Raw genomic sequence first — 55536 nt, 5'->3', positions numbered from 1 at the left:
CCGGTGGGGGAGGTGTTGGCGCGGCATCCCCGGTTGCGGGTGATCGTGGCGCACATGGGGATGCCCGAGTACGGGGAGTTCCTGGGACTGGCGGAGAAGTACGGGGAGGTCAGGCTCGACACGACCATGGCGTTCACGGACTTCAGTGAGCGGATGGCGCCCTTCCCGAAGAGCGAGCTGGGGCGGCTCAGGGATCTGGGGGATCGCGTGTTGCTGGGGAGCGACTTTCCCAATATTCCGTACGGGTACCTGCACCAACTGGAGGCGCTGGAGCGGCTCCAGTTGGGGGAGGAGTGGCTGCGGGCCGTGTGCTGGGGGAATGGGGCGCGGTTGTTCGGGCTGGAGGCTGTGGGCTAAGCCCCTAGAGGAGGGCCTTGGCCAGGGCGCGCCATTCCGAGCGGGGGAGGGTGGTGGCGCGGTCGGCGGAGGGCAGGACCTGGAGGGCGAGGTGGTCGGCGCCCGCCGCGTAGAACTCCTCGGCCTTGGAGCGGATGCGGTCCTCGTCGCCCAGGGCGAAGAGGGCGTCGAGGAGTCGGTCGCTGCCGTTGTTCGAGAAGTCGGAGTCCGTGAAGCCGAGGCGCAGGAGGTTGTTGGTGTAGTTGGGGAGGGCGAGGTAGCGGCCGAGCATGGTGCGGGCGGTCGTACGGGCCTCGGTGAGGTCGGGGTTCAGGACGACGGTCAGTTCCGGGGCGAGGAACGCGTCGGGGCCGAGGGCCTCGCGGGCCTGGGCCGTGTGGGCCGGGGTGACCAGGTACGGGTGGGCGCCGGCGGCCCGGGTGGAGGCGAGCTTCAGCATCTTCGGGCCGAGGGCGGCGAGGACGCGGCGGGAGGCGGGGAGGGGAGTGGCCGCGCTGTCGAGTGCGTCGAGGTAGGCGGTCATGGCTGAGTAGGGGCGGGCGTACTGGGGGGCGAGGGCGTCGTGGCTGACGCCGAGGCCGAGGACGAAGCGGCCGGGGTAGCGGTCTTCGAAGGCGGCCGCCTTCGCGGCTACGTCCTCGGCCTCGTGCTGCCAGATGCTGAGGATTCCCGTGGCGACCTTGATGTGGTCGGTCGCTTCGAGGAGCGGTGCGACGTCGTCGGGGGACGGGCTGCTGCCGGACCAGATCGTTCCGTATCCGAGGTCTTCCAACTCCGTTACCGCGTCGGTGAGTTCGAGGTGGCTCTCGGGGGTGGTGGAGCGGAGGGCTCCGCTCCAGATGCCGAGGCGGCCGTACGTACGGGTGTGGGTGGAGCGGGGGGAGAGGGGGGAGTCGGAGGTCATGTGGGGGCTAACGGGCAGGTCGATGGGGCTATTCCGGGGAGGGGGACTTCTCTGCGGAGGGGGTGGGCTTCTGCGTGGGAGGGGGTGGGCTTCTGTGTGGAGGGGCTGGGGTTCTGGGGGAGGGGCCGGCCTTCTCAGGGGATTCACAGGAACGGGCAAGGGTGCTTTCACCGGAGGTCGTGAGGGTGGGCCCCATGCGGACGACAGCGAGTGTGAGTGGGATCCGGGCGGGCGAGTGGGCGGCGACCGGTGCGGCGGGCAGTGGCGGCAGGCGTGGTGGAGGCGGCAGTGAGGCCGTGCGCGTGCTGGTGGTGGACGGCGAGGCTCCGCTCGCGGAGTTGCTGTGCATGTCGCTGCGGTACGAGGGGTGGGAGACCCGGAGCGCGGGAGGCGGGGCCGAGGCGGTGCGGACCGCGCGGGCGTTCCGGCCGGATGCAGTGGTGCTGGACGTGATGTTGCCGGACATGGACGGGCTGGCGGTGCTGCGGCGGGTGAGGGCTGATCTGCCGGACGTGCCGGTGTTGTTCTTGACGGCGAAGGACGCCGTGGAGGACCGGATCGCGGGGCTCACGGCGGGGGGCGATGACTACGTGACCAAGCCGTTCAGCCTGGAGGAGGTGGTGGCGCGGTTGCGCGGGCTGATCAGGCGGAGCGGGGGCGGGCGGGTGGTGGTGCGGCCCGATTCGGAGTTGGTGGTGGGGGATCTGCGGCTCGACGAGGACAGCCACGAGGTGTGGCGGGGCGAGAAGGAAGTACGGCTGACGGCAACGGAGTTCGAGTTGTTGAGGTTCCTGATGCGGAACCCGAGGAGGGTGCTGAGCAAGGCGCAGATTCTGGATCGGGTCTGGAACTACGACTTCGGGGGGCAGGCGAATGTGGTCGAGCTCTACATCTCGTACCTGAGGAAGAAGATCGATGCGGGGCGTGCGCCGATGATCCGTACGCGGCGTGGGGCGGGCTATTTGATCAAGCCGGGTGGGTGACCGGTGGCGAGACCTTCATGGCCGGGATCTTCCACGAGCACTCAACCGTGGCCCTCGCCCCGTACGCCGCCGCCCTCTGTGACCTGACCTGACCTGACCGAGTGCCTCGCCCGCTTATCAACTTTACGACGTACAAGAGGCTCCTCTACGGTGTACAGCAAGACCTGTACACCGTAGAGGAGTTTCGTCATGGCAACGACGACCACCAAGAACGCACCCGGGAACACGCCCCCCGCCCCCCTCGGCCACCCCCAGCGCTGGCTGATCCTCGGCGTCATCTGTCTCGCCCAGCTCACCGTGCTGCTCGACAACACCGTCCTGAATGTCGCCATCCCCTCCCTCACCGCCGAACTCCACGCGTCCAGCACCGACATCCAGTGGATGATCAACGCGTACGCCCTCGTCCAGTCCGGGCTGCTGCTCACCGCGGGCAGCTCCGCCGACCGCTACGGGCGCAAGAAGCTGCTGGCCATCGGGCTCGCACTGTTCGGGATCGGCTCGCTCGCGGCCGGACTCGCCCAGACGTCCGGGCAGTTGATCGCCGCGCGCGCCGGGATGGGCGTCGGCGGCGCGCTGCTGATGACCACCATCCTCGCCGTCGTCGTGCAGATCTTCGACGACGAGGAGCGGGTCAAGGCGATCGGCCTGTGGGCCACCGTCAACATGCTCGGCTTCGCCGCCGGGCCGTTGATCGGCGGCGTGATGCTCGAACACTTCTGGTGGGGCGCGATCTTCCTGATCAACATCCCCGTCGCGATCCTCGCGCTGATCGCGGTCCTCGCCCTCGTGCCGGAGTCCAAGAATCCGGCGGGCGACCGGCCCGACCTGCTCGGTGCGGTCCTCTCCACCATCGGCATGACCGCCGTCGTATACGTGATCATCACCGGGCCCGAGCACGGCTGGTCGGCCGGACAGGTGCTGGGCGCTGCGGCGGTCGGCGTCGTCGCGCTGGTCGCGTTCGTGTGGTGGGAGCTGCGGATCGAGCATCCGATGCTCGACATGCACTTCTTCCGCGACCAGCGCTTCGTCGGGGCGGTCGCGGGCTCGATCCTGGTCGCGTTCGGGATGACGGGGTCGCTGTACCTGCTGACCCAGCACCTTCAGTTCGTGCTCCAGTACGACCCCCTGGAAGCCGGGCTGCGGACCGTGCCGCTGGCCGCGACCGTCGTCGTACTGAACCTGACGGGGGTCGGCGCGCGGCTGCTGCCCAAGCTGGGCACGCCGGGGACCATCGCGGTGGGCATGGGCTGCGTCGCGGCCGGGCTCGCGGCCATCGCGGTCCTCGGGGGCGACGGGTACGGCGGCATGGTCGTCGGGCTCGTGGTGATGGGCGTAGGCGTCGCACTGGCCGGGCCCGCCATGGCGAACGCCCTGATGAGCGCGATTCCGCCGGAGAAGGCGGGGGTCGGCGCGGGGATCAACGGCACGCTCGGCGAGTTCGGCAACGGGCTCGGGGTCGCCGTCCTCGGCGCGGTCCTCAACTCCCGCTTCGCCGCCCTGCTCACGGGTGCGGCCGGGGCCCTCTCGCTTCCGGCGGCCATGGCGGCGGCCCGTGGCGCGGAGGAGCGGGAGCGCGTCCGGGACGCCTTCGCCTCCGGTCTGGAGACGAGCCAACTGGTCGGGGCCGGGGCGGTGCTGGCCGGTGGAATTCTGGCTGCCGTGCTGCTCAGGCGGGCGGAGGCGGCGTCCCGTGCTGCTTCCCGTACCCCTGCGGGCTGATACTGAATAGCATCGGACCGGGCTAACCGGAACAACCTGGTCCGTCTCTGGGCAGGAGAGCTCCAGAGCAGGAGAGCTCCAGAGCGGGAAAGCTTTAGAGCAGTGAAGCTCCAGAGCGGTAAGGCTCCAGAGCGTAGAACAGCGGCGCAGTAGAAGAGCAGAGCAGCAGAACCGAGGAGTGTGCCCCATGGTGCCCGCGGCCGATCCCGTCAAGAAGCCTGGACTGCGCAGCGTGTGGCTGGACGCGAAAACGCCGCGCGGGAGTGGAAGCGGGAGCAAGAGCGGGAGCAAGAGCGAGACCAAGGGCACCGGCGGAGGCGGCGGGCGCAAGGGGGACCCCGCCGCCGCGCTCGATCTGGAGAAGATCACCGCGGCGACCGTCGCCCTGCTCGACGCGGAGGGCCTCGCCAAGTTCTCCATGCGTCGGCTCGCCGCCGAGCTGGGCGTCACCGCCATGTCCGTCTACTGGTACGTCGCCAACAAGGACGACCTCCTGGAACTCGCCCTCGACCGCGTGGCCGGTGAACTCAGCCCGCCCGATCCCGACCCCGAGGACGACGCCGACTGGCGGGTCCAGCTCCGCCAACTCGCCCAGAGCTACCGGGAGATGCTCGTCGGCCACCCCTGGACGACGGGGCTGATGAGCCGGTTCCTCAACATCGGGCCGCACATGATGGCCTTCTCCGGCGCCTCGATCGCGGTCATGCGCAAGGGCGGCGTCCCGGTGGAGCGGCAGGGCGGCGCCATCGCCGCCGTCTTCCAGTTCGTGTACGGATTCGCCAACAGCGAGGCGCAGTTCTACCAGCGCGCGGCCGAGGCCGGGATCACCGGGGACGAGCTCTACCGGCAGTCGATGGGGAGGGTCACCGAGGAGGCCGTGGACGCGGAGCTGTTCCGGGCCTCCACCGAGATCATGGCGGCGCGGGGAGGGGACACGGTCGTCGAGATGTTCGGGCGGGACTTCACGTACGCGCTGGACCTGCTGATCGCGGGCATCGAGGCGTCGGGGCCCTCGGGGCCCTCGGGGCCCTCGGGGTCCTCGGGGTCTTCGGGAGTCTCGGGGTCCTCGGGTTCCCTGGGGTCCTAGAGGATCCAGAGGTCCTGGGGGCCCTCGGCCCCGTCGGTCCCGCCCTCACAGCTCCTCGTCGCCCGCCACCGCGTCCGCCACCGACGCGTACACCGGTACGTCCCGCCTGATCCCGGTCAGCGTTACCACCCGCCGCACCACCCCGCTCTCCGGCACCGCGAGCCGCACCGTGATGCCCGACCGTTCCGCGTACTCCCGCGTGGCGGAGATCAGCCGGGCACCGCGGCTGTCGGTGAAGGTCGTCCTGGTGAAGTCCAGCACCAGCACGTCCGCCCGGTCGCGCCGCTGGTCCACGGCCTCGCGCACGGCCGCGTACAGGTCGTCGCTGTTGGCGATGTCTATTTCCGGCGGCATCAGAAGGAGCGTGCACCGGGGCAGGTGCGGCAGGCAGGGGAGGTCACGGAGGGTGAGACGCAAGGGCACAGTGGTCACCTGTCCGAAGCCGACGCGATGATGCGCGGCGTGGTCGGGGGGCCGCTTCCTGACCGGGAACTTCATTGGACCATGCGGGCGGCGGGCGGTCGAGGGTGTCCGGACAATGCCCGCCGAAGCTTTGCACTGGCGTCGGGGCCTGGCTGATCCACTGCTGCTTGCTTTGCCGTAGGACAGAAGCGGATAGAGTCTGTTCGTCCTTTGCTCGCAGTCGGGAATGTGCTGCGGAGCTCTCCCGGGCACGGCCGCACCCTGGGCCGTGCACGCCGAAGAGGTTCGTGGTGACTGCGTCCGACATTCCCGAAATTCCGCATGACCAAGTCGACTTTGGGCTGGTCGATTTCAGACTGGCCGATTCCCGGCAGGTCGACACAGGGCAGGCTGATTCCCGGCAGGCCGATTCCTGGCAGGTCGATTCCCGGCAGGCCGAGTTCGGTCTCGCCGATGCCCTGGCCTCCGCCGCGCTCGAACTGCACGCCGCCGAAGGCCGCGAGCAGACCGCGCGCACGGCCGTACGGCTCGCCCGGGAGCTCGTTCCCGGTACGGACCGCGCCGGTCTCTTCGTCGTCGAGCGCTCCGGCAGGGTGCGTACCCTCGCCACCACCGATGACGTACCCGAGTCCGAACTCCTGCCGCCCGGCGAGGAGTTGTGGGACACCCCGCTCTCCGTCGTCGACGACGGCGCGGGCGGCTGCGCGCTCTTCCTGCGGCTGCGCGGCCACCCGAGCCGGTTCAGTGTGCTGAGCCTGTACGCGAAGCGGCCCGGCGCGTTCGCCGACGAGGCGGTCGTACGGGTGGGCCGACTGCTCGCCGCGTACGCCGGGATCGCCCTGGAGACCGTCGCCGTGACCGAGCAGCTGACCGAGGCCATGCACACCCGGGACGTCATCGGGCAGGCCACCGGGCTGCTCATGGGGCGGCTCAACATCGACGCCGCCGAGGCGTTCGACCGGCTGGTGCGTGCCTCGCAGAAGGGGAACGTGAAGCTCCGTGACATCGCGTCGCGCATGGTCGACGCATCGGCCGCCGAGTGATGACAGGGTGATGAAGGTGTGGCGACGGTGAGTGACGGAACGGAGTTTCCGGCCGGATCTGGGGCACGCGCGGAAGTATGACTGACATGACTGACGCCATCGCCGGCACGGGAGGCGGTCCGGGAGGCGAACCGGGAGACGGTCGGGGACGGAGCCGGGTGAACGGCTTCGACCTCGCGTCGATGCACGACGCGCTCACCGACTGGCGGGGCCTGGACTCCTTCCTCCAGGAGCTCACCGAGCAGGCCGTGCACGCGGTCGAGAGCGCCGACTCGTGCAGCGTCACCATGCGCAGGAACGGGCGTCTCGTGACCACCGCCAGCAGCGACTCGCAGGCGCTCACGCTGGATGCCCTGCAGTACGAGGTCGAGGCCGGGCCGTGTGTGTGCAGCCTGGAGAACGGGATCGAGGAGTACGTCGCCGACACCCTCGCCGAGGAGCGCTGGGGGCCGTATCCGGGGCTGGCCGCGGGGCAGGGCATCCGGTCGGTCTTCGCGGTGCCGCTGTCGGTGCAGGGGCGGCCGCCCTCGACGGTGTCCGACGCGGAGTCCCGCCGCTTCACGGCCGGCGCGCTGAACCTGTACTCGCGGGAGCCGGGGGCCTTCGCCGACCGGCGCGAGGTGGCGCGGCGGTTCGCGGAGCAGGCGGCGGGGGCGGTCGCCGTCGCCGAGCGGATCGAGAAGGAGACGGAGGCGGCGCGGGATCTGCGGGCGGCGATGGAGTCGCGCTTCGTGATCGACCAGGCGATCGGGATCGTGATGGCGCGGCAGAGGTGTCCTGCTGAGGCGGCTCTGGGGGTGCTGCGGCGGGCCTCTCAGGGGCGCAACGTCAAGCTTCGTGAGCTGTGTTACGAGCTGGTGCTTCAGACTGGGGGGCGGCCGCCCGAGCCCGGCTCTTTCGCCCGCCGCACCTGACCCTCCACCCCCCGGCCCTCTTGGCTCTGCCTCCGCCTAGCCCCCTTGGCCTCTGCCTCCGCCTAGCCCTCTTGGGCGGCGGGGCTTCCGCCCAGCCCCCTTGGGCGGCGGGGCCGCCCCCCGGGGGCGGAACGGGCGGGCAAGGGGGCGGCCCCCTCGCTCCGGGCCCGCCCCGGTGCCGCCCGCCGTTACCTCCGCCATCAGGTGCGCCGCACCCCGGTGCGCCTGCGGCGGGCCGCCCCTCCCCACCCCTTCACCTAAACTCGCGAGGCTTGGGGGTTCGGATGTGCGGGTGCGTCGGGGCTGGGCGCGCAGTTCCCCGCGCCCCTCAGGCTCAGCGGAGCCGGGAGCGTGCGCGCGGCGGAGCCGCACAGGGATGCGGACCCGCGCCCCTAAAGGGGCGCAGACCCTTGTACGGCCTGGATGTCCAGTTCCACCCTCAGCGTGGCCCCGATCGCCGAGATCCCCGCCTGCACCACCTGGTTGTAGTTCATCGCGAAGTCGTCCCGCCGCAGATCCGCCGTCGCGCGGAACGCCGCCCGGACCCCGCCCCACGGGTCCGGCCCCGTGCCCAGGTAGCTCAGGTCCAGGTCCACCGGGCGGACCACCCCGTGCAGGGCGAGGTCCCCGTGGACCGTCCACCGGTCGGGTCCGGCCGGGACCAGACCCGTACTGCGGTACGTGATCTCGGGGTGGGCGGCCACGTCCAGGAAGTCCGCCGACTTCAGGTGCCCGTCGCGCATCGCGTTGCCCGTGTCGATCGTGGCGGACGAGATGACCGCCTCGACGCGCGACTTCTCCACGTCCTCCGCGATCTCGATCCGGCCGGAGAAGTCCGTGAACCGGCCCCGCACGCTGGAGATACCCAGGTGCTGGGCGACCGCGCCCACCGAGGAGTGGACGGGGTCGATGGTCCAGACGCCCGGCGGCGGGAGTTCCACGCCGCCCTGACGGGCCAGCACCACGTTCCCCGCCTCGATCCGCCCCGCCGCCGTGACCAGCGCCGTCGAGGCGACCGGCGCGTAGCCGACCGCCGTCACGATCACCGTGTACGGGCCGGGGGCGAGCGTCGCCGCGTCGGTGACGACCCCGTCCGCGTCCGCCGCCGCCCGCAGCACCTGCGTGCCGGTCATGTCGGTGACCGTCACCACCGCGTGCTGCACGGCCCAGCCGTCCCGGGTCCGTACCTGTGCGCGAAGTCCCATGCCGCTACCTGCCTTGCCCTTCGAAGCTCCGAAGCTCCGAAGCTCGTCGAAGCTCTTCCGTACGTACGCAAAAAGAAAAAGAGGGGGCGGCAGGCCGTCCCCTGCCCGCCGCCCCCGACTCCACCAGCCCCGGAACACGTCTCCGCTCGAAACGCGTCCCGGGGGCCGGAGGTCCGGACTACTCGCCCGGGTGGGCGAGTTCGATGTCGTGCGCGTCCACGCCGCGCCCCGCCACCGTCAGGTTGCCCGCGACCGGCGGGTAGCCCGTCGCGATGACCGTGTACTCGCCCGCGTCCAGGTCGGTGAAGGCGTACGCGCCGTCCTCACCGGTGGTGGAGGTCGAGACCACGTTCCCGGCCGCGTCCATGATCGTGACGCGGGCGTCGGGGAGCGGGCGTCGGGCGGTGCCCGCGCGGACCGTGCCCTGGACCAGTGCGCCCGCCTGGAGGACGGCCTCGATGCGGGTGATGCCCGTGCCGCCGATGTCGACGGGGAGCGCCATCGGGCGGAAGCCGGACGCGTTCACCGCGACCGTCACCGTGCCGGGGACCAGTTCGGCGAAGGCGAATTCACCGTTCTCGCTCGACTTGCCCGTCGCCAGGACGTCACCTCGGACGTCCGTCACGATCACCATCGCGTCCGCCACACCCGTACCGTCGGCCGCGCTGCGGACGGTTCCGCCGAGGCCGCTGGTGCCGGAGAGGAGGATGTCGTACGCGATCGGCTCGTCCCCGACCGTGACCGTCGACGCCTGCGGCTGGAAGCCGTCGGCGGAGGCGATCAGGACGTAGGAGCCCGCCGCGGGGGCGTCCAGTGCGTAGCGGCCGTCCGGCTGGGCCACCGAGCGGCCCAGCTGGCGTCCCGCGAGGGAGATGAGGGTGACGGCCGCGCCCCGGACCGACGTGCCCTCCGCCGTACGGACGGTGCCGTGCAGGGTGCGTCCGGTGGGCGGGGTGGTCGGCAGCGGCTGCGTGGGTACGGGTGCCTCCTCGTGGACCGGGGTCACTCCGGCCAGGCCCTCGGCGGCCGATTCCACCGGGGTCTCCGAGGCGGTGGCGGCGGCCGGGACGTCGCCGTCGTGGGAGGTCTTCAGTGCGACCTCCTTGACGAAGAGGACCAGGATCAGGCCGAGCAGCGCGATCGGGGCCGCGTAGAGGAACACGTCCGCGATGCCGTCGCCGTACGCGCTCTCCATCACGCCTCGGATCGGGGCCGGGAGGGCGTCCATGTCGGGGATGCCGCTGCCGCCGCCCGTGCCGCCGCCGGGGAGCTTGATGTGGAGGGCGTCCAGGCCGTCCTCGACGTAGTGCGTGATGCGGGAGGAGAGGACCGCGCCCAGCGCCGAGACGCCGATGGCGCCGCCGAGGGTACGGGTGAAGGCGACCAGCGAGCTGGCCGCGCCGAGCTCCTGCGGCTTGACCTGGTTCTGCGTGGCGAGGACCAGGTTCTGCATCATCATGCCGAGGCCGAGGCCCAGGACCGCCATGTAGACGGCGACCTGCCAGTACTCGGTGTCGTAAGCGATGGTGGAGAGGAGGCCGAGCCCTGCGGTGAGGCCGATGCCGCCGCCGACCAGGAAGCCCTTCCAGCGGCCGGTCTTGGTGATGACCGCGCCGGAGACCGTGGAGGAGATGAACAGGCCCGCGATCATCGGGATCGTCATGACGCCGGACATCGTCGGCGACTTGTCCCGGGCGAGCTGGAAGTACTGGCTCATGAAGACCGTCGAGCCGAACATCGCGACACCGACGAACAGGCTCGCCGCCGAGGTCAGCGCGATGGTGCGGTTGCGGAAGAAGCGCAGCGGGATGAGGGGTTCGGCGACCTTGGACTCGATGATCACGAAGATGACCGCGAGGAGGACGGAGCCGCCCGTCATCACGTACGTCTGCCAGGAGTTCCACGCGTAGTTGTCGCCCGCGAGGGTCACCCAGATCATCAGGAGCGACGCGGAGGCGGCCAGGAAGAGTGCGCCGAACCAGTCGATCTTGACCTTGCGCTTCATGACCGGCAGGTGCAGCGTCTTCTGCAGGATGACGAGTGCGATGGCCGCGAACGGCACGCCCACGTAGAAGCACCAGCGCCAGCCGAGCCAGTCGGTGTCGGTGATGACGCCGCCGAGCAGCGGGCCGCCGACGGTGGCCACGGCCATCGTCGCGCCGATGTAACCGGAGTACCGGCCGCGCTCACGCGGCGGGATCATCGCGGCGATGATGATCTGGGACAGCGCCACCAGACCACCGGTGCCGATGCCCTGGAGCACGCGGAAGGTGATCAGGACGCCGGTGTTGTGCGAGAGGCCGGCGAGCGCCGAGCCCAGCACGAAGATGACCAGCGATATCTGGACCAGCAGCTTCTTGCTGAAGAGGTCCGCCATCTTGCCCCAGATGGGGGTGGTGACCGCCATCGACAGCATGGCGGAGGTGACGACCCAGGTGTACGCGCTCTGGGTGCCGTCGAGGTCGCGGATGATCTCGGGAAGGGCGTTCGACACGATCGTCGACGACAGCATCGCGACGAACATGCCGAGCAGGAGGCCCGCGAGGGCTTCCATGATCTGGCGGTGTGACATCGGTGCGGAGCTGTCGGAGGCAGGAGCGGCGGGGGCTCCGTGCTTGGCGTGGCCGCCCCGCACACCGGTGGGTGTGGTCGTAGCCAATTGAATCCTTGTCCTTTACGCGGGTGTTGCGGGTATCGCGGAAGTCGTGAGCGCCTCGGTGCCGGGTGCCGGGGCGGTGAGTGCCGGGGCGGGGAGCGCTGAGGCGGTGAGTGCGGCGGTGCAGTCGAACGGCACGGGCGGCCAGGAACGGCAGTCGCCGAAGCTGTCGCGCAGGCGGGCGAGCATCGCGTTGAGCTGTCCGACCTCGTCGTCGGACCAGTCGCCCAGGGTGTGGGCGAGGGTTTCGGTGGTGCGCCTGGACAGCTCGCGCAGAACGGCTTCGCCGTCCGGGGTCAGGCGGAGGATGCGCGAGCGCTTGTCGCCCGGGTCGGGCGAGCGGTCGATCCAGCCGCGTTCGGCGACGTGGGTGACGTGACGGCTCGTTACCGACATGTCGACAGCCATCAGCTCGGCGAGGCGACTGAGCCTCATCTCGCCGTGCCGGTCGAGAAGCGTGAGTACGGCGGCGGAGCCGGGCGGGCACTCGGGAGGCAGGATGCGCCCGAGGCCCCGTTTCACCGCGCCGATGGCACTGAGCTGGCGGGCCAGTTCCTCGTAATGACTCTGTGCGGCCACGGCACCTCCCTGCGGGTTTTCGGCACGTCTCGGTTCATCTTGTTGCTTAGGGCAACGATAGGATTAGTTGGTTGCTTCAGGCAAATTAAATTCGGGCTGATCGGGCAAAGGAATCCAAAAGGCTCCCTGATCGGCCGGTCAAGCGCTCCGAGGGGCCGGGTAAAGCCGCAGGTCGGCGGGTGCCAGGGGGGTGTCCGGCCGTTACTCCGCGCACAGTGGGGCCCTGGGGTGTCGCTCGGGTACCCACCTTCGCTAGGGTCACGCGCATGGCACACAACCCCCACGCCCCCCAAGGCCAAGGTCCCGAGGGCAACTACGACCCGGCGGGCAGCACTCAGATGTTCCGCGCGTTCGTGGACGAGGAGCCCGCGCAGCAGCAGCAACGGCGTTCGCAGCCCGCCGCGCAGTCGTCGGGCCCGAAGACCGGCCTGATCATCGGCATCGTCGCCGTCGTCGCGGTCCTGGCGGCAGTGGCCTGGCTCGCCCTCGGCTAGCCGTTCCTTCTCGTACGTCCGCTACTTCCAGGCGGCGGTGACCCCACGGGTCTCCACGTGCATGCCCAGCGGCACCCGCCAGGCGTCCACGCAGACGGTGTACGTCGCGTTCCTGGTCTCTCCCGGGCCGATCGGGCCCGGGAGCGGCTGGGTGGACGTGCGTGTTCCCCAGTCGATGCCGAGCGCCCCGATGATGTGCGTCGCGAACGTGACGCTCCCCGAACGCGCCTCGGTCCCGCCCGAGTTGCGCAGTCGCACCGTCACCTTCTCGCACCATCGCCGGTCCGCCTTCGCGCGCACGGGCGCGCCCACGGAGAGCGCGGCGGGGCTCGCGGGCGGCTTCGGCCCGGACGTCGGCGGCTTCGGCTGCGGAGGTTGCGGGGGCTGCGGGGGTTCTGACTCCGGGGGCTTCGCGTTCCCGGGGCCGGAAGGTGCGGAGCCCGAGCCGGAGGGTGCCGACCCCGCCGGGGTGCCCGTGCCGCTCGCCTTCCCGGGCGTACGGGTCCCGGTGCCGTCCGCACCGGACGGGCCCGGCTTCGTGGCGCCGACGGAGCCCGGCGGCGTACCGGACGCGTCTCCGGTGGACGGGCGTGAACCGCTTCCGCCGCCCCGTGAGTCGGGCGCGTCCTGGTCCAGCGGGAACAGCTCGACGGAGCCTTCCGGTGGCACGGCCCGCGTCGGAGCGCCCTCGGGGCCCGCTCCGGCCGCGCCCACCGCGACGAAGCCCTTGCCGCCGCCACCGTCGCCGGACACGGCCAGCAGGCCGCCCAGGCACAGCGCGACCGCACCAGCCCCCACTGCCACACCCTGACGTCGCATCGCGCCAGTGTCACTGACGACCCGTCAAATAACCAGCCCCGTCGGCGACTTGGCGCAGACGGGGCGTTGGGTCATGCGGTGCCCGGTGGTGATCGGCGAGCGATCGGCGAGCGCTCAGTCGGCGGTCAGCGGACGATCAGTCGGTGAGGAACGGGCGCTCAGTCGGCGATCAGCCCTTCCCGAAGCTGCGAGAGCGTACGGGTGAGCAGCCGGGAGACGTGCATCTGCGAGATGCCGACCTCCTCGCCGATCTGCGACTGCGTCATGTTCGCGAAGAAGCGCAGCATGATGATCTGCCGTTCGCGCGGCGGGAGTTTGGCGAGCAGCGGCTTCAGCGACTCGCGGTACTCGACGCCTTCGAGCGCCGTGTCCTCGTAGCCGAGCCGGTCCGCGAGCGAGCCCTCGCCGCCGTCGTCCTCCGGGGAGGGCGAGTCGAGCGAGGAGGCCGTGTACGCGTTGCCGACCGCGAGGCCGTCGACGACGTCCTCCTCGGACACGCCCAGTACGGCGGCGAGTTCGGGCACGGTGGGCGAGCGGTCCAGCTTCTGGGCGAGCTCGTCACTGGCCTTGGTGAGCGCGAGCCGCAGCTCCTGGAGGCGGCGCGGGACGCGCACCGACCACGAGGTGTCGCGGAAGAAGCGCTTGATCTCGCCGACGACGGTCGGCATCGCGAACGTGGGGAATTCCACGCCGCGTTGGCAGTCGAAGCGGTCGATCGCCTTGATCAGGCCGATGGTGCCGACCTGGACGATGTCCTCCATCGGCTCGTTGCGGGAGCGGAAGCGCGCGGAGGCGTACCGCACGAGCGGGAGGTTGAGCTCGATCAGGGTGTCACGGACGTACGTGCGTTCCGGGCTGTCCTTGTCGAGGACGGCGAGCCGCAGGAACAGGGAGCGGGACAGCGTGCGGGTGTCGAGTGCCTCCGGCTGGGAGACGATCGGCGGCGCCGGTGCGGGTCCGGGCTGAGCCGGAATCGCGGTGATCGCCGGAGCGCGGTCGAGCATGTCGGGCGCATCCTTGATGAGCACCTTCGAACTGCCCTGTTCTACGGACATGCCACCCCCTCTTAGGGTCGCGGACGGTAGCGGCAGACGCTTCCCGTCGAAGGAAGCAGCCTCCACCTGAATACCGGCGGCGGAGCTGCGGCAAACGCGGTTCCAGCAGAATGTCACATGTCGGCAACACGCTGTAGCGCCAAGTCGACAAATACATGCAGGAAAGAGGGGGTGTGCGGCATTTCTTCCCCCCACAGCTTCCAGCGGGATATACCCGTGAGGATTACGCCTCGATCCTATTTGCGGACCTCAGACGTGCGAAGCTGCGAGCGAGCAAACGCGAGACGTGCATCTGGGAAACGCCCAGCTCGGCGCTGATCTGAGACTGCGTCAGATTGCTGTAGTAACGCAGCATCAGGATCCGCTGCTCGCGCTCGGGGAGCTGTACGAGCAGGTGGCGGACCAGATCCCGGTGCTCGACCCCGGCGAGCGCGGGGTCCTCGTAACCGAGCCTGTCGAGCAGTCCTGGCAGCCCGTCGCCCTCCTGGGCGGCTTCGAGGGAGGTCGCGTGGTAGCTGCGGCCCGCCTCGATGCAGGCGAGGACCTCCTCCTCGGTGATCCGCAGCCGCTCGGCGATCTCGGCGGTCGTGGGGGACCGGCCGTGGGCGGTGGTGAGGTCCTCGGTGGCCCCGTTGACCTGCACCCACAGCTCGTGGAGGCGGCGCGGGACGTGCACGGTGCGGACGTTGTCGCGGAAGTACCGCTTGATCTCGCCGACGACGGTGGGCATCGCGAAGGTCGGGAACTGCACGCCCCGGTCCGGGTCGAAGCGGTCGATCGCGTTGATCAGCCCGATGGTGCCGACCTGGACGACGTCCTCCATCGGCTCGTTGCGCGAGCGGAACCGGGCGGCGGCGTACCGGACCAGCGGGAGGTTCGCCTCGATCAGTGCCGCCCGTACCCGGGAATGCTCCCCGCAGCCGGGCGCCAGGCCCTTGAGCTGGCCGAACAGCACCTGCGTGAGGGCCCGGGTGTCGGCGCCACGGGTGCGGGCGGCGGGGGTGCCGGGAACGCGGTCCGGGGTCTCGACGAGCGGTGGTTCCGAGGGCTGGAGAGGCTCCGGGGGCTGGTGGGGCTCTTGGTGCTGCTGAGACGTTTGGGCCTGGTGGGGCGGGGCTTGCGGAGCAGTACTGGCCGGCACAGTCACACGCCACACCCCTTTTTCGGTCGGTATGTGGACACTTCGTTCCACTCATCCGTCAAAAGCGGTCATAGCATCACAAGACATGTGCACTGTGTGCAAGCACCGTATAACGCCGTGTTGAGGGCAAGTTGGGGCATACCTATGCAAAAACCCCGCACCGAAAGGTGCGGGGCTACGGTGTGGCGGGCCTGGCGGAGGACCTAGAAGGGGTAGTCCGCGATGACCCAGGTGGCGAACTCCCGCCACTGTCCCGCGGCGGCCTGGTGGGCCGGGTGCTCGATGTAGCGCTTCAGCGCATCGGCGTCCGCCACGGCCGAGTTGATGGCGAAGTCGTACGCGATCGGGCGGTCGGTGATGTTCCAGGCGCACTCCCAGAACTCCAGCTCCGGAATGACCCCTTCGAGTTCGGCGAACGCCTTCGCGCCGGCCTGCACGCGCTCCTCGTCGCGGGAGACGCCCTCGTTGAGCTTGAAGAGGACCAGATGGCGGATCACGGGGCACTCCTTGGGGAAGGGGAGCGGCCGAAGCAACGGGCGTACGCGCCGGGCGTACGGGCCTACTTCACGAGGTTGGTCATGAACGAGCCGATCCCCTTGGCCGCGTCGGACAGGCCCTGGAAGCCTAGTCCGACCATGTTGGCGGCCTTCTCCGGGGAGGTGATGATCGTGTACAGCACGAAAACGACCACGATGTACAGAATGGCCTTCTTGATGTCCATGCCCAGACCCTCCCCTGTGGTCCGCTGAGCAGTCGCGAGAGTCTAACCGTACGACCGGACAACTCAAGTGGCCGTATGCGATCACGCTGCGAGTCCTTCTGGAATCGCCCGCTCCACGCCCGCGTCCCCGTTCTCCGCCCCTACGTGACCTTTAAGGACCAAGGGCCCGGCCATGGGGGCCCTTCGGCGGGGATGTCGGGCTTGCGGGGGGAGCAGGATTGTCCATGAGCCCGGAGGGATCTGGCAGGAATCCACCGGGCGAGGAACGGGACCTCACTGCGGGGTCCGAGCCGCGCACTCCCCTGACTGCGGCCCGGACTTGGAGGACCGTTCTCATCGGGGGAAGCGGCTTGTCCCCCCGATGCCGCTTCCCCCGTCCTCATCTTCTCCCGCCCCCACGAACAACCAGAAGCCCCGGCCTCCCCCAAGGCCGGGGCTTCTGGTTCACCCCTGCGGGATCCGGCGCGTGCCTACCGCCGCCTGTGCCGGGCGCCCCCTCGGGATCCGGACGCCGCCCGGTAGACGGTCGTACCGAGTCCGAAGCAGAGCAGCGCGCCGACCGCCCACACCGCCGGGTCGACGCCGACGCCGCCCGAGGCGAGGGTGCGGTGGGTGCCGCTGCCGCTGCTGCCGGAGACCGGCTGGACGTACTGGACCTGGGCCCGGGATCCGGCCCTGGACTCGGCCTGGGACCCGGCCCGGGATCCGGCCTGGGGCAGGGCCCTGACCCGGGCGGCCTGCGGCCCCGGCAGGCCGGGCCCCGGCTTGTGCCCGCCGGTCGTCGGCCCGACCGGCGCCTGTCCGACCGGCTTCGGCCGTACGGCCACCGGCGCCTGCCCGACCTGGAACGTCAGGTGTGCCCTGTCGTCGTCCACCGGCCCCGGGCGGTGCACGTTGCTGCCCGTGACGGTCGCGGTGAGCGGTGCCGCGCCCGTGCGGCCCGCCGTGGTGACGTACACCCGGCTGGCGCTGCCGCCCGGCGGAAGGTCGCCCACGGTCCAGCTCTGCGGGGCCGCGGCGCGGCTCGTGGCCAGGGTGAGCCCGGAGCCCCCTTCGACCCGTACGGACACGTTCTCGGCCTTCGCCGGGCCCTTGTTGGACGCGGTCACCGTGACCCCGACGCGCTCGCCGACCGCGACGGCGGTCCGCTCGGCGCGCACCGTGACCCGTACGTCCGCCTTCCCGAAGGCCACCGGCTGTACGACGACCGGGTTCTTCACCCCGAAGGTGACGGTCCCGGTGTCGTTCCCCGGCGTCGGGTCGACCGTGCCGAGCGAGCCCAGCGACGCGGTGACCGAGCCCTCGCCCGGCGCGGAGCCCGTCACCTCGACCTCGCGGGTCACCGACTGTCCGACGGCCAGCGCCGGAACCTTCCACTCGATCTCCCCGGCGGGCGCGAGCCCGGCACCCGGGTTGATCTTCACGACGGCGTCCTTCGCCGCGTCCGGGCCGTGGTTGGCGAAGGTGACCAGGACCCTGTACGGCTTGCCGGTCTCGGCGTCGCCTGACGGGGCGGTCACCCGCGTCCCGACGTCGCTCCGCTGCTCCACCGGCGGCACGACCGGCGCGTCCACGACCTCGAAAGGACCGGACGCCTTGTCGTTGGCCGCCACCTTGTCGATGGTCTCCACCGACGTCACCGCCGCGTCGACCTTCACGTCACCGGGTACGGAGCCGGTCACCTCGATCTCGCGCGTGACGGTCGCACCCACGGCGAGCGCCGGAATCTTCCCGTCCGCGGCGGCCCCGGTCAGGGTCAGCCCCGGACCCGGCGTGATCGCCACGACCGCGTCCACGGCGGCGTCGGGCCCCTTGTTGGTGACGCTGACACTCACCTTGTGCGGCTTGCCCTTCTCGGCCACGGACCCGGCCGGGGCGACCGTGACCTCCAGGTCGGAGTCCTTGCAGACCACGTCGTTCGGCCAGGGCGCGCAGATCGCCCTCCGCAGGTCGGGGCTGCGCATCGTGTCGCGCTGCACCTTGCCCTGGTGCAGGTGGTTGTCGATGGCGAGCATCATGCCGCCCTGGCTCATCCCGGACAGCTTGCGCGCGTACCAGGGCAGTCCCGGATGGTCGGCGGCGTTCTTCTGCTCGAACGCCTTGTCCTCGGCGGCGTCCTCCGCGCTCGTCCCCGGCTTCTTGTTCTTCTCGTACGCCTCTCCCAGCTCCGCCGCGCTCAACGCCTTGCGCGTGTACGAGTAGTTGAGCCCGAGGCGCGGGTGCCAGACCCCGGGCACCTGCATGAAGTGCCGTACGGCAGCGATCGACTCGGCCGGGAGGAAGGGAACGACCGAACCGGCCGCGTGCGGCTGGAGCGTGTTGTCGCTGTGGACGTGCCCGCCGCGCAGCGGGGGCGACCCGTAGACCCGGTAACTGCCGTTCTTCTCCGCGTCGTCCGGGTCGGCCGGCGGCCCGTCCGCGTCACTGCGGCCCCAGGCGTCCTTCCCGTACTCCGTCATGATGTCCGGCAGCACGTCGTGCTGGTCGATGGCGAACTGCCGCGCCGCCTTCGCCGCGAGCCCGGTGTTCTCCGCCCAGTCGACCGCCTGGTCCTGCTGCCCCGGCAGGGTTTCCTTGCCGAGCCTTTTGAAGTCGATCCAGCCGTGCGTGAACATGTACGCGAACATCGAGCCCTCGAAGGTCGGCACCAGCTCGATGCCCTTGTACGCACGCCGCTCCCGCGACCACGCGAACCAGGCGTCGGTCGGCGCCGGATGCGTCGTCGACCCGGCCGCCTGCAACTGCACGACGAAGCCCTCGTCGGTCGGCCGGTCCCAGTGCTCGTCCAGGTGACAGCCGTGCCCGCCCGCCGCCGGAATCCGCTCCTCCGGCTTGATCCGCGCAGTGCAGAAGGAGTCCGGGTACCAGCTGAAGTACGGGAACGGCACCTTCCCCGGCCGCTTGTCCGTCATCCAGTCCCAGTCGACCCGCTCGGTGATCTTCGTTGCCATGTCCACGACGTCCGGCACGTCCCGGTAGTGCTCGCGGATGTGCTGGACGCCCATCAGCAGGAATCCGGAGTCGACCGTCGACAGCTCGCCGAAGGCGCGCTTGCCCTCGCTGTTGGTCCAGTGCCAGTACAGCCCCCGGTACCCGTTCTGGTGGACGGTGTCCTCGGGGTCGGACCCGGCCCGCTGGCCCTCGTAGAGCTTCTTCAGCGTGTTCCGTACGCGGCCCAGCGCCTCGTCCCTGGTGATCCAGCCCCGGTCCTCGCCGATCGCCATCGCGCTCAGACCGTATCCGGTCGCCGAGATGTTGATCTGCCAGAGCTTGGTCGTCTCGGACTGCCAGAGCCCGCTCTTCTCGTGGTAGTAGTCCACGAAGTACTGGAAGGCCCGTTTCTCGGCGAGCTCCAGCACGCGGTCGTCGGAAGCGGTGGCGAAGTCCTCCGGCGTCCCGTCGCTGTCGACGAACTCGATGTCGTCGACCAGGATCGTGCCCTTCTGGATGCCGTCGGCGGGCGCCGGGTCCTCGTTGACGAGGAAGTTCACCAAGTGCTTCGGATCGACGTCGCCGGGCGAACCGGCGTTCCACACCGTCCGGTCGGTGAAATCCAGCGGCAGGTCGACCGTCTGCCAGGCGTCCCCGGCCGCGAACTCCTGGACGTGCCAGGCTTTCTTGCCCGCCTTGTCCTGGAGCCCGATGAACAGCTCGACCTTCTTGCCCGCCGGACCCATCGGCTTGATCTTCAGCCGGATCCGGTCCAGCGTGACCTTCTCGTCGCCCCGGCCCCTCACGCCGCGGAAGAAGTCGTCCCGGTCGAGGTAGACGTTGTCACCGCTGCCGCCCCACAGCTTCTCGCCGTAGTACCAGCCGCCGCCGCCCGCGAAGTCGTAGTCCAGCCTGCGTACGCCGGGTCGCCCGTCGGGGCCCTTCTGCCCGTCCCAGGCGCTCTTGATGACGTCGCCGTTGACGATCCGGTGGTCGCCCAGGAGGTCGTTCTTGTTGATCTGCGGGTCGTTGGAGAGCAGCGGATAGACCACTCCCGGCCCTGCGGCGGCCCGCTTCTCCTCCGGAGGCGGCTGGTCCGCCAGATGGGCTGGTGCGGCTGCGCCCAGGAGAGCGGTGCTGGTCAGCACCGCCGTCACGGCAGCCAGAATCCGTCGCATGCTCTGCCTCTTCCGTACCCGCGAAGGGACAGGCGGGCGCCCGGCCCCGCGATCAGGCAGAACGCTAAACGGAAAGGCATACCTTTTGTCCCGATACGGCCGAACGGGGGCGCGTCCCGGGGGCGCGTCACGGGGGGCGTCTCGGGTGGGCGAGGAGGGGGCGAGGGGGTGCGAGGGGGTGCGAGGCATGAAGAAAGCCCCTCCGGAATCCCGGAGGGGCTTTCTTCTGATGGCGGTAGCGGTGGGATTTGAACCCACGGATAGCTTGCACCATCACACGCTTTCGAGGCGTGCTCCTTAGGCCACTCGGACACGCTACCGAGACAGAGTCTAGTACACGCGGGGCAGTGCTCCGAAACTCATCTCCGCAGGCCCGCCACCGCCCGCGGAATCACCGCCCCCGGAAGAACGCGGTCAGCTGCTCCGCGCACTCCTCCTCGCGCACTCCGGCGATCACCTCGGGCCGGTGGTTGAGCCGCCGGTCCCGCAGCAGGTCCCAGAGCGAGCCCGCGGCCCCGGCCTTCTCGTCGCGGGCCCCGTACACGACCCGCTCCAGGCGCGACTGCTGGATCGTGCCCGCGCACATCGTGCACGGCTCCAGGGTGACGACCAGCGTGCACCCGTTCAGCCGCCACTCTCCCGCCCGTCGCCCGTCACCCCCCTTGTTCGAGGCGCTGCGCGCCGCCATGCTGTTCAGCTTCTCCGCGCCCCGCCGGATGGCCAGGACCTCGGCGTGCGCGGTCGGGTCGCCGTGCAGCTCGCGTTCGTTGTGCCCGGTCGCCAGGACCTCCCCGGCCGGGGACAGCAGCACGGCACCGACCGGCACATCGCCGGACCGGGCCGCCGCCGCCGCCTCGGCCAGGGCGCGCGTCATCGCCGTACGCCATGGATCGCGTACGGGATCGGGCGCGCGGCCCGGCAGCTCGTCGGGATCGGACGGGGGGACCTCCTCGACCACTAGCGCACGGCCTCCAGGATCTCCGCGGCCCCCAGCGCCTCGGCGATCGCCGACAGCGCGTCGCTGTCGAGTCCCAGGAGCTCCTTCTCGGTCATGCCCAGGTCGACCAGGATCTGCCGGTCCCCGGCCGGACCCGCGACCGCGGGACCCCCCTGGGCCGGAACGAGCGCCACGACGTCGGACTCTGTGTCCTCCGGGTCCCCCGTTTCGCTCTCGCCGTCCTCGGTGCCGTCGAGGTCCAGCGCTTCCAGGTCGGCTTCGACGTCGACATCGTCGTCGGAGCCGAGCAGTTCGTCGGTGAGGATTTCTCCGTACGAGGAACGGGCGGCCGCGGCTGCGTCGGAGACGTAGATCCGTGGGTCCTCCAGTTCCTCGACGCGGACGACGCCGAACCAGGCGTCCTCCTGCTCGATGAAGACGAGCACCATGTCGTCGTCCACCGAGCCCTCGCGGGCAAGTTCGACGAGGTCCGCAAGGGACTCCACGTCGTCGAGCTCCGTGTCGCTCGCTTCCCATCCGTCTTCGGTGCGCGCGAGCAGTGCGGCGAAGTACACCGTGACTCTCCCACTGGTAAGAGGTGACGATTCAGCGGTGCTCAGACGGCCCCGCCCACTCGGAATCGTGGCAGAAACCTGGCCCGAGCGGGATGTCTTCCGCTCTTGCGTCGTGCATCAGTCCGGTGGGTGAGCAGTTCGCAGGGGTCTTCGGGCCATTCGTACGACTGCCGGTGGCTACCAGCGGAAGGTGCGCATCCGCATCTGCTGGCGCATTCTCGCCGCCCTGGCACGCCTCGGCTGGACCCGGTCGCGCAGTTCCTTGGCCTCGTTGAGTTCGCGCAGGAACTGGGCGCGTCGACGCCTCCTGGCCGCGTCGGACTCCTGGGCGCGCTGTTCGTCCGAGAGCTGCTCGGCGTGGAGTGTGTCCTGTTCTGGCTGCTGCGTCATGGGCCCGCACCGTCCTGATGAGGCGTGTTTGGTACGTCTTCACCTTCCCTCCGGGTGGGGGGATGATGCGAGCCGGGAGTGTCGCGCACCACCGGAAGGGCCGTTCGACCCGGTCGGGGCGGGTTCGTGGGGGAGCAGGGGCCCGGCACGCCCGGTTACTGTGGAAACATGCGGATACACGTCGTCGACCACCCGCTGGTGGCGCACAAACTCACCACGCTGCGCGACAAGCGCACCGATTCCCCCACCTTCCGGCGCCTCGCCGACGAGCTGGTCACCCTGCTCGCGTACGAGGCCACCCGGGACGTGCGCACCGAGCAGGTCGACATCGAAACGCCGGTCGTCGCGACCACGGGCGTCAAGCTGTCCTACCCCCGCCCCCTGGTCGTCCCGATCCTGCGGGCCGGGCTCGGCATGCTCGACGGCATGGTCCGGCTGCTGCCGACCGCCGAAGTGGGCTTCCTCGGCATGATCCGCAACGAGGAGACCCTCCAGGCGGAGACGTACGCGACCCGGATGCCGGAGGACCTCTCCGGCCGCCAGGTGTACGTCCTCGACCCGATGCTGGCGACCGGCGGCACGCTGGTGGCGGCCATCCAGGAGCTCATCAAGCGCGGTGCGGACGACGTCACCGCCGTGGTGCTGCTCGCCGCGCCGGAGGGCGTGGAGGTCATGGAGCGCGAGCTGGCGGGGACGCCGGTGACGGTCGTGACGGCCTCGGTCGACGAGCGCCTCAACGAGAACGGCTACATCGTGCCGGGTCTGGGCGACGCGGGCGACCGCATGTACGGCACCGCGGAGTAGTTCTTCCCCGTACGGGAGCTACGCGCTCGCGTGCGTGTCACTGGCCGTGCGCGTCATTAGCAGCACATGTCACTCGCGTGCGTGTCACTCGTACGGGAGCGGCGTACTCAGCACTTGTCGCCGGAGGGCGCGGGGGCGGGCTTGGCCAGGGCGGCCAGGGCCGTGTCCGCGTCCTTCTTGGCGTCCAGGGCCTTGAAGGCGTTGCCGATGATGAAGTCGACCTCCTGGGTGCCCCGGGCGTCGGCCTTGGTCTCGGCGCCCTTCAGCTGCGTGCCGAGCACCGGCAGCTGGCCCTCCAGGGACGTGGGCGCACCGACGAGCAGGGCGGTGGCCTTGACCTTCTTGTCGTACTCCTTGGGCGCGTTCTCGAACTTGACGACGTTGAAGCCGCGCTTCTTGAGCTCATCGGCGACCTGCTTGGCGAGGCCGCCGCGTACGGTCGCGTTGTAGACGTTGATCTTGATCGCTGCGGGCTTGGGGAGCTTCCCCGCGTTCTTCGCCGGGAGGGCGGGGGTGGTCGCCGCGGGCTTGCAGTCGGGCTTCTTCGCGCCCGCCACGGCCTTCTTCTCGCCCCCCGTGAAGACGTCGATGAGCTGCATCGTTCCCCACCCGGCCAGGCTGAGCGCGACGACGGCCGCGACGGCCAGGACGATGATCCGGCGACGGCGGTGGGGACGGCGCATCCGGGGATAGGCGTTACCCGTGATGCGGTACTTTCCGCCCATGCCGGGGGGAGTCAGCATGCTCATGGGCGCAGCGTAGTGCCGTCCGGAGCGAATGCGTACTAAATGATCAACGAATGGGTCAATGACCGACCCAAAAGGGCCAATGGGACACCCGAGTGCCGTGGCAGATGCCTGACGGGCCCGGAAGTCCCTTGTGCGTCCGTCCAGTTAGGGACCGGCCGCAGTCAGCCCATGTCGAGGACGCGGGCGTGCAGCACCTGGCGCTGCTGGAGCGCGGCGCGGACCGCGCGGTGCAGTCCGTCCTCCAGATACAGATCGCCCTGCCACTTCACGACGTGCGCGAAGAGGTCGCCGTAGAAGGTGGAGTCCTCGGCGAGGAGGGTCTCCAGGTCCAGCTGGCCCTTGGTGGTGACGAGCTGATCGAGGCGGACCGGGCGCGGCGCGACGTCCGCCCACTGCCGGGTGCTTTCCCGGCCGTGGTCGGGGTACGGCCGGCCGTTTCCGATGCGCTTGAAGATCACACGGAAAGCCTACCGGGGAAGGTGCTCCGGGCGCAGCCATGAGGGAGGGATGCAAAGGTCGTATTCAGCGCCAGAACGGGAGCAAACGATGAGCGGAAGTACCCCCTCCGGTGACATGAGCGAGTCGACGGCGTCCGGAATGCCGGTCGAGGCGGCGGCCATCGCGGGCGGGTACGCCTTCACCGGGCCCGCACTCGATCTCGGCGCGCTGCTGTGGGACGGGGTCTGCCTGCCCGGGGCACAGATCCGCATCCCGCTCGCCATGCTCAACCGGCACGGGCTCGTGGCCGGGGCGACCGGCACCGGAAAGACGAAGACGCTCCAGCTGATCGCCGAACAGCTCTCGGCGCAGGGCGTGCCGGTGTTCCTGGCCGACATCAAGGGCGACGTCTCCGGGATCAGCGCTCCGGGTGAGGAGAACGAGAAGGTACGGGAGCGGGCGGCGGCCGTCGGCCAGGAGTGGGCGGCGACGGGCCACCCCTGCGAGTTCTACGCACTCGGCGGGATCGGGCCCGGGATTCCGCTGCGGGCGACGGTGACGAGCTTCGGCCCCGTCCTGCTGTCGAAGGTGCTGCAGCTCAACCAGACGCAGGAGCAGTCGCTCGGCCTGATCTTCCACTACGCGGACGCGAAAGGGCTGGAACTCGTCGATCTGAAGGATCTGCGGGCGGTCGTCGCCTTCCTGACGTCGGACGTGGGAAAGCCGGAGCTGAAGGGGATCGGCGGCCTGTCGACGGTGACGGCCGGGGTCATCCTGCGCGCGCTCACCGCCTTCGAGCAGCAGGGGGCGGGGGAGTTCTTCGGGGAGCCGGAGTTCGACACGAGCGAGCTGATGCGGCAGGCGCCGGACGGGCGGGGCCTGGTCTCGGTGCTGGAGCTGGCGGCCGTACAGCGCAATCCGCAGCTCTTCTCGACGTTCTTGATGTGGCTGCTGGCGGATCTGTTCCACGACCTGCCGGAGGTCGGGGACCTGGACCGGCCGAAGCTCGTCTTCTTCTTCGACGAGGCGCATCTGCTGTTCAACGGGGCGTCGAAGGCGTTCCTGGAGTCGATCACCCAGACGGTGCGGCTGATTCGCTCGAAGGGGGTCGGCGTCTTCTTCGTGACGCAGACGCCGAAGGACGTTCCCTCGGACGTGCTGGCGCAGCTGGGCAACCGGGTGCAGCACGCCCTGCGGGCGTTCACGCCGGACGACGCGAAGGCGCTCAAGGCGACGGTGAAGACCTTCCCGAACTCGCCGTACGACCTGGAGGAAGTGCTGACGGCGCTCGGGACGGGCGAGGCGGTCATCACCGTACTGAGCGAGAAGGGGGCGCCGACCCCGGTTGCGGCGACGAGGCTGCGGGCGCCGCAGTCGCTGATGGGGCCGGTGGGGGAGGAGGCGCTGGAACGGGCCGTGAAGTCGTCGCTGCTGTACGGGCGCTACGCGGAGGCGGTCGACCGGGAGTCGGCGTACGAGAAGCTCCAGGTCGCGGCGGCCCCGGTTCCGCAGGCGGCTCCGGCATCTGCTGCGGAGAAGGACGATCCGTCGTTGATCGAGCAGGTGGTGGGGAGCGGGATGTTCAGGTCCCTCGCCCGGTCGATCGGGACGCAGTTGGGGAGAGAGATCAGCCGGTCGATTTTCGGGACGTCGCGTCGGCGGCGATGAGTTCGGGGCGTGGGGCCGGTCTTGTACGGCAGAAGGCCCGCATGCCTTCTGCACCGTTTTCACCGCTGTGAGGAGTGCGCGATGAGCATCACCCGAGGATTCGTGACGACCCTGTGGTTCGACGGCCGGGCCGAGGAGGCGGCCGACTTCTACCTGTCGGTCTTCAAGGACGGCAAGCGCGGGCGGACGCTGCGCTACAACGACGCGGGGCCGGGTCCGGCCGGATCGGTCGTGACGGTCGAGTTCGAGATCAACGGGCAGCGGTTCGTGGCGCTGAACGGGGGACCGGAGTTCACGTTCAGCGAGGCCGTCTCCTTCCAGATCGACTGTGCCGACCAGGCTGACGTGGACCACTACTGGGCGGCGCTCACGGCGGACGGGGGGCAGGAAGGGCCGTGCGGGTGGCTCAAGGACAAGTTCGGGGTGTCGTGGCAGGTCGTTCCGACGGAGCTGATCGAGCTGATCGGGGACGAGGACAGGGCGGCGGCGACGCGGGCGACGAAGGCGATGTACGCGATGGGGAAGATCGACCTGGAAGGCGTGCGGAGGGCCCACGCGGGCTGAGGGGCGACGTGGGCCGAGAGGCGACGTGGGCCGAGGGTCCGCGTGGGCCGGTCCTGTCCGGTTATGCCGTGGGGGTGCCCGGGACGCGGCGGTTGCCGCCGTTGCGCGACTGCCAGGCGCGGTAGACGTCCACCGCCGCCTCGCGGGCGTCGTGGTGCATCGGGAGGCGGCGGTCCTCCCACGACTTGGCGAATTCCTCGTAGAACGTGCCGAGTTCGAAGTACTTGCGGTCGTCCACGTAGTGGGGCTCGTAGGCGTCGCGGGTGGTGAGGAAGACGACCTCTGCGGGCGAGCAGTAGTAGAGCGAGCCGAGGCACATCGGGCACGGGTGAGCGAGGACGTAGATCGTGCAGTCCGTGAGGTGCTCCGTGCCGAGCTTCGTGCACGCGTCCCGGATGGCGAGGATCTCGGCGTGGGCCGTCGGGTCGCCGGTCTGGGCGACCTTGTTGCCGCTCTCGGCGACGATCTCGCCGTTCCGGACGATGACGGTGGCGAAGGGGCGACCGCCCTCCTCCACGTTCGCGCGGGCGATGTCGATGGTGCGCTGGGCGAAGTCCATGTGCGTTGCCTTTCCGGGGAGTTGGACGAGGGGGCGGGGGCGGGGATGTTTCACGTGAAACATCCCCGCCCCCGAGGGCCGACTAGAACGGCTTCGTGGGGAGGTACTTGCCGTCCAGCGTGATGACGGCACGCTCGCCGCCTTCGGGGTCCGCGACCTTCTTCACGTCCAGCTTGAAGTTGATCGCCGAGATGATGCCGTCGCCGAACTCCTCGTGGACCAGGGCCTTCAGCGTGGTGCCGTAGACCTGGAGCATCTCGTAGAAGCGGTAGATGGTCGGGTCGGTGGGGATGCCGCCGTTGCCGACGATGCTGCCGCGCATCGGGACGGTCTGGAGGAGCAGTACGGCGTCGTCGTCGAGGCCGAGCAGGTCGGCGACCGTGCGGGCGGCGTCGGCCGGGAGCGGGTGCTGTCCGAGCAGGGCGGCGGTCACGAAGGCGACGGAGAGGCCGGTCGGCTCGGAGATCTCCTTCCAGGACAGGTCACGGCGGGTCTTGGCCTCGATGGCGGCGACGGTGAGCTGCTGGCGGGAGTTCTGGTCGGCCTGGGCGTGGAGGTTGTTCATGGTGATGGGGTCCTTACGTGTGTGGGGGGTGTGGGGGTGGGGGGTGTCAGACGGTGGTGGTGCCGGTCAGCAGGGCTGCCGCGCCTGTCGTGGCGTCGAGGGTCTCGACGCGGCCGGAGCCGATGTCGTAGACCCAGCCGTGCAGGGCGACCTCGTCGCGGGCCAGGGCGCGGGCCACCGAGGGGTGGGTGCGCAGGTTGGTGAGCTGGGCGAGGACGTTCTCGCGGACCAGGGCGGCGACGCGGTCGCCGGTGTGGGGGGTGGCGTCCAGGAGGGCCCTGGAGGAGTCGGCGTGGCGCAGCCAGTCGGCCGTGGCGGGGAGCCCCGACATGTCGGTGCCGGTGGCGAGGGCGGTCATCGCGCCGCAGGCAGAGTGGCCGCAGACGATGATGTCGGCGACGCCGAGGGCGTTCACCGCGTACTCGATGCTGGCGGCGATGCCGTCCGCGTTCTGCCCGTACGGCGGGACGAGGTTTCCTGCCGTACGGATGACGAACAGTTCGCCCGGTTCGCGCTGGGTGATCAGCTCGGGGACGACCCGGGCGTCCGAACAGCCGATGAACAGGGCGTTCGGGGTGTGGGTCGTGGCCAGCCGCTGGAAGAGCTCGGCCCTGGGTGGGAAAGCCTCGCGCCGGAAGCGCTCGACACCTGCTGCGATCTCCTGCATGGGATCACTCCTTGCGACTGGCTGGTGGGTTTGTTCTGGGGTTTTCACCCGTTTCGCCGGGCGGTCCGTCCGACGTGTTCCACCATGCATGAGCTGGGTCTATAGAGTCCAAGAGTTGCTGTCGCTGTGAGCGATAGATGCGGTCTATAGTCGATGGCATGGCTGCTCTCGAACTCCGTCATCTCCGCTATCTGCTCGCCGTCGCCGAGTACGCGAACTTCACCCGCGCCGCCGAGGCGCTGCACATCTCGCAGCCGACGCTGTCGCAGCAGATCAAGCAGTTGGAGCGGGCACTGAAGGTGCAGTTGCTGGACCGTTCAGGGCGGTCGGTGCGGCTCACCGATGCGGGTGAGGCGTATGTGACGTACGCGCGGCGGGCGTTGACGGATCTCGCGGCGGGCGAGCGGGCGGTGCTGGACGTGGGGGACCTGTCACGGGGCACGCTGCGGGTGGCCATGACGCCGACGTTCACGACGTACCTGGTGGGGCCGCTGGTGGCGGACTTCCACGCCCGGCACCCGGGGATCTCGCTCGACGTACGGGAGATGACGCAGGCCCGGATGGAGGCCGAGCTCCTCGACGACCGGGTCGACGTGGGGATCGCCTTCCTCGGCGAACACGCGGCGGGCGTGACGGCGAAGCCGCTGTTCAGGGAGGGGCTGGCGCTGGTGGTGGGGGACGGGCATCCGTACGCGGGGCGGGCGGGCGCGGTGCCGCTGGAGGAGGTCGGGCGCGGTCAACTGGCACTGCTCAGCGAGGACTTCGCGACGCGGCGGCAGCTGGACGCGTACTTCGAGGGGCACGGGGTGCGGCCCGGGATCGCCGTCGAGGCGAACTCGTTGAATGTCCTGGTCGAGGTCGTCGGGCGCGGCGCACTGGCGACCGTGCTCCCGGAGCCCCTGGCGGCGGGCGACGACCGGCTGCACCGGGTCCGCGTGGAGCCCGCGCCGCCGTCGCGCACGGCGGCGCTGCTGCTGCGCGAGTCGGCGTACCGGAGCGCGGCGGCGCGGGCGTTCGAGGAGCGGATGGCGGGGTGGGTGCGGGAGAAGGGGTACGGGGTGGAGGGCGGCGCGTAGCCGTTACGGCGCGGAGGCGTGCAGCCGTTACGGGGCGGAAGCGTGCACCCGTTACGGCGCGGAGGCGTGCAGCCGTTACGCCGCGGACGCCGACACCGGGGTGCGGCTCGGCTCTGCCGGTTCCTGGGCGACCGCGACGGTGACCGGACGCGACTCCCGCCACGGGTACCCGTGCGCCCGGAACGCCGTGCTCAGCGCGTGCCGCGTGGCCTGGCGCGGTCCTCGGGACAGTTCGCGCCCCGCCGCGTCGAGCACCACGAGGTCCCGGCGGTCCAGGTACACGGCCGCCACGTCCGCCCGGCGCAGCGTCCTGGCCTTCTTGCCGTCGCGCGGTTCGATGCCCAGCGAGTCGTCCGTGACGGTGACCCGGGTCGCGTCGGCGACGGCGACGTACGCGGCGAGCAGCCCGAGCGCGGTGGCGGCCAGCGCGCACAGCGCGATCTGCCAGGGCTGCTCCAGGCCGCCGAGCGACGCGAAGAGGTGGCGCAGCGGCCCGGTGGCCGAGCCGTCGACCCAGCGGGCGAGCGGCGGCAGCAGGAATCCGATGCCGAGGCCGACGACGGGGAAGCCGACGAGGATGCGCAGGACGCGGGTACGGGAGTACCCCAATACCGTTGCTGTGGCTGGGCTGTTGTGGCTCATTCGCGTCTCCCCCGTCGGTGGGCATGGGTCGTGCCCTTTCGAGTTTCGAGCCTAGCCAATGGGGGAAGCGCCGAGCGTCAGCCGATGGGTGGGGACGCAGTGACTTCGGTGTCCGACGCGGGAGGGAGGGGGGTCCTCCTTTGTGCGTACACGAGCTATGTCTTCGGTCTCACCCCCGACGGCCGCTCCCCGAGAGACTCGGGATATTTACCGAGGCTGGTGGGGTGCGTGGTGCTCACGGGGACCGGTGCAGCCCTGCCCGGGGTGCTCACGGGGACCGGTGCAGCCCCGCCCGACGGGCCGCCAGGGTCAGTGACGTCACCGTCGACGCGCAGATCTGCTCCTTCACGAAGGCGGCGGCCCGCCCCGTGATCACCAGCCGGCGCGGCGAGTCGTCGCGCCGTACCGACTGGACGAGCCCGTCGTGCCTGCCGAGGCTGACGCACTGGAGGACGTACGAGATCGGGCGGGCCACCGGCCCCCGCCCGCGCCCCTCCGAGACGATCGACGCCGCGACCCGCGTGCCCAGGGGCAGCGCCGCCTGGCACGACATGCGCTGGGTGCCGCCCGCGTCACCGGCGACGTAGATCTCCGGGTACGAGACGGAGCGGCGGGCGGCGTCGACGTCGATGCGGCCGTGGGAGTTGAGGGCGAGACCGGCGGCGACGGCGAGGCCGGTGTTCGCCGCCATCGACGCGGACCAGAGGACGGCGTCGGCGTCCACGTCGGCGGGATCGTCGACGCGGGTGCCCTCCTCGACGCGTACGCCGAGGGCCCTGAGGCTCTTGCGGAGATGGGCGCGGCCCTTGTCGGAGACGCTCGGGGCGAGCTCGTCCGAGGTGAGGAGGCGGACCTCCCAGCCGCCGCCGTGCCGTTCGGCGAGCTCGGCGGCCATCTCGACGCCGGTCAGTCCGCCGCCGACGACGGTGAGGCGGCCCGGTCCGTCGAGGAGCCGCTTGTGGAGGGCGGGTGCGGTCTCGGCGGTGAAGAGGCGTTCGTGGTGGGCGGCGGGGAGCCGGGTCGTGCTGCCGAGTGCGTACACGAGGCGGTCGTACGGCATGACCTGGCCGGAGTCGGTGGTGACGGTCCGCGCGACGGGGTCGAGGGCGACGGCGAGACCGGTGTGGTGAGTGATGCGGGTGTGGCGCAGGAAGCGGGCGGTGAGGGGGTGGGTGACCTCGGACTCGGGGCGTCCGGCGGCGACCTCGTGGAGGCGGATGCGCTCGGTGAGGTGGCCGACGGGGTCGAGGAGGGTGACGTGGGCGTGGGGGGAGAGGCGGAGGGCGGCCATGAGGCCGGAGTAACCGGCTCCGACGACGAGGACGCGCTGCTGCTGTGTGTGGGTGTTCATGTACCGGGGACGGTACGGGGGCGCGAGGTGTGATGTGACGCGCGTCACATGGGGAAATCCAGTCCCTCCGGCGTTTGAGGAGCGGGGGTCCGGGGGCAGCGCCCCCGGACTGAACCGCAACCGCCCACTCAGCCGTGCGGGATGCTCACAACACGTCGAAGTCCAGGTGGCCGAGCTTCTCCGGGTTCACGACGAGGTCGATCCCAGTGATCAGGCCGTCCTCGCCGACGGTGAACGACAGCACCCCGCCGTAACCGATCGGGCGCGCGTCCATGACGAGCCCGGGCGCGCCGTTCACCTCGTACGGGATCAGGCGCATCGTCGACGGGTCGAAGAACCGGGCGATGCCCTGCGCGAACGCCGCGACCTTCGCCGCCCCGACGATCGGCCTGCGCGCGGCGCTGACGATGCCGCCGCCGTCGGACCGCCACACGACCTGCGGGTCGAGGACGCTCAGCAGGTCGTCGATGCCGCCGCCCCCGGTCACGGCGGCCAGGAAGGTCTCCACGGCCCGCCGGTGCTCGGCCCGCGCGACGGACCGCCGGGGCTTCGCGTCCCGTACGTGCTTGCGCGCCTGCGAGGCCGACTGCCGTACGGAGGCGGGCGACTTGTCCAGCGCCTCCGCGATCTCCGGGAACGGCACCCCGAAGACGTCGTGCAGCACGAAGGCGACCCGCTCGGCCGGGGTCAGGCTCTCCAGCACGGTCAGCATGGCCGTGCTGACCGACTCGTCGAGGGTCGCCCGCTCCTCGGGCCCGTCGGCCGCCGGGGCGGCGAGCAGCGGCTCCGGCAGCCACGGCCCCACGTACCGCTCGCGGCGGGCGCGGGCCGAGGTCAGCTGGTCGTAACAGAGGCGGCTGACGGTGGTGGTGAGATACGCACGCGGGTTGTCCGCCGTCCCGTCGGCGAGCGCGTTCCAGCGCAGCCAGGCATCCTGCACGGCGTCGTCGGCGTCGACCACGGACCCGGTGATGCGGTAGGCGACCGCGTGGAGGTGCCTGCGGTGCTGCTCGAACTCGGCCTGGTCCGCCATGGGTTCCGCTCCGGGGGTGGGCGTGGGGGCAGGGTCCCCACGAGCCTATGCGGCGGCGGGATTTGCTTGAATGCGGTCATGGCCACACTCATCGCCTTCTTCGTCCACCCCGACGACGAGGTCCTGCACGCGGGCGGCACGCTGGCGCGCGCGGCGGCGGAGGGTCACCGGGTGGTGCTGGTGTCGGCGACGGACGGGGAGATGGGTCCCGTACGGGAGGACCCGGTGCGCCTCTCCGAACTCCGGGCGAGCGGGGCGGCCCTCGGAGCCTCCCGCGTGACCTGCCTCGGCTACGCGAACAGCGGCCACGGCAAGCACCTTTACCCCGACCCGCCGGACCGCCCTCGCTTCATGCGGGCCCCGCTCGACGAGGCTGCGGAACGTTTGGCCGCGATCCTCCGGGAAGAGGGCGCGGACCTCCTCCTGACCCACGACACGGGCGGCGGCTACGGCCACCGGGACCACGTCCGCGCCCACGACGTGGGACTTCGCGCCGCCCAACTGTCCTACGTGCCACGGGTATGGGTGGCAGCCATCCCCCGCACGGCCCCCATCCGCCTCACGTACCTCCTGCGGTCGCCCCGCGCTTTCCGTACGGCGATGCTCGGCGTCGACCACACCCCGCGCGCACGGATCACGCACGCCATCGACGCCCGCCGGTACGCCTCCCACAAGCAGTGGGGCGGGAGTGGTTCACGGAGGTGCCCGCGCACCACACGGGCTCCTAGCCCGTTGCCGCACACGGTGTGAACTGGGGCGATGGTGGTGGGAGGACTGATTGTCAGACCCCTGTGGAAGCATTCTTCACGTCAGCTGTAAACGACGTGTTTGCGGGTGGGGGTCATGATCAGTTCGTACGGATGTGAGGCGTGCGGCGGGCCGCAGGGCAGGTGGCGTCCGGTGCTGGGGCGTGCGGTGTGCGCGGCCTGTGAGAAGGGTGATGGCGGGCGGGAGCCGGTGTTGCTCGCCGAGGTGTTGGCGAGTGCCGCCATCGAACTGGGGGCTGCCGCGCGGCAGTTGAGGGCCGTGCCCGATCCGCGTACGTCCGGGGGTACGTCCTGCAAGCGCTGTGGGGCGGCGGCCGAGTGGCACCGGACCGTGCGCGGGAAGTGGATCCTGATCGAGCCCGGGGAGCGGGTCGTGGGGTCCGTTCCGGCGGGGAAGCGGTGGCGGATCGCGGGGGACGGGACGGCCGTGAACCTGGGGTCTTCGATACCGGCGGACACTTGCCGGATCAGTCATTTTGATTTGTGTCCGGCGAGGTCGGCAGCGGTCGCGTAGGCGGGGTGGGTGTGGTGCGGGCGGAAATTGGTTTCGCCGGGCGGTCACACTTTCGCGGCGGGGCGAGTCATAGGGGTGTACGGGCCGAGCGGCCCGGTGGAGCGGGCCCGAGTCCTGCTCCGGAGCAGACCCTTTGAAGATTCGCTGAGGAGCCCGCCATGTCGACCACCTACGTTGTCGTGACCGTCGTCGCCGCCGTCATGGTCGGCTTCTCGGCCGGTTCGGCCGCCTTCGGGGCCAAGTGGGCCGTGGAGCCGATGAAGGACTACGGCGTTCCGCAGGAGTGGCTCCCCCGGCTGGCGGCGGCGAAGGCGGCCGGAGCGGTGGGGCTGCTGGTGGGGCTGGCCGTCCCGGCGGTCGGGCTCGCCGCCGGGATCGGCCTGGTGTTGTATTTCGCTGGGGCCGTCGTGACCGTGGTGCGGGCGCGTTGGTACGCGCACATTCCGTTCCCGCTGGTGTACGTGGCTCCGGTGGTGGGCGCCCTGGCGCTGGGGCTGGCGGCCTGAGGCAGTACCGCGTCCCGGCCCTCGGGCCCGCCCTCCCGGCCCCCGGCCTCGTACCGCCTGTGGATCACAGGGCGGCGGGGTTCAGGGCCTCGGCCATGGCGCGGTAGCCCGCGTCGTTGGGGTGCAGGTGGTCGCCGCTGTCGAAGGCGGGGTGGAGGCGCTCCGGGTCGGCCGGGTCGGCGAGGGCCTTGTCGAAGTCGACGTAGGCGTCGTATGCGCCCGACGAGCGGACCCAGCTGTTGAACTCGTCGCTCGCTGCGGCGGCGCGCTTGCCGTAGTGGTCGGAGCCGCCGAGGGGGAGGAGGGTGGCGCCGACGACGCGGACGCCCTTCGCGCGGGCCTGGCGGATCAACTCCTTGTGGCCATTGATGAGTTGGGTGCCGGTGATGTTCGGGGCGGGCTTGTAGAGGGGGTGGTCCGTCTCCTGGAAGCCGATGTCGTTCAGACCTTCGAGGACGACGACCGTACCGACGCCGGGCAGGTCGAGGGCGTCGCGGTGGAAGCGGCTGGTGGCCCGCTCGCCGAACCAGGCGGAGTCGTTGAGGACCAGGTTCCCGCCGATGCCGGAGTTGAGGACGGGGCGGGGCTTGCCCAGGGACTTCAGGCGGGCCGCGAGCGCGTCGGAGTAACGGCGGTCGGCGTTGACGGTCGAGGCGAAGCCGTCGGTGATGGAGTCGCCGAAGAGGACGATGCCCCGTTGCTGGTTCGCTCCGGTCCTGCCGCTCACGTCCACGCCCGACAGGTAGTACCAGGACTCGGTGGACTCCTTGAAGGCTGCGGCCGAGCCGTCGGACGCGTGGTCGCCGCTCGCCCGGTAGGAGTCGGTGAAGGACTGGGCGTGGAAGGTCGCGGGGCCGGTCGTGCGCTGGAGGTAGAGGGTGACGGTGACCTGTTCGCCCGAGGCGAGGGCGAGCCGGGCCGGGTCGCTGGAGAGCTGCCCGCCCGCCGGGACCGAGGCCGACGTGCGTCCGGAGAAGGTCAGCTCGCGGACCGTGCCCGCTCTGACGGCCGCGCCCTTGTCCGTACGGGCCACGGTGGCGCGCTCCACCCGGAGCGGGGAGGTGCCGTACGCGTTGGAGAGCCGGATGCGGGCCTGTGTTCCGCTCGCGGTGACGCGGACGACCTGGCGGACGGTGTGGTTGTCGAAACCGGCCTCCGACCAGTTGGGCTTGAAGCTGATGGAGGGGCGCTGCGGGGAGGCGGCCCAGGCTGCCGCCCAGGTGGCGGCCTTCTTCGCGGCGGCGCTGTGCGTCACCGGGGCGGCCTTCGTGCGGTCCACCGCGACGGCGGTCGATCCGGCGCTCAGGGCGAGGGCGGCGGTGGCGGCGGTGGCGGCGAGCGCGGTCTTGCGGGCACGTGAAAGCACGGTGGCTCCAAGGGAGTTGGTGGGGCAGGGATCGTCCCGGCCGTTCGAACCGGACTCCTCAAAGATCCTCCGGAGCACCGCCCCGAACAACGCCGATTCGTGCAACGATCGATAACTCAGCTCAATTGATCCGGTGGGTTTGGCCGGCGGCGATGCGTGGAGGTGCGTGGCAGTGATGGAGCGGCACGAGACGGAGATCTTCCTGACCCTCGCCGACGAACTGCACTTCGGCCGCACGGCCGAGAAGCTGCTGGTCTCCCAGGCCCGGGTCAGCCAGGTCCTCAAACGCCTGGAGCGGAAGATCGGCGCCCCGCTCTTCGACCGCACCAGCCGTAGCGTGGGCCTGACCCCTCTGGGCCGTCAACTGCACACCGAACTGGCTCCCCTGAACGCCCAGTTGACCGCACTCGTCCAGCGCGCCCGCGCCGCCGCGCGCGGCATCGACGGCGTCCTGAACGTCGGCTTCCTCGGCTCCGGGGCCGGTCAGCTCACCCGCGACATCCGGCGGACCTTCCGGGAACGCGCCCCCGGCTGCGAGGTCCGCATGCGCGAGGTGCAGTTCGCCGACCCGCTCGGCCCCCTGCGTACGGGCGAGGTCGACGTGCTCTTCACCCGGCTGCCGGTCGAGGAACCCGACCTGACCGTCGGTCCCACCGTGGTCTCGGAGTCCCGGGTGCTGGCCGTGCCGTGCCATCACCCCCTCGCCCACCGGGAGGTGGTGTCGCTGGAGGAGGCGGCCGGGGAGCGCTTCTTCGGCGTGACGGGCGGGGCTCCCGCCTACTGGTGGGACGCCCAGGTGCCGCGCCGCACGCCCGGCGGGGCGGTGCTGGAGCGCGGTCAGGACGTGTCGACGTTCCAGGAGATGCTGTCGATGATCGCCGCCTGCCAGGGCGTCTCCCCGGTCGTCGCGTCGGTGGCGACGTACTACGCCCGCCCCGACCTCGCCTACGTCCCCCTCGCCGACGTACCGAACAGCGAGGTGGCCCTCGTCTGGCGCACCGACGGCACCAACGCCCGCTCCGAGGCGTACATCGAGGCGGTACGGGAGGCGGTCGCGGCACACGGCGGACCCATGGCGCTCTGAGCCACGGCAGGTGTTTCACGTGAAACGTTGGTGGGGGCACGGCGGTTGGCCGCCGTGCCCCCACCCTCATGCCTCAGCTGTCAGCTGGTTTCGCCCTCGTGGTCGTGACCGGCGTGGCCGCCGCTGCCGCTGTCACCGCCGGTGGTCGGCTTCGACACGACCGGCTTGCTGACCGAGCTGATGTCGTGCGCGTACGTGCCGACCGCGTTCGCGATCACGTCGACGTTGATGTCGAGCGCCTGGTCATTGATGTTGGAGAGGTTGTCGCACTTGGAGTGGTAGCACTTGTCGTACGCCACCCCGGCGGTGCCGCCGAACTTCGCCGCCTGGGCCGCCGTCTTGAGGCCCTCGGCGCCCGTGAAGGTGCCGCCCGACGGGATGCCGACCTCGATGAACGGGCCGTAGTCCGAGCGGCCGCTGAAGTCGGTGCCCTCGTGCGGGAAGTTCTTGCTGTCGAGGAAGTCGTTGATCCCCTTCTCCAGCTGGGCGGAACCCTCCGGCCCCGGGCCCGAGCCGACGCCGTCCGAGTCGTCGCCGTCGTAGACGAACTGGCCGAAGTTCGGCGAGGCGATCATGTCGAAGTTCAGGTACAGCTTGATCTGCGCGCGCTGCTCGGGGGTGAGCTTGGTGACGTAGTCCTCGGCGCCGAGCAGGCCCAGCTCCTCCGCCGACCACCAGGCGAAGCGCACCTTGTTGGCGGGCTGCTTGCCGTTCTTGGTGGCCTTGGCGAGCTTGAGGGCGACCTCGATGAGACCGGCGGAGCCCGAGGCGTTGTCGTTGATGCCGGGGCCCTCGGGGACCGAGTCCAGGTGGGCTCCGAGCATCACCGTGTTGGCGGCGTTGCCGCCCTTGGTCTCGGCGATGACGTTGCGGGTGGTCTTGTTCTCCTGGAGCTGGCGGATCTCCAGGTTGATCGTGACCGGGCCCTTGGCGATGTCGGCGGCCAGCGCCTCACCGTCGGCCTGGGTGATGCCGCCGGTGGGCAGCTTGCCCTCGGCGGCGCTGTTGAGGGTTCCGTTGAGCGTGCCGGGCACGTTGTTGTAGATGATCGCGCCGACCGCGCCCGCCTCGGCGGCGACGGCCTGCTTCTGCGCGAAGGAGCAGCCGCCGCGCTTGATGAGGGCGATCTTGCCGGTGAATCCGGCCGCGTAGTCGCCGATCTCGCAGCCGGTCGTGTCGTCGACCGGGACGTTCGCGAGGGTCGCGTTCAGGCCACCGACAGGAGTCGACTTCGTGTACGACATCGCGATGATGTTCACGTCGCGCGGCGCGGGCGAGACGACCTTCAGCTTCTGGGCCTGCGTCGTGATCGAGACGAAGTTGAACTTCTCGTAGTGGACGTCGTAGCCCGCGTTCTTCAGCAGGCTGAAGACGTACGCGCCGGAGGCGTCGTGGCCCAGCGAACCGGCGGCGCGGTTGCCTCCCGCCGAGTCCGATATCGCCTGGAACTGCTTCAAGTGCTGGAATGCGCCCGGCCCTGACGAGTCCTTCACCAGTTGCTTGGCCAGCTTGGCGGCGTCCTTCGCGGGGTCGGAGCCGTCGCGCTGCGCGGCGGCAGGGGTGGCGGCCGCCAGCAGGAGGGGCGTGGCGATCGCCAGGGACGCCAGGGCGGCCATGGATCTGCGACTGCGGGATGAAGCGTTCACAGGAGTCCTCTCGGTGCGAACAAATGTGAGGGGAAGTTAGCGATTCCATGGGCGTCTGGGAATGCTTTTCCGAATACTCACGTGACCGAGTGTGCGGACGGGTGTGCGGAGACGCACGTGACAACGGCTGAATGGCGCTCTTGTGTCGCCCGGGGTGTGCATGGCAGCGGTTGGGGTGTGCGTGCCTCCTGAGGGGCTCCCGGCAGCGCCCTCGCATCAGCCCGTATGAGTCCGCGTCAGTGCGTACGGGGCCGCGTCAGTCCGTATGAGTCCGCGTCAGTCCGTCAGGTGCAGCGCGAGGAGTTGGTCGAGGCCCTCCTTGATCTGCGCCGCCGTCGCACCGCGATCCTCGTGCAAGTGCTGGACGATGCTCGGCGAGAGCGTCGCGAGGAGCAGATGGGCCACCAGTGCGGCGTTCGCCTGTGGCTGGATCTGGCCCACCAGCATCGCGGTGTGCGTGTGCAAAGTCAGGTACGGGGCCGTGCGGTACCGGCCCTGCGGTGCCGCGCTGTCGGCGGCCAGCAGCATTTCCTCGCTCTCGACCGTGTGGTCCGCGAGGGCGTGGAGGAAGGCCCGCAACCGTACCGAGGGCGTCGTCGGAGGGGCGGGCAGGGCGTCCGGGCCCAGTGGGGGCGGCCCGGCCATGAACGCCGACTGGAACCGCTGCTCCCGGTCGTCGAGCAGGGCGTACAGCAGCTTCTGGACGTCGCCGAAGCGCCGGTAGACGGTGCCGACGCCGATCCCGCTGGCGTGTGCGACCGCGTTCATGGTGAGGGCCGACGGGCCCTTCGCGGCCACGATCTCGGCGGCGGCGTCGAGGATGCGGCGCCGGTTGCGGGCGGCGTCGGCCCGCTCGGGCGGCGGCCCCTCGGCCAGCGGCAGTACGGAACGGCCCGCGGGCGGCGGGACGACGGGGCCTGCGCTGCCGGAACCGGGACCGTCGGTCGCGGGGTTACCGGGCGGGGAGCCGCTGTCTCCGGTCGCGGGGTCGCCGGGCGGGGAGCCGCCGTCTCCGGTCGCGGGGCCGCCGGGAGTGTTCTCGGGCTCGTTCATGGCCGGGAGCGTACCCGAAACGGACAGCTATCCACTTGGTCTGCACAGGCTCTTGCCAACCGGATAGTCATCCGCTTAACGTCATCGACGTCAACTCAACCGGATAGCAATCCGGTTGGAGTGCGGACCGTCGCCATCTCCCGGAGGACCCGTCATGACCGCCACCGCCCCCACCGCCACCGCCCCCGTCACCGCCGCCCCCGCCAAGATCGCCGTCGTCTACTACTCGGCCACCGGCAGCGTCCACCACCTCGCCCAGGCCCTCGCCGAGGGTGCCGCCAAGACCGGTGCCGAGGTCCGCCTCCTGCGGGTCGCCGAGCTCGCCCCCGACGCGGCCCTCGACGCCAACCCGGCCTGGCGCGCGCACGCCGACGCGACCCGCGACATACCGGTCGCCACCCTCGACGACCTGCGCTGGGCCGACGCGTACGCCTTCGGCACCCCGACCCGCTACGGGAACGTCTCCTCGCAGCTCAAGCAGTTCCTCGACAGCACCGGCGGCCTCTGGGCGAGCGGCGTCTTCACCGACAAGCCCGTCACCGGCTTCGTCTCGACGTCCAACCCGCACGGCGGCAACGAGTCGACCCTGCTCGCCCTCTACAACACGATGTACCACTGGGGCACGCTGATCGTCCCGCCCGGCTTCACCAGCCCCGCCGTCTCCGCCGCGGGCGGGAACCCGTACGGCACCACCTTCGTCTCGCGCGGCGGCGAGCCGGGCGCCGAGACCCTGGAGGCCGCCCGCTACCAGGGCGAGCGCCTGGCCACCGTCACCTCCCGGCTGCTGGCGGGAACGCGCACGGAGGAGAGCGCGGGGTGAGAAACCAACTGCGTTACGCGGTAGCCGAGTTGGTCCTGACGGCGGCGCTCCTCTTCCTGGTCGTCACCGCCGTACGGTGGCTCCTCGCGCCCGACTCCCCGGCGGTGGGGGCGGCCCCCGACCCCACCCTCCGGCTGGCCGGTGTCGCGCTGGCGGTCGGCGCGGCGATCGCCCTCGTGATGTCGCCCGCCGCACAACGGTTCACCGCAGGACACCTCAATCCGGCGGTCACGGTCGGCCTGTGGGCCCTGCGCGAACTGCCCGGCCGGGCCGTACTTCCCTTCGTCGCGGCGCAGTTGGCGGGCTCGGCCCTGGGCATGGGTCTTGGCCGGGCCGTGTGGGGGCCGATGGCCGACACGGCGGCGGTGGCCCCGGGGGAGACCTGGGGCGGCGCGACCGTACTCGTCCTGGAAGCCGTGGCGATGGCCGCGATGATGCTGCTCGCGGCGTACGCGCTGATCGCCCCGAGGGTGGCGCGGGCGCTGCCGCCGCTGATGGGCGCGAGTGTGGCGGGGGCGATCGTGGGCCTCGGCCCGGTGACCGGGGGAGCGGTCAATCCGGCGCGGCAGTTCGGCCCGGCGCTGTGGTCGGGGCAGACCGCGCACCTGGTCGCGTATCTGGTGGCACCGGTGCTGGGGGCGCTGCTCGCGGCGGCGGTCTTCAGGGCCGTACGACCGCAGAGGAAGGCAGGGCACCCGCCGCTGAGGAAGGCAGGAGCATCCACCCCTCCGCCCCGGCCCGCCGAACACACCAGCCCCACTGGCCCCCCACAGCCCCACCACGCCCTATGAATCACCTCACAGAGAAAACTCACGCCCCGTGGGCAACTGTCGCGAATGACCGCGTTCGTTCAAGCAGTTGTCGGCGGGACACCCCGTAGGGCGTGAAATTTCCCTTCTCCGGCCCGTTCTCCGGTCGTACGATCACGGGGCCGCGCCGCCCGCGTGAGACCTCACTCCGCGGCGACGCCCCCACCTTCTTTCCCTTCTTCTTCCCTTCGAGGTCTCTGCGACCGGAGACCCCCTTCCCAGAAAAGGGCCCGCGTGAAGATACGCCGCATGCTCTCGACGGCCGTCGCCGTGGCCGTCGCCACCCCCGCGCTGCTCCTGTCGGTCACTCCCGCGTTCGCCGCCGACCCGGTCCCGGCCGGTCAGGTGCAGGACGAGAAGCCGAAGCCGACGCCCGCCGAGCTGGAGAAGCTCAAGAAGGCCGTCGCCGACGCGAAGACCGCGTACGACGAAGCCGTCGTCAAGGCCGACGCGGCGAAGACGTACGCCGACCACTACCTGGATGACGACAGCCCGGCGCGGAAGTACGTGGCCGAGAAGAAGAAAGAGGCCGAGGCCGCAGGCACCGCGCTGACCGAGGCCAAGGACGCGCTGACGAAGGCCCAGGAGGCCCTTGCCAAGCTGCCCGCGAGCACCCCCGAGGCGGAGGTCACGGCCGCCAAGGACGCCGTCAAGAAGGCGCAGGAGAAGTACGACGCCGCCGGCAAGGCCAAGTCGGACGCGGACAAGACCCTCGCGTTCGAAGAGGGGAACATCTTCAAGGGACACATGGACGCGCAGAGCCGTGCAGGCACTGCGGCCAACGCGGCGACCACCGCGAAGAAGACGTACGACGACGCGGTCAAGGCGTACGAGGCGGCCAAGGCGGAGGCGGAGAAGCCGGACCCGACGGACCCGACCGACCCGACCGACCCGACGGACCCGACCGACCCGACGGATCCCACGGACCCGACGGACCCGACGGACCCGACCGACCCCACGGACCCGACGAAGCCGAAGCCCCCCTTCGACCCGAGCAAGTGCGTCAAGGACGCGGCGCTCGCCACCACGCTCAACGGCCTCCCGTCGAAGATCGTCGCCGGTACGACGGTGGAGTTCACGCTCCACGTCGCCAACGGCACGAAGAAGGACTTCAAGGAGATCAAGCCGTTCGCCGTGGTCTACGGCCACAACAAGAACGACTTCACCAGCATCGACGACCTCCTCCAGCTCCAGTCCGCCGCCGCGGGTTCGAACGACTGGAAGGACGTCGGCGAGGGCCAGTTCGCGGGCACCATCACCAACCTGGCGGCCGGTAAGTCCGCGGACCTCAAGCTGCGCCTCAAGGTCGACAAGAAGGCCCCGTCCTCCGAGGGCCTGGCCTTCGCCTCGGGCGACTTCATCGCCGACCCCGAGAACTGCATCCGTAACCCCCTCAAGGAGTACCCGTTCTCGGTGCTGCCCGAGGGCAGCAAGATCGACGACGTCGACGACTCGAAGCCGAGCGACGTGAAGAACGCCGACAACGTCAAGACGCCGCAGGGCAACTCGTCGGTCGTCCCGGTCTCCACCGACGCGGGCAACCTCGCCGCCACCGGCTCCTCCGGCACCCCGCAGCTCGCCCTCGCATCGGGCGCGGCGGTTGTGCTCGGTGCGGGCGCGGTCTTCGTCGTACGGCGCAGGAAGCCGGGCCAGCAGGCTTGAGCGTGAGGGTCGTACGAGCTTGAGCGGGAGGGCCGTACGGGCCTGAGCGTGACGGCCGTACGGCTGTGAGGGGCGGGGAGTGAACCGGTACGCACCGGTCCTCCCCGCCCCTTCCTGCGTCCCCGCTCCTTCACCCGTTCGGACCAGAACAAGACCAGAACAAGACCAGAACAAGGGGGCGCGGAGGCGCGTACGGCCGAAGTACCGGCAGGGAGCGCCAAGGGAGTTCGAGCATCCAGCCAGAAAGCCAGAAGGAGAGGGTCTACTTCCCGAGCAGCCCCCGCACCGCCGCCCGGTCGACGTTCGTCAGCGCACGGACCAGCTTCGGCGTGAGGAAGACGACGGCGAGCCCGACCAGCGAGACCGCCGCGAGCTGGAGCGGAGAGGTGATGTCGTACGTGTGCTGGATGCCGCCCGAGGTGTAGTCGTACACCCGGTATCCCTCCCAGTCCCCGACGTACTTCGGGAAGACCCAGTTGTAAACGGGCAGCAGCGCCACGGCCCATCCCACCGTCAGGAACGTCACCGACATCACGAAGCTGAAGATCCGGTACGGGAGCATCACCACGTGGAACAGCAGCGCCTTCCACCCCGCCGCGTCCCCGAGCCGCGCCCGCATGGCCGCCCAGAACCCGCCCCCGCCGACGACCGGAGCGGGACCCTCCACGGCCAGCCCCAGCGCGAGCCTGGCCCGCTCGCGCTCGACGGCCCCGAGCCCGCGCGCCCCGGCCAGCATGGCGGCGAGCACCGGCAGCCCGAGGACGGTCACGGCGAGCCCGGCTCCCGCCGCGAACAGCGTCACGGCGAACGCGAACCCGATGACCGCCACCGGCAGCGAGGTGATCGTGTACCCGATCTCGCGGTACGTCGACCCGGCGAACGGCCCGCGCAGAAAGCCGACTTCGCGGTCGTCGCGGGTGGGGTAGGAAGGGAGCGGGGCGGTTGCGTAGGCGGTCATGACGGGCCTCGAATCATCGCGGTGGGGACGGGCGCGCAACGTGTTCGTTGACAAGACCCACGATCCCGAATCCGCCCGCCGAAAGGCATGGTGCGACCCTGCCGACCCGAGGTGGTGCTAACCCCCGGCTCAGGGAAGGGTCACCCTTCGCCCCGCCGCCTGACCCCGGCGCTCGCCCGCATCCACACCCTCGCCCGCACCCGCACCCGCACCTGCCCCCGCCCCCGCCCCCGCCCCCGCCCCCGCTGCCTGCCCCGCCAGCAGTCGCAGTGCGTCCGTCGAGGCCGGGTCGTTCGGGGTGTAGACCTCCAGGCGGTGGTCGGGGCTCTCCGGCTGGAGCCACACCTGGTAGTCGACGGAGAGCGCGCCGACCGTCGGGTGGCGGAAGTCCATCGTCCCCACCGTGCAGTCCGCGACTTCCCCCTTCGCCCACAGCCTCGCGAACTCACCGCTCCGCATGGACAGTTCACCGATCAGCTCGGCGAGACGGGCGTCGTCGGGGTAACGCCCCGCCGTGAACCGCAGGTACGCGACGTGCGCCCGTGCCAGCGCGTCCCAGTTCCCGAACAGGTCCCGCGTGAGCGGGTCCAGGAAGAACAGCCGGGGTATCGAAGGCCGCCGCGCCGGATCGCGCGGCGCCTCGAAGCCGACGTGCTCGGCGACGAGGGCGTGCCCGGCGCGGTTCCAGTCCAGTACGTCGCCGCGCCGCCCCAGCACCACCGCGGGCGTGCTCTCCCCGATCGACCCCAGCAGCGCAAGCACCCGGGGATGCGGCTTCTCGGGGCGGGGCCGCACCAGGCGCGGTGCGGCCGGGTGGCGGGCGAGGTTGTGCAGGTGGGCCCGCTCGTCCCGGTCGAGCCCGAGCACCTGGGCGAGCGCGTCCAGCACCTGCTGCGACGCCGTACCGGCCTGGTTCTGCTCCAGCCGCGTGTAGTACCCGGCACTCACCCCGGCGAGCTGGGCCAGTTCCTCGCGCCGGAGCCCCGGTACGCGCCGCGCCGTTCCGTACGTACGCAGTCCGACGTCAAGGGGGGTGACACGGTCGCGACGGCTCTTGAGGTACGCCCCGAGGCTCTCCAGTTCCATGGACGAGAGCCTAGGCACGCTCCCTCGCGACCGGCCTGCCCCTGCGAGGTGTACCCACGGCACGGGGATGGCTGGCCCGCGCGCCCCGCCGCAGGCTCGCCCCATGAACACACCGACCGCACCGCGCCCGCCGAAGCCGAAGCCGAAGCCGACACCGACCGCACCGCGCCCGCCGAAGCCGACACCGACCGCATCCCACACGACCCCGACCCCGACCCCGACCCCGGCCCCCGCCCGGCCAGGGCCGAAGGCATGGCTCGGTCTTCTCGTCGTCCTCGGCCCGGTCCTGCTCGTCGCGATGGACAGCTCGGTCCTCTTCCTCGCGATGCCAAAGGTCACCGAGGCACTGTCCCCGACCGCCGACCAGGCCCTCTGGATCCTGGACGTGTACGGATTCGCCGTCGGCTCGCTCCTCGTCGCGTTCGGCACGATCGGCGACCGCCACGGCCGCCTCAGACTCCTCCTGACCGGCGCGACGGTCTTCGGCCTGGCCTCGGCGGGCGCGGCCTTCGCCACCTCCGCCGAACTCCTCATTGCCTTCCGCGCGTTGATGGGCGTCGCCGGAGCCACCCTCCTCCCCTCAGCCCTCGCCGTCCTCAGCGAACTCTTCCCCGACCCCCGCGCCCGTACGAAGGCGATCGGCATCTTCGCCGCCACCTTCGCCGCCGGTTTCGCGATCGGCCCGGTCGTCGGCGGGCAGCTCCTCAACTCCTTCTGGTGGGGCTCGGTCTTCCTCATCAACCTCCCCGTCGTCGCCCTCTTCCTGGTCCTCGCCCCCACCCTCCTCCGCGAGGTCCGCACCACCCGCACCGGCCGCGTCGACGCCCTGAGCGTGGTGCTCTCCGCCGCCGGAATCCTGCTCTCCGTGTACGGCGTCAAGCACACGGCGGCCGAAGGCCCGAGCCCCCTCGCGCTGGCCGCCGGAGCGGTCGGGATCGCGGCCCTCACCTGGTTCGTCCGCCGCCAACTCCACCTCCCCCACCCCCTGATCGACTTCGGCCTCTTCCGCGACCGGGTCTTCACGATCGCCGCGATCACGGGCCTCCTCCCCCTCGCGGCCTGGTCGGCGACGGCGTACCTCGGCGGCATCTACCTCCAGTCCGTCCTGGGCCTGACCGTTCTGAACGCCGCCCTCATCGCCCTCCCCGGCGCCGCCGCCCTCACCGTCACCTGCATCGCCACCCCCGCCCTGGTGGCCCGCACCGGCACCCGCGCCGCCCTCATCACGACCCACTTCCTGATCACCACGGGCCTGCTCCTGCTCCTCGCCACCACCGCCACGCAGGGCATCACCTGGTACGTCGCCTCCACCGTCGTCGCCGGAGTCGGTTACGGCATCTCCTTCAGCGTCGTCGCCGACACGGCCATCTCCGCCGTCCCCCCGGAGCGCGCGGGCTCCGCGGCCGCCATCGCCGAGACGAGCAACGAGATCGGCAACGCCCTCGGCATCGCCCTCCTCGGCTCCCTGGCCGCCCTGCTCTTCCGCCTCCAGGGCCCGGACCTCGCGGGCACCCTCGACGCGACCCTGAAACTCCCGGGCCTCGCCCCCGCCCTGGCCGACGCCGCGAAGTCCTCCTTCGTGACGGGCCTGCACGTGGCCGCAGCGGTGACCGCCGCACTGCACGCGGCGCTCGGCCTCTTCGCCGTACGCCATCTCCCGAAGGCCGGACACCCTTCCGCCGACTCCGCCGACTCCGCCGACTCCGCTGACTCCGCTGACTCCGCTGACTCTGCCGACTCTGCCGACTCCGCCAGCTCCGTCACCTCCGACCTTCCCGCTGCGCGGCCCGCGCAGGCAGTGCCGTCGCCGTGAAGGCGAGCACCGAGGCGACCGCGATCACGACCAGGTAGGCGAACAGGCCGCCACCCACGGCGGTGCGGACCTTCCCGGAGGCCGGGACGCCGACCGCCTCTCACTTCCCGTCGGGTCGAGGACTTCACCGGCCGACGGCCCTACGGTTTCCCGAAGACGGCGGAAGCGCTCCGCCCGCGGCCGGGTTTCACGTACCTCGGAGGCGTCCCATGCGTGCAGACGCACGGCACAACCGTGCTCGGATCCTGCTGGCCGCCCGGCGGGCGTACGCGGACGAGGGGCCGGACGTTCCACTGCACGAGATCGCCGACCGGGCGGGCGTGGGGATCGCCACGCTCTACCGCCGTTTCCCCAGCCGCAGCGCGCTGATCCGAGCGGTGGCCGTCGACGTCATGGAGTCGTTGTACGAGGCGGCGACGGACGCGGCACAGGGGGAGAGCGATCCGGTCGAGGCTCTGCGCAGCTTCATGCACGCCGCTCTGGACAGCAAGGCCGCGACCGTCGTGCCGACGCTCTTCGGCAGGGTCGAGAGCGTCCTGCTGTTCGACGAGGACCGGGACGCCCTGGGCCCCCTCGGCCACCTGGTCGCGCGGGCCCGGGACGCGGGACTGCTGCGCGGCGACGTGGTGACCGGGGACGTCGTCTTCATGATCCTGCGCCTGGCGCGTCCGATGCCCGGCGCGGGGTTCTCCCAGGACGAGGCGCTCGCGCATCGTCAACTCGACATCTACCTCGACGGGCTGCGGACACCGGCGGCCGGACCGCGCCGAGGGGGACTGCCGGAGCCCGCGATCTCAGTGGGGTGGGTCCGGCACATCCGCGCGTGGATGGCGACCGGCGGTCGCGCGTCCGCTTCCCCTCCCTTCTCCGGCAGCCGCTGACCGACCAGACACCGACCGAACAACGGAGGAACACGATGACGAACGCGAGGACGAACACACCGACGAACACACCGACGTACGCACCGACCCACGCACCGACGCACGCAATGCCGAGCAGCCACACTCCCGCCCCCAAACTGACCGGCGTCGCCGCCACAGCGCTGGGGGTGACGGCGATTCGCGCACGAGAACACCGCCGCCCCGACCGCCTCTTCGCCGACCCCTACGCACAGCACTTCCTCGACTTCTCCGCTGACGACGCCCCCACGACAGGAACACAACCGGCCCCCACGCCCGAGCTGTTCACCTTGATGGCCGACCAAGTGGCCGTCCGCACCCGCTTCCTGGACGACGTACTGACCAGCGCGGCGCGAGCGGGAACGACCCAGATGGTGCTGCTGGCCTGCGGCATGGACGCGCGGTCGTTCCGCCTGGACTGGCCTCCCGCGACGACCCTCTTCGAAGTCGACTTCGCCGACACGCTCGCCTACCGCGCGGCCGTGCTCGTCGCTCACGGCATCACCGCCGGCTGCCGACGGACGGAGGTGCCGACGGACCTGCGCGAGGACTGGCCGACCGCACTGTGCGCAGCCGGCTTCGACCCCGGCCTGCCGACCACCTGGCTCATGGAAGGCATCCTCTACGCCCTGACCCCCGTCGCCGCCGACCTGCTCCTCGGTCGCGTCACCGCCAACTCGGCCCCCGGCAGCATCCTCGCGCTGGACCACCAGGAGGACTCCGCACTGCTCCGCGGCGCCCGCCGGGCACTCTCCGAGGAACTCGTCGACCTGTGGCACGGCGGACCCACGGAAGCCCTCGCCCCCTGGCTCGCACGCCACGGCTGGCAACCCGAGGTGCACACCCTGGAAGAACTCACGGCGCAATACGGCCGCCCGGTGCCGCCCCCCTTCGACCCGCAGCACCCCGCCACCGGCCGCAGCTGGCTCGCCACCGGCCACCTCCCCGCCTGAACCGACCGGGAACAGTCCCTGAGCCGCGCCGCCGAGAAGCCGAATGATCCCGGAAACGACAGAGGCCCGGACCACCGAAGTGGTCCGGGCCTCTGGCCGGCGGAGGATACGAGATTCGAACTCGTGAGGGGTTGCCCCCAACACGCTTTCCAAGCGTGCGCCCTAGGCCACTAGGCGAATCCTCCGCCGCAAACAATACAAGACGTTGGAGGGTGCTTGCGACCGCGTTCCCGGTGAGGGGGTCGGGGGAGGGGGGTGGAGGATTCGCAGGTCGGCCCGGGTCGTTTTTGGTGGGGGCGATCGGCTAGGGTGGGGTTCAGCCCCTCACGTGGCGCTATCTGACTGAACTCCCCCAGGGCCGGAAGGCAGCAAGGGTAGGTTGGCTCTGGCGGGTGCGTGGGGGGTCTTTGCGTTCCCGGGGGCAGTGGGCCGCGTGGGCGTCTCGGGCTCGGGGCGGGACCGGTTGTCAGTGGGTCCCGATAACCTCGTATGTGTGTCGTCCCTTGCGCTGTACCGCCGCTATCGCCCCGAGTCGTTCGCCGAGGTCATCGGGCAGGAGCATGTCACTGCCCCGCTGATGCAGGCCCTGCGGAACAACCGGGTCAACCACGCGTACCTGTTCAGCGGGCCGCGGGGTTGTGGAAAGACGACCAGCGCGCGGATTCTGGCGCGCTGTCTCAACTGTGAGCAGGGACCGACGCCCACGCCGTGCGGCGAGTGCCAGTCCTGCCAGGACCTGGCGCGGAACGGGCGTGGGTCGATCGACGTCATCGAGATCGACGCGGCTTCGCACGGTGGTGTGGATGACGCCCGTGACCTGCGGGAGAAGGCGTTCTTCGGGCCTGCCAGCAGCCGGTACAAGATCTACATCATCGACGAGGCGCACATGGTCACCCCGGCGGGCTTCAACGCCCTGCTGAAGGTGGTCGAGGAGCCGCCGGAGCATCTGAAGTTCATCTTCGCCACGACCGAGCCCGAGAAGGTCATCGGGACGATCCGGTCGCGGACCCACCACTACCCGTTCCGGCTCGTGCCGCCGGGGACGCTGCGCGACTACCTCGGCGAGGTGTGCGGCAGGGAGAACGCCACGGTCGAGGACGGCGTGCTGCCCCTGGTCGTACGGGCGGGGGCCGGGTCCGTGCGTGACTCGATGTCCGTCATGGACCAGTTGCTGGCGGGCGCGGCCGACGACGGTGTGACGTACGCCATGGCGACGGCCCTGCTCGGGTACACCGACGGGTCGCTGCTGGATTCGGTGATCGACGCGTTCGCGGCGGGGGACGGGGCCGCCGCGTTCGAGGTCGTCGACCGGGTGATCGAGGGCGGTAACGATCCGCGGCGGTTCGTGGCGGACCTGCTGGAGCGGCTGCGGGATCTGGTGATTCTGGCGGCGGTCCCCGAAGCGGGGGAGAAGGGGCTGATCGACGCTCCCGCCGACGTCGTGGAGCGGATGCAGGCGCAGGCGTCCGTATTCGGCGCCGCTGAGCTGAGCCGGGCTGCTGATCTGGTCAACTCCGGACTGACGGAGATGCGGGGGGCGACCTCGCCCCGGTTGCAGCTGGAGCTGATCTGCGCGCGGGTGCTGTTGCCTGCGGCTTTTGACGACGAACGGTCGGTGCAGGCGCGGCTGGACCGGTTGGAGCGGAGTGGAGGCGCGGGCGCGGGCGGGTTCGTGCCGGGTGGGGGCATGCCTGGCATGCCGCCCGTCGGGTACGTCCCTGGGCCTGAGGCGCATGGGGCTCCGGTGGCACCCGTTGCGGCCGTGGCGCCCATGGCACCTGCGGTTCCGGTGGCTGCTCCGGTGCCTCCGGTGGCCGTTCCGGTGGCGCAGGCTCCGGTCGTGCAGCCTCCGGTCGCCCAGGCTCCGGCTCCTGAGGCTGCTCCCGCTCAGGCTCCGGTGCGTCGGCCCGGGGGCTGGCCCACGGCTTCCGCTCCCGGGCAGGGGCGGCCCGAGCCCGTGGCGCCGCAGGCCCCGGTGCCCGTCGCGGCGGCGCCCTCCGGTCCCGCGCAGCCTGCTCAGGCCGCGCCCAGCCCTGCCGCCGCGCAGGGAGCCGTCCAGGTGCGGAACATGTGGCCCAACATCCTGGAGGCCGTCAAGAACAAGCGGCGCTTCACCTGGATCCTGCTCAGTCAGAACGCCCAGGTCGCCGGTTTCGACGGCACGACGCTCCAGGTGGGCTTCCTCAACGCCGGTGCGCGCGACAACTTCGCGAGCAGCGGGAGTGAGGACGTACTGAAGCAGGTCCTGGCCGAGTCCTTCCAGGTGCAGTGGCGGATCGAGTCGGTCGTCGACGCGAGCGGGGGCGGAGCCGGTGGGGGACCGGGTTCTGGGCCTTCCGGGGGGTACGGGGGCGGAGGCGGCTTCGGCGGTGCAGGCGGGGGCGGGGGCGGAGGCGGCTTCGGGGGGAGCGGTGGCTTCGGGGGTGGGGCGCCTGCTCCCCAGGCCGCGCCTCGTCCTCCGCAGCCCGCCGCGCCCCAGGGCGGCGGGGCGATGGGGCAGCAGCAGCCCACGCCGTCGGCCGCGCCCCAGCAGGCGGCCGCGCAACCTTCGCAGGCGGCGTACCAGTCCTCCGGTCCTGCCTCCTCGGGGCCGCCGTCGCAGGCCGCGCAGGCTCCGCAGAGAGTGCCGGTGTCGGCCGAGGACGACATGCCGGAGGACGATGATCCGGATCTGGTGGACGAGGCCCTGTCGGGGCACGACCTCATCGTGCGGGAGCTGGGGGCGACGGTGGTCGAGGAGTTCGTCAACGAGTAAATGAGCTAAACGAGTAGGGGAGCCGTGGCCGGGATTACTGCCGGGGGCTCCGTCCCCGGGCTCCGGCCCGCCTTCGGCCGGATGAGTCCCCTGGCCCGGGCCCTCAAGCGCTCGCCGCGCGGCCTTTCCGCCACCGTGCGGGTGCGTCGTGGCTGGGCGCGCCCACGCGGCGGAGCCGCACATCGCCACAGCCCCGCGCCCCCAACGGCGGGCCCTCGTAGCAACGCACAACACCTCGCACCCGGCCCCTTGAGAGGGAACTCCAGCCCCGGGGGACCGGGCGGCCTCGCCAGGCCCTAGGCTTCACCCCGTGAAGGTCCTCGTCATCGGCGGCGGCGCCCGCGAACACGCCCTGTGCCGCTCTCTGTCCCTCGACCCCGACGTCACCGCCCTCTACTGCGCCCCCGGCAACGCCGGCATCGCGGAAGTGGCGGAGCTGCGTCCGGTCGATGCCCTCGACGGGGCCGCCGTCGCGCGCCTCGCCACCGAACTCGACGCCGGTCTCGTCGTCGTAGGCCCGGAGGCCCCGCTCGTCGCGGGCGTCGCCGACGCCGTGCGCGAAGCCGGGATTCCGGTGTTCGGGCCGTCCAAGGAGGCGGCCGAACTGGAAGGGTCCAAGGCGTTCGCCAAGGACGTGATGGCCTCGGCCGGAGTGCCCACGGCGCGCAGTTACGTGTGTACGACGCCCGAGGAGATCGACTCCGCGCTGGCCGCCTTCGGCGCTCCGTACGTCGTGAAGGACGACGGGCTCGCGGCGGGCAAGGGCGTCGTCGTGACGGACGACGTCGAGGAGGCGCGGGCGCACGCGCTGGCCTGTGAGCGGGTGGTGATCGAGGAGTTCCTGGACGGGCCCGAGGTGTCGCTGTTCGCGATCACCGACGGGGTCACCGTGCTGCCGCTCCAGCCCGCACAGGACTTCAAGCGCGCGCTCGACGGCGACGAGGGGCCCAACACCGGCGGCATGGGCGCGTACTCGCCGCTGCCGTGGGCGGACCCGAAGCTCGTGGACGAGGTCATGGAGTCCGTGCTCCAGCCGACCGTGGACGAGCTGAGGAGGCGCGGGACGCCGTTCTCCGGGCTGCTGTACGCGGGTCTGGCGCTCACGTCGCGCGGCGTCCGCGTCATCGAGTTCAACGCCCGCTTCGGCGACCCCGAGACCCAGGTCGTCCTCGCCCGGCTGCGCACTCCCCTCGCGGGAGTCCTCCTCGGCGCGGCCAACGGCACACTCGACGTCCTGCCGCCGCTGGCCTGGCGTGAGGACGCCGCCGTGACGGTGGTCGTCGCGTCGCACAACTACCCCGGTACGCCGCGTACCGGCGACCCCGTCGAGGGGCTCGCGGACGTGGCCGCCGAGGACGCCCCGCACGCGTACGTCCTGCACGCGGGGACGAAGCTGGACGCTTCGGGCGCCGTGCTGAGCGCGGGCGGGCGGGTGCTGTCGGTGACCGCGACCGGCGCCGACCTCACCGAGGCGCGCACCCGTGCGTACCGCGCGGTCGAGCGGATTCGGCTCGACGGCTCGCAGCACCGTACGGACATCGCCCGGAAGGCGGCCGACGACGCAGCCGACGAAGCGGTCGGCGAGGGTGCGGGACGGGCCTGACACCGCAGCCGACCGGCACGTCACGACCGCTGCGACCGGCACGGCACGACCGCTGCGACCGGCACGGCACGACCGCTGCCGACCGGCACGGCACGACCGGAGCCCACCGGCCCAGCACGACCGGAGCACGACTGACCCCCGGGTTCGCCCGGGAAAGCCAGCACCTTTACCCAAAGCCATTCCATCGGGTGACGGCTCGCCCATCCGGATGACTCGCGCGAAAGCCCCAACTAGGGTGCCGCGCAGGCGTTCCGGCACTTGGCCCACCGACATTGCGGTGTCAGTGGCGGGTGCCACAGTGGGGGAGTGAGCAACCCACTGATGGGCGATCAGGGCAGAGGGGGTGAATCCGGTCATGTCCGGTGTGTCTGATTCCGGTGCCAGTTCCACTGGCCCCGATTCTCGGTCAGGTTCTGGTTCCACGGGCTCCGGGGGCCCCGCCTCCGGGGGGTCCGGGGGCTCCGGCACCGCCGGAGGGCCTCCCGGTGCCTTCGGTACGGAGCAGGGCGCGCAGGCCGCGCGGTCCCGTGCCCTCGCGGTGCTGCGCGTGCGCAGCCGTGCGGTGGCGGCGGTCCTGCTGCCCGCCGCCGCAGCCGTGGTGCTGCTGGTCGGCGGAGTGTCGGGGCGGCTCGAAGGGGCGGGCTGGGACGTGGCCCGCTGGGTCGTGTCCTGCGTCGCCCTGGTGGTGCTGCTGGTGGGGGGCGCGGTCGGCGCCGTCGTCGCGCGGGCCCGGCCCGCCGTGACGCCGACGGTGGAGCTGAGTGAGGAGTCCGCGCCGGATCTGTACCGCCTGGTGCGGGACCTGGCCGCCCGGCTCGACGTGCCCGCGCCGTCCGCGATAGCCCTGACGCCGGACTGCGACAGCTGGCTGGAGGACCGCTCGCACCCGTCCGTACGGGGCGGAGGCCACCCGTCCGTACGGGGCGGAGGCCGCGCCGCCCACGAAGGCGGGCGCGCCGCCGAGTCCATACGCGGCGGGACCGCTCCGGTGCTGGTCATCGGATCGCCCTTCCTGTGGTGGATGCGCGTCGCCGAGCTGCGGGCCGTCCTCGCCCCGGTCGTCGCCAGTACGGGGCCGTCCGCGCACCCCGACATAGCCGCCGCCCGCCGTTTCGTACGGGGCCTGGACGCGGCCGCGGCCATCGCCGCCACACCCGGTCAGGGGGTCGTGCGGCGGATCGCGCTCGCCCCGCTGGGCCGGATCTCCCGCGTCCTTCTCGCCGCCTGCCGCGAGCACATCACCCAGCTGGAGCGGGGCGTCGCCGCCGCAGCGTCCGAGCGCGCACAGGCCGTGGACTACGGGCTGCGGATCGTCGCCCAGGAGCAGGTCGGCCTCGCCTACGCGGGCTGGGACCGGCTGCTGACCAGGGTCGCGCTGCCCGCCTGGCGGATGGGTCGCTGGCCCTCCCGGCTCGACGCCGGAGTCGTCTCCGCCCTGACGGAGCTGTCACGGCGGGACCGGCTCGCCGACGGGTTCGCGTCCCGGCTCGGGGAGCGGCCCGCCTGCGACCTCCTGGAGGAGCCCGGCGCGGTCGACGAGGCCGCCTCGCTGCTCGCCGCCCGGCTCTTCCACGGCGGGCCCGCCGCGGTCGGGCCCGACTGGTCGCCGGTCGACTGGCAGGCGTATCCGGAGGAAGTCGTCGACCGGAAGTGGCGTACGGAGGCGGCCCGGCTGCACCGGGTGCTGGACCGGTTGGAAGCCCCCCGTACCGGCGGCGACCGTACGGGGCCCACGCTGGCCCGCGTCATGGACCACCTCGCCGCCGAGACCATAGCGCTCAACGGTGCGCCGGGGCCCGACGACGGGCGCAGCGACGAGGAGCGTACGGATGCCCTCGCCGCCGGGATCACCGCCGAGGCCGCCCGCGAGGAGGCGGCGGCCCCCGTGCCGGTGCCGGTCGCACTCGGTGAGGGGCAGGAGTTCATGGACGGCGGTGCGTGGGGCGGGGATTCGCTGCCGGTCTTCCCGATCCAGCCGCCCCGGACGGGGCGGGACCTGCTCGCCGACCACGTCACCGCGATGGTGTGCTGCGCGGCCGTGGACACGGCGGGGGCGGCTCCCGGGCTCGACTGGCTGGACGGTCCTTCGCTGCTCGTCGAGGGGAAGCGGCGGAACGATCTCGCGGGACCGGTGCTCAGCCTGGTCGAGGACGGTGATTCCGGCCCGCTCCGGAGCTGGCTCGCCGAGGTCGGTGTCCGCCCGGAAAAGCCGGTCCGCCTGGTGTGATCCCCTCCGTGCGCGGCACCCGTCGGCCCGTGGCGCCGCCCCGGTCCGGCCCCTTCACCCCGTACGCCCGCCCCACCAGTAACTCCCGCAGAACCGCCGACAGGTCCCACGAACGGAGTATCAGGTTCCGCTTCACGTCAATTCGCGACGAACGGTGACGGAGTGAGTGCTTTATGTGATGTGCTGGCCTCTTGGACCTGACAGCCGATGCACCACCGTTGTACCGGTGACCGGTGTCGTCCTGGGGCGGCCGAGGGAATCAGAGGGAGGGGAGTGACGTGGGGGCGGAGCAGATTCGCTGGGACTCGGGGGCACTCGCGCACGCCGTGTCCGACCCCTTCGGCCAGGGCCCCCTGCCCTGGCTCCGCGGCGGCGACCAGTACCTCGACGCCGACGGCACCGTCGTCCCCTGGTACGCGGACCTCGACCCGGCCACGGGAGCCAGGGTCCCGCCGCCCCGGCGCTCGTCGGGCCCGCGCGCCGCCGACGACGTGAACTGCCAGATCAAGGGGTTCACGTCCTCCGGTTCCGTGTCCCCCGGCGGCGCCGTCGACTTCCACGTCACGGTCAATCCGCCGCAGGAATTCTCCCTGTACGTCTACCGGATCGGGCACTACAGCGGTGCCGGCGCCCAGAAGGTCGACACCAGCCCCCGCCTCTCCGGCATCGTCCAGCCCGCCCCGCTGGCCGTCGACCGCACGGTCTCCTGCCACCACTGGTGGCAGTCCTGGCGGCTCCAGATCCCCGAGTACTGGAGCCTCGGCGCGTACGTCGCCGTCCTGACCAGC

Annotated in this window: 52 protein-coding genes, 2 tRNA genes and 1 other RNA gene (2 of these 55 running past the window's edge); 26 read left to right on the top strand and 29 right to left on the bottom strand. The window is 71.1% G+C overall.

Going from position 1 to position 55536, the window contains the following annotated elements; all coding sequences use genetic code 11:
- Nucleotides 1-357: the 3' end of an amidohydrolase family protein gene (locus OG897_RS00540; protein ID WP_266651744.1), read on the top strand. The gene continues 540 nt to the left of window position 1, outside the view; 357 of the gene's 897 nt are visible here — the last part of the coding sequence; its start codon lies off the left edge, out of view; it ends in the stop codon at nt 355-357.
- Nucleotides 358-361: 4 nt separating this feature from the next.
- Here the strand turns inward: OG897_RS00540 and OG897_RS00535 are convergent, their stop codons facing one another.
- Nucleotides 362-1261, bottom strand: coding sequence for an LLM class F420-dependent oxidoreductase (locus OG897_RS00535; protein ID WP_266651742.1), 900 nt, complete (start codon nt 1259-1261; stop codon nt 362-364).
- Between the two features lie 194 nt (nt 1262-1455).
- On the opposite strand from OG897_RS00535, the gene OG897_RS00530 reads away from it, so the two are divergent.
- From OG897_RS00530 to OG897_RS00520, 3 genes are all read left to right on the top strand, one after another.
- Nucleotides 1456-2244: a response regulator transcription factor gene (locus OG897_RS00530; protein WP_266651740.1), complete on the top strand. Its 789-nt coding sequence runs from the start codon at nt 1456-1458 to the stop codon at nt 2242-2244.
- A 189-nt stretch (nt 2245-2433) separates the two neighbouring features.
- Nucleotides 2434-3963, top strand: coding sequence for an MFS transporter (locus tag OG897_RS00525; RefSeq protein WP_266651738.1), 1530 nt, complete (start codon nt 2434-2436; stop codon nt 3961-3963).
- A gap of 187 nt (nt 3964-4150) precedes the next feature.
- Complete coding sequence (locus tag OG897_RS00520) at nt 4151-5050, top strand: TetR/AcrR family transcriptional regulator (RefSeq protein WP_266651736.1); 900 nt, start codon at nt 4151-4153, stop codon at nt 5048-5050.
- A 45-nt stretch (nt 5051-5095) separates the two neighbouring features.
- Here the strand turns inward: OG897_RS00520 and OG897_RS00515 are convergent, their stop codons facing one another.
- Nucleotides 5096-5548: an STAS domain-containing protein gene (locus tag OG897_RS00515; RefSeq protein WP_266651734.1), complete on the bottom strand. Its 453-nt coding sequence runs from the start codon at nt 5546-5548 to the stop codon at nt 5096-5098.
- A 215-nt stretch (nt 5549-5763) separates the two neighbouring features.
- On the opposite strand from OG897_RS00515, the gene OG897_RS00510 reads away from it, so the two are divergent.
- Complete coding sequence (locus OG897_RS00510; protein ID WP_266651732.1) at nt 5764-6516, top strand: ANTAR domain-containing protein; 753 nt, start codon at nt 5764-5766, stop codon at nt 6514-6516.
- An 86-nt stretch (nt 6517-6602) separates the two neighbouring features.
- Nucleotides 6603-7430, top strand: coding sequence for a GAF and ANTAR domain-containing protein (locus OG897_RS00505; protein WP_266651730.1), 828 nt, complete (start codon nt 6603-6605; stop codon nt 7428-7430).
- Nucleotides 7431-7822: 392 nt separating this feature from the next.
- Here the strand turns inward: OG897_RS00505 and OG897_RS00500 are convergent, their stop codons facing one another.
- From OG897_RS00500 to OG897_RS00490, 3 genes are all read right to left on the bottom strand, one after another.
- Nucleotides 7823-8635, bottom strand: coding sequence for a YceI family protein (locus OG897_RS00500; protein ID WP_266651728.1), 813 nt, complete (start codon nt 8633-8635; stop codon nt 7823-7825).
- A gap of 178 nt (nt 8636-8813) precedes the next feature.
- Nucleotides 8814-11294: a DHA2 family efflux MFS transporter permease subunit gene (locus OG897_RS00495; RefSeq protein ID WP_266651726.1), complete on the bottom strand. Its 2481-nt coding sequence runs from the start codon at nt 11292-11294 to the stop codon at nt 8814-8816.
- A gap of 15 nt (nt 11295-11309) precedes the next feature.
- On the bottom strand, nt 11310-11870 hold the full coding sequence (locus tag OG897_RS00490; RefSeq protein WP_266651724.1) for a MarR family winged helix-turn-helix transcriptional regulator: 561 nt from the start codon (nt 11868-11870) through the stop codon (nt 11310-11312).
- Between the two features lie 266 nt (nt 11871-12136).
- Between OG897_RS00490 and OG897_RS00485 the strand changes: the two genes are divergently transcribed.
- On the top strand, nt 12137-12364 hold the full coding sequence (locus tag OG897_RS00485; protein ID WP_266651722.1) for a hypothetical protein: 228 nt from the start codon (nt 12137-12139) through the stop codon (nt 12362-12364).
- A gap of 21 nt (nt 12365-12385) precedes the next feature.
- Here the strand turns inward: OG897_RS00485 and OG897_RS00480 are convergent, their stop codons facing one another.
- The 10 genes from OG897_RS00480 to OG897_RS00435 all read right to left on the bottom strand — a co-directional run bounded on the left by OG897_RS00480 (nt 12386) and on the right by OG897_RS00435 (nt 22111).
- On the bottom strand, nt 12386-13183 hold the full coding sequence (locus OG897_RS00480; RefSeq protein WP_266651720.1) for a hypothetical protein: 798 nt from the start codon (nt 13181-13183) through the stop codon (nt 12386-12388).
- A gap of 158 nt (nt 13184-13341) precedes the next feature.
- Entirely contained in the window at nt 13342-14238 is an 897-nt protein-coding gene (locus tag OG897_RS00475; RefSeq protein ID WP_266651718.1) for an RNA polymerase sigma factor SigF, read from the bottom strand.
- 223 nt (nt 14239-14461) lie between these two features.
- A complete protein-coding gene (locus OG897_RS00470; protein ID WP_266651716.1) occupies nt 14462-15385 on the bottom strand; it encodes an RNA polymerase sigma factor SigF in 924 nt (307 codons plus the stop codon).
- Between the two features lie 197 nt (nt 15386-15582).
- Nucleotides 15583-15876 (bottom strand): Dabb family protein, encoded by a 294-nt coding sequence (locus OG897_RS00465; protein ID WP_266651714.1) that lies wholly within the window; start codon nt 15874-15876, stop codon nt 15583-15585.
- Between the two features lie 62 nt (nt 15877-15938).
- On the bottom strand, nt 15939-16100 hold the full coding sequence (locus tag OG897_RS00460; RefSeq protein ID WP_266651712.1) for a hypothetical protein: 162 nt from the start codon (nt 16098-16100) through the stop codon (nt 15939-15941).
- 470 nt (nt 16101-16570) lie between these two features.
- Nucleotides 16571-20209: a glucoamylase family protein gene (locus OG897_RS00455; RefSeq protein WP_266651710.1), complete on the bottom strand. Its 3639-nt coding sequence runs from the start codon at nt 20207-20209 to the stop codon at nt 16571-16573.
- A gap of 230 nt (nt 20210-20439) precedes the next feature.
- Nucleotides 20440-20529: transfer RNA gene (locus OG897_RS00450), tRNA-Ser, on the bottom strand.
- A gap of 71 nt (nt 20530-20600) precedes the next feature.
- Complete coding sequence (locus tag OG897_RS00445) at nt 20601-21083, bottom strand: nucleoside deaminase (protein ID WP_323188043.1); 483 nt, start codon at nt 21081-21083, stop codon at nt 20601-20603.
- Between the two features lie 83 nt (nt 21084-21166).
- Nucleotides 21167-21721, bottom strand: a complete 555-nt coding sequence (locus OG897_RS00440) for a hypothetical protein (RefSeq protein WP_266651706.1) — start codon at nt 21719-21721, stop codon at nt 21167-21169.
- Nucleotides 21722-21898: 177 nt separating this feature from the next.
- Nucleotides 21899-22111, bottom strand: coding sequence for a hypothetical protein (locus tag OG897_RS00435; protein WP_266651704.1), 213 nt, complete (start codon nt 22109-22111; stop codon nt 21899-21901).
- A gap of 168 nt (nt 22112-22279) precedes the next feature.
- On the opposite strand from OG897_RS00435, the gene upp reads away from it, so the two are divergent.
- Nucleotides 22280-22915, top strand: coding sequence for a uracil phosphoribosyltransferase (gene upp, locus OG897_RS00430; RefSeq protein WP_266651702.1), 636 nt, complete (start codon nt 22280-22282; stop codon nt 22913-22915).
- A gap of 107 nt (nt 22916-23022) precedes the next feature.
- Here the strand turns inward: upp and OG897_RS00425 are convergent, their stop codons facing one another.
- Together OG897_RS00425 and OG897_RS00420 are read right to left on the bottom strand one after the other, a co-directional pair.
- A complete protein-coding gene (locus OG897_RS00425; protein ID WP_266651700.1) occupies nt 23023-23664 on the bottom strand; it encodes a LytR C-terminal domain-containing protein in 642 nt (213 codons plus the stop codon).
- Nucleotides 23665-23825: 161 nt separating this feature from the next.
- Nucleotides 23826-24122, bottom strand: a complete 297-nt coding sequence (locus OG897_RS00420) for a type II toxin-antitoxin system VapB family antitoxin (RefSeq protein ID WP_266651698.1) — start codon at nt 24120-24122, stop codon at nt 23826-23828.
- A 115-nt stretch (nt 24123-24237) separates the two neighbouring features.
- Between OG897_RS00420 and OG897_RS00415 the strand changes: the two genes are divergently transcribed.
- Entirely contained in the window at nt 24238-25770 is a 1533-nt protein-coding gene (locus OG897_RS00415) for a helicase HerA-like domain-containing protein (RefSeq protein WP_266656454.1), read from the top strand.
- An 81-nt stretch (nt 25771-25851) separates the two neighbouring features.
- Entirely contained in the window at nt 25852-26334 is a 483-nt protein-coding gene (locus OG897_RS00410; RefSeq protein WP_266651696.1) for a VOC family protein, read from the top strand.
- 61 nt (nt 26335-26395) lie between these two features.
- Here the strand turns inward: OG897_RS00410 and OG897_RS00405 are convergent, their stop codons facing one another.
- From OG897_RS00405 to OG897_RS00395, 3 genes are all read right to left on the bottom strand, one after another.
- Entirely contained in the window at nt 26396-26893 is a 498-nt protein-coding gene (locus OG897_RS00405) for a nucleoside deaminase (protein ID WP_266656451.1), read from the bottom strand.
- 82 nt (nt 26894-26975) lie between these two features.
- Entirely contained in the window at nt 26976-27458 is a 483-nt protein-coding gene (cynS, locus tag OG897_RS00400) for a cyanase (RefSeq protein WP_266651694.1), read from the bottom strand.
- Between the two features lie 46 nt (nt 27459-27504).
- Complete coding sequence (locus tag OG897_RS00395; RefSeq protein ID WP_266651692.1) at nt 27505-28125, bottom strand: carbonic anhydrase; 621 nt, start codon at nt 28123-28125, stop codon at nt 27505-27507.
- A 158-nt stretch (nt 28126-28283) separates the two neighbouring features.
- Between OG897_RS00395 and cynR the strand changes: the two genes are divergently transcribed.
- A complete protein-coding gene (gene cynR / locus OG897_RS00390; RefSeq protein ID WP_266651690.1) occupies nt 28284-29201 on the top strand; it encodes a transcriptional regulator CynR in 918 nt (305 codons plus the stop codon).
- 75 nt (nt 29202-29276) lie between these two features.
- On the opposite strand, the gene OG897_RS00385 is transcribed toward cynR, so the two are convergent.
- The 3 genes from OG897_RS00385 to sigJ all read right to left on the bottom strand — a co-directional run bounded on the left by OG897_RS00385 (nt 29277) and on the right by sigJ (nt 32227).
- Nucleotides 29277-29843 carry a hypothetical protein gene (locus OG897_RS00385; RefSeq protein WP_266651688.1) on the bottom strand — a complete coding sequence of 189 codons (567 nt, stop codon included), beginning with the start codon at nt 29841-29843 and terminating at the stop codon, nt 29277-29279.
- A gap of 268 nt (nt 29844-30111) precedes the next feature.
- Complete coding sequence (locus tag OG897_RS00380; RefSeq protein ID WP_266651686.1) at nt 30112-31194, bottom strand: NAD(P)/FAD-dependent oxidoreductase; 1083 nt, start codon at nt 31192-31194, stop codon at nt 30112-30114.
- 145 nt (nt 31195-31339) lie between these two features.
- Nucleotides 31340-32227: an RNA polymerase sigma factor SigJ gene (sigJ, locus tag OG897_RS00375; RefSeq protein ID WP_266651684.1), complete on the bottom strand. Its 888-nt coding sequence runs from the start codon at nt 32225-32227 to the stop codon at nt 31340-31342.
- 78 nt (nt 32228-32305) lie between these two features.
- Here sigJ and OG897_RS00370 point away from each other — a divergent pair, with 78 nt between their 5' ends.
- The 3 genes from OG897_RS00370 to OG897_RS00360 all read left to right on the top strand — a co-directional run bounded on the left by OG897_RS00370 (nt 32306) and on the right by OG897_RS00360 (nt 34014).
- The gene (locus OG897_RS00370; RefSeq protein ID WP_266651682.1) at nt 32306-32977 is read left to right on the top strand and encodes a PIG-L deacetylase family protein; all 672 of its coding nucleotides are present in this window, start codon (nt 32306-32308) and stop codon (nt 32975-32977) included.
- Between the two features lie 93 nt (nt 32978-33070).
- Complete coding sequence (locus OG897_RS00365; RefSeq protein ID WP_266651681.1) at nt 33071-33508, top strand: DUF6083 domain-containing protein; 438 nt, start codon at nt 33071-33073, stop codon at nt 33506-33508.
- Between the two features lie 158 nt (nt 33509-33666).
- Nucleotides 33667-34014 (top strand): DoxX family protein, encoded by a 348-nt coding sequence (locus OG897_RS00360; RefSeq protein WP_266651680.1) that lies wholly within the window; start codon nt 33667-33669, stop codon nt 34012-34014.
- 64 nt (nt 34015-34078) lie between these two features.
- On the opposite strand, the gene OG897_RS00355 is transcribed toward OG897_RS00360, so the two are convergent.
- A complete protein-coding gene (locus OG897_RS00355; RefSeq protein WP_266651679.1) occupies nt 34079-35380 on the bottom strand; it encodes an SGNH/GDSL hydrolase family protein in 1302 nt (433 codons plus the stop codon).
- 175 nt (nt 35381-35555) lie between these two features.
- Between OG897_RS00355 and OG897_RS00350 the strand changes: the two genes are divergently transcribed.
- Nucleotides 35556-36464 (top strand): LysR family transcriptional regulator, encoded by a 909-nt coding sequence (locus OG897_RS00350; protein WP_266656449.1) that lies wholly within the window; start codon nt 35556-35558, stop codon nt 36462-36464.
- Between the two features lie 80 nt (nt 36465-36544).
- Here OG897_RS00350 and OG897_RS00345 read toward each other — a convergent pair whose 3' ends face one another.
- Together OG897_RS00345 and OG897_RS00340 are read right to left on the bottom strand one after the other, a co-directional pair.
- Nucleotides 36545-38080, bottom strand: coding sequence for a M28 family metallopeptidase (locus OG897_RS00345; protein ID WP_266656447.1), 1536 nt, complete (start codon nt 38078-38080; stop codon nt 36545-36547).
- 306 nt (nt 38081-38386) lie between these two features.
- Nucleotides 38387-39163, bottom strand: coding sequence for a TetR family transcriptional regulator (locus tag OG897_RS00340; protein ID WP_323187947.1), 777 nt, complete (start codon nt 39161-39163; stop codon nt 38387-38389).
- A 154-nt stretch (nt 39164-39317) separates the two neighbouring features.
- Here OG897_RS00340 and wrbA point away from each other — a divergent pair, with 154 nt between their 5' ends.
- The 3 genes from wrbA to OG897_RS00325 all read left to right on the top strand — a co-directional run bounded on the left by wrbA (nt 39318) and on the right by OG897_RS00325 (nt 42454).
- The gene (wrbA, locus tag OG897_RS00335) at nt 39318-39983 is read left to right on the top strand and encodes an NAD(P)H:quinone oxidoreductase (RefSeq protein ID WP_266651678.1); all 666 of its coding nucleotides are present in this window, start codon (nt 39318-39320) and stop codon (nt 39981-39983) included.
- The gene (locus OG897_RS00330) at nt 39980-40774 is read left to right on the top strand and encodes an aquaporin (protein WP_266651676.1); all 795 of its coding nucleotides are present in this window, start codon (nt 39980-39982) and stop codon (nt 40772-40774) included. Before wrbA ends, OG897_RS00330 begins: the two co-directional genes overlap by 4 nt.
- Before the next feature lie 267 nt (nt 40775-41041).
- Nucleotides 41042-42454: an LPXTG cell wall anchor domain-containing protein gene (locus OG897_RS00325; protein WP_266651674.1), complete on the top strand. Its 1413-nt coding sequence runs from the start codon at nt 41042-41044 to the stop codon at nt 42452-42454.
- Between the two features lie 262 nt (nt 42455-42716).
- On the opposite strand, the gene OG897_RS00320 is transcribed toward OG897_RS00325, so the two are convergent.
- Both OG897_RS00320 and OG897_RS00315 read right to left on the bottom strand, forming a co-directional pair.
- Nucleotides 42717-43412, bottom strand: coding sequence for a sensor domain-containing protein (locus OG897_RS00320; RefSeq protein ID WP_266651672.1), 696 nt, complete (start codon nt 43410-43412; stop codon nt 42717-42719).
- 129 nt (nt 43413-43541) lie between these two features.
- Nucleotides 43542-44498, bottom strand: coding sequence for a helix-turn-helix transcriptional regulator (locus tag OG897_RS00315; RefSeq protein WP_266651670.1), 957 nt, complete (start codon nt 44496-44498; stop codon nt 43542-43544).
- 298 nt (nt 44499-44796) lie between these two features.
- Between OG897_RS00315 and OG897_RS00310 the strand changes: the two genes are divergently transcribed.
- From OG897_RS00310 to OG897_RS00300, 3 genes are all read left to right on the top strand, one after another.
- Nucleotides 44797-46311 carry an MFS transporter gene (locus OG897_RS00310; RefSeq protein WP_266656443.1) on the top strand — a complete coding sequence of 505 codons (1515 nt, stop codon included), beginning with the start codon at nt 44797-44799 and terminating at the stop codon, nt 46309-46311.
- 209 nt (nt 46312-46520) lie between these two features.
- On the top strand, nt 46521-47192 hold the full coding sequence (locus tag OG897_RS00305) for a TetR/AcrR family transcriptional regulator (RefSeq protein ID WP_266651668.1): 672 nt from the start codon (nt 46521-46523) through the stop codon (nt 47190-47192).
- 35 nt (nt 47193-47227) lie between these two features.
- The gene (locus tag OG897_RS00300; protein WP_266651666.1) at nt 47228-48163 is read left to right on the top strand and encodes an SAM-dependent methyltransferase; all 936 of its coding nucleotides are present in this window, start codon (nt 47228-47230) and stop codon (nt 48161-48163) included.
- A gap of 100 nt (nt 48164-48263) precedes the next feature.
- On the opposite strand, the gene OG897_RS00295 is transcribed toward OG897_RS00300, so the two are convergent.
- Nucleotides 48264-48348 (bottom strand) — tRNA-Ser (locus tag OG897_RS00295).
- 130 nt (nt 48349-48478) lie between these two features.
- Here OG897_RS00295 and ffs point away from each other — a divergent pair.
- From ffs to OG897_RS00270, 5 genes are all read left to right on the top strand, one after another.
- Nucleotides 48479-48575, top strand: an RNA gene (gene ffs, locus OG897_RS00290) — signal recognition particle sRNA small type.
- An 81-nt stretch (nt 48576-48656) separates the two neighbouring features.
- A complete protein-coding gene (locus tag OG897_RS00285) occupies nt 48657-50918 on the top strand; it encodes a DNA polymerase III subunit gamma and tau (RefSeq protein ID WP_266651664.1) in 2262 nt (753 codons plus the stop codon).
- Between the two features lie 310 nt (nt 50919-51228).
- Entirely contained in the window at nt 51229-52521 is a 1293-nt protein-coding gene (purD, locus tag OG897_RS00280) for a phosphoribosylamine--glycine ligase (RefSeq protein ID WP_266651662.1), read from the top strand.
- 547 nt (nt 52522-53068) lie between these two features.
- Complete coding sequence (locus OG897_RS00275; protein WP_266651660.1) at nt 53069-54748, top strand: hypothetical protein; 1680 nt, start codon at nt 53069-53071, stop codon at nt 54746-54748.
- 278 nt (nt 54749-55026) lie between these two features.
- On the top strand, nt 55027-55536 hold the 5' portion of the coding sequence (locus tag OG897_RS00270) for a N,N-dimethylformamidase beta subunit family domain-containing protein (protein WP_266651658.1). The gene runs 969 nt beyond the window's last position; 510 of the gene's 1479 nt are visible here — the first part of the coding sequence; it begins with the start codon at nt 55027-55029; the stop codon falls past the right edge of the window.

It is taken from the genome of Streptomyces sp. NBC_00237 (genome assembly GCF_026342435.1).
Lineage (GTDB): Bacteria > Actinomycetota > Actinomycetes > Streptomycetales > Streptomycetaceae > Streptomyces.
This window is presented reverse-complemented; position numbering and strand designations above follow the sequence as displayed.

Excerpts from the sequence above, each read along its gene's own strand:
- OG897_RS00535 (WP_266651742.1), bottom strand. The coding sequence starts at position 1,261 with ATGACCTCCGACTCCCCCCTCTCCCCCCGCTCCACCCACACCCGTACG.
- OG897_RS00530 (WP_266651740.1), top strand. The coding sequence starts at position 1,456 with ATGCGGACGACAGCGAGTGTGAGTGGGATCCGGGCGGGCGAGTGGGCG.
- OG897_RS00525 (WP_266651738.1), top strand. The coding sequence starts at position 2,434 with ATGGCAACGACGACCACCAAGAACGCACCCGGGAACACGCCCCCCGCC.
- OG897_RS00520 (WP_266651736.1), top strand. The coding sequence starts at position 4,151 with ATGGTGCCCGCGGCCGATCCCGTCAAGAAGCCTGGACTGCGCAGCGTG.
- OG897_RS00515 (WP_266651734.1), bottom strand. The coding sequence starts at position 5,548 with ATGAAGTTCCCGGTCAGGAAGCGGCCCCCCGACCACGCCGCGCATCAT.
- OG897_RS00505 (WP_266651730.1), top strand. The coding sequence starts at position 6,603 with ATGACTGACGCCATCGCCGGCACGGGAGGCGGTCCGGGAGGCGAACCG.
- OG897_RS00500 (WP_266651728.1), bottom strand. The coding sequence starts at position 8,635 with ATGGGACTTCGCGCACAGGTACGGACCCGGGACGGCTGGGCCGTGCAG.
- OG897_RS00485 (WP_266651722.1), top strand. The coding sequence starts at position 12,137 with ATGGCACACAACCCCCACGCCCCCCAAGGCCAAGGTCCCGAGGGCAAC.
- OG897_RS00480 (WP_266651720.1), bottom strand. The coding sequence starts at position 13,183 with ATGCGACGTCAGGGTGTGGCAGTGGGGGCTGGTGCGGTCGCGCTGTGC.
- OG897_RS00475 (WP_266651718.1), bottom strand. The coding sequence starts at position 14,238 with ATGTCCGTAGAACAGGGCAGTTCGAAGGTGCTCATCAAGGATGCGCCC.
- OG897_RS00460 (WP_266651712.1), bottom strand. The coding sequence starts at position 16,100 with ATGGACATCAAGAAGGCCATTCTGTACATCGTGGTCGTTTTCGTGCTG.
- OG897_RS00455 (WP_266651710.1), bottom strand. The coding sequence starts at position 20,209 with ATGCGACGGATTCTGGCTGCCGTGACGGCGGTGCTGACCAGCACCGCT.
- OG897_RS00445 (WP_323188043.1), bottom strand. The coding sequence starts at position 21,083 with ATGACGCGCGCCCTGGCCGAGGCGGCGGCGGCGGCCCGGTCCGGCGAT.
- OG897_RS00435 (WP_266651704.1), bottom strand. The coding sequence starts at position 22,111 with ATGACGCAGCAGCCAGAACAGGACACACTCCACGCCGAGCAGCTCTCG.
- upp (WP_266651702.1), top strand. The coding sequence starts at position 22,280 with ATGCGGATACACGTCGTCGACCACCCGCTGGTGGCGCACAAACTCACC.
- OG897_RS00425 (WP_266651700.1), bottom strand. The coding sequence starts at position 23,664 with ATGAGCATGCTGACTCCCCCCGGCATGGGCGGAAAGTACCGCATCACG.
- OG897_RS00415 (WP_266656454.1), top strand. The coding sequence starts at position 24,238 with ATGAGCGAGTCGACGGCGTCCGGAATGCCGGTCGAGGCGGCGGCCATC.
- OG897_RS00410 (WP_266651696.1), top strand. The coding sequence starts at position 25,852 with ATGAGCATCACCCGAGGATTCGTGACGACCCTGTGGTTCGACGGCCGG.
- OG897_RS00405 (WP_266656451.1), bottom strand. The coding sequence starts at position 26,893 with ATGGACTTCGCCCAGCGCACCATCGACATCGCCCGCGCGAACGTGGAG.
- cynS (WP_266651694.1), bottom strand. The coding sequence starts at position 27,458 with ATGAACAACCTCCACGCCCAGGCCGACCAGAACTCCCGCCAGCAGCTC.
- OG897_RS00395 (WP_266651692.1), bottom strand. The coding sequence starts at position 28,125 with ATGCAGGAGATCGCAGCAGGTGTCGAGCGCTTCCGGCGCGAGGCTTTC.
- cynR (WP_266651690.1), top strand. The coding sequence starts at position 28,284 with ATGGCTGCTCTCGAACTCCGTCATCTCCGCTATCTGCTCGCCGTCGCC.
- OG897_RS00385 (WP_266651688.1), bottom strand. The coding sequence starts at position 29,843 with ATGAGCCACAACAGCCCAGCCACAGCAACGGTATTGGGGTACTCCCGT.
- OG897_RS00380 (WP_266651686.1), bottom strand. The coding sequence starts at position 31,194 with ATGAACACCCACACACAGCAGCAGCGCGTCCTCGTCGTCGGAGCCGGT.
- sigJ (WP_266651684.1), bottom strand. The coding sequence starts at position 32,227 with ATGGCGGACCAGGCCGAGTTCGAGCAGCACCGCAGGCACCTCCACGCG.
- OG897_RS00370 (WP_266651682.1), top strand. The coding sequence starts at position 32,306 with ATGGCCACACTCATCGCCTTCTTCGTCCACCCCGACGACGAGGTCCTG.
- OG897_RS00365 (WP_266651681.1), top strand. The coding sequence starts at position 33,071 with ATGATCAGTTCGTACGGATGTGAGGCGTGCGGCGGGCCGCAGGGCAGG.
- OG897_RS00360 (WP_266651680.1), top strand. The coding sequence starts at position 33,667 with ATGTCGACCACCTACGTTGTCGTGACCGTCGTCGCCGCCGTCATGGTC.
- OG897_RS00350 (WP_266656449.1), top strand. The coding sequence starts at position 35,556 with ATGGAGCGGCACGAGACGGAGATCTTCCTGACCCTCGCCGACGAACTG.
- OG897_RS00345 (WP_266656447.1), bottom strand. The coding sequence starts at position 38,080 with ATGGCCGCCCTGGCGTCCCTGGCGATCGCCACGCCCCTCCTGCTGGCG.
- OG897_RS00340 (WP_323187947.1), bottom strand. The coding sequence starts at position 39,163 with ATGAACGAGCCCGAGAACACTCCCGGCGGCCCCGCGACCGGAGACGGC.
- wrbA (WP_266651678.1), top strand. The coding sequence starts at position 39,318 with ATGACCGCCACCGCCCCCACCGCCACCGCCCCCGTCACCGCCGCCCCC.
- OG897_RS00325 (WP_266651674.1), top strand. The coding sequence starts at position 41,042 with ATGCTCTCGACGGCCGTCGCCGTGGCCGTCGCCACCCCCGCGCTGCTC.
- OG897_RS00320 (WP_266651672.1), bottom strand. The coding sequence starts at position 43,412 with ATGACCGCCTACGCAACCGCCCCGCTCCCTTCCTACCCCACCCGCGAC.
- OG897_RS00315 (WP_266651670.1), bottom strand. The coding sequence starts at position 44,498 with ATGGAACTGGAGAGCCTCGGGGCGTACCTCAAGAGCCGTCGCGACCGT.
- OG897_RS00310 (WP_266656443.1), top strand. The coding sequence starts at position 44,797 with ATGGACAGCTCGGTCCTCTTCCTCGCGATGCCAAAGGTCACCGAGGCA.
- OG897_RS00305 (WP_266651668.1), top strand. The coding sequence starts at position 46,521 with ATGCGTGCAGACGCACGGCACAACCGTGCTCGGATCCTGCTGGCCGCC.
- OG897_RS00300 (WP_266651666.1), top strand. The coding sequence starts at position 47,228 with ATGACGAACGCGAGGACGAACACACCGACGAACACACCGACGTACGCA.